Source organism: Geomicrobium sp. JCM 19038 (assembly GCF_000698125.1).
Taxonomy (GTDB): Bacteria; Bacillota; Bacilli; order Bacillales; family Marinococcaceae; genus Geomicrobium_A.
Genome location: NZ_BAXA01000003.1, coordinates 230,687 through 288,357, shown reverse-complemented (window position 1 = coordinate 288,357; position 57,671 = coordinate 230,687). Strand labels below are relative to the sequence as shown.

The following is a 57,671-nucleotide window of genomic DNA, read 5'->3' as shown; positions in this document are numbered from 1 at the left end:
CAAACAAATCATCATTATTCATTTCGTAGCGAGTGAATTGCGTCGCAATAAATTCCGAGCTGTTTAATTGTTTAAGGAAAGAACCAATTTTACGCTTTTTCGTAATCGCCATTTCCTCTTCACTTAATGCTTTTTGTTTGTAAGAGCGGATCGTCTCACGCACTTTCTTTACGAGAGCGTCTGGATCTTTCGTGTCGCCACCGATCGCTGAGAACCCAAACGAGCGTTCCATCGTAAAGTCTGTCGAAAATGAACTATCGATAATCCCTTCACGATACATTTCTTCGTACGCCTCTGAGCTCGGTCCGAACATGATGTCTAAAAGCATTTGCATTGCGAGCTCATAGCTTAACCCTTCAAGTGGATACTCATCATTGGCTTCTTTAAATCCGAGCAACACTTTTGGCGTTTGCACGTTCATGTGAAGTGTATCTTCTTTTTTGTAGCTCGTTTCGGGCTCATCACCATAAATGCGTGTAATTTCCCCTTGCTCTTTGAACGTTTTTCCGGCTTGGTTTTCTTTTACGAGCGTTAGCATTTCGTCTGGATCAACAGGGCCGACGATAAAGAGCACCATGTTCGATGGGTGGTAAAACGTCTCATAACATTGATACAACATATCTTTTGTAATGTCTTGAATGGATGAGACCGTACCGGCAATATCTACGCGTACGGTGCTTTTCTCATAAAGAGCCGCAATCAATCCGAAAAACAAGCGCCAGTCTGCGTCGTCTTCATACATACGGATTTCTTGTTCGATAATGCCCTGCTCTTTCGCGACAGATTCCTTAGTGAAATACGGCTTTTGCACGAAATCAATGAGTGTTTTTACGTTGTCTTTGACGCCACTCGTGCTTGAGAACAAATACGCCGTTCTCGTAAAACTCGTAAACGCATTCGTCTGCGCCCCGCGACGGGAAAACGTGTCGAACACATCTCCTTCTTCGTCTTCAAACAACTTGTGCTCAAGAAAATGTGCGATGCCATCAGGAACATTTACGACTTCATCTTCATTCATTGGCGTAAATTGATCATCAATCGAGCCGTAATTCGTCGTGAAGATGGAAAATGTTTTGTTGTTTTCTTGACGTGGCAAGATGTAGACCTTTAGGCCATTGTCGAGCGTTTCTTTATATAACGTTTCGCCGAGCTGATCGTAATGTAGTTTTTCCATTATGCACGCTCCTCCTTACCCGTTAACAAGTACACAGTATCTAATTCAATCGCTTTCGAGACGCGTTCAACGTCTTCACGCGTAACTGCATCAATTTCACTCACTCGCTCTTCAACAGAGCGTTCACGACCTGTGAGGACATTTTGATACATTAAATCAATATTGCCCCGTGCAGTATCGACTTGTTCTAGAATCTGATTTTTAATCATTAGCTTGGTTGTCGTTAGTTCATCTTCGGTGAAATCACCAGCTTTTAAAGCGTCAAGTTGTTCCGTCATAATTTTTGTGGCTTTTTCAAACTGCTCAAAACCGATTCCAGCCATTGCAAAAATTAAGCCTTTATACGGTTCATAACGGGACGCCGCATAATACGCCAAGCTTTCCTTTTCTCGCACGTTTACGAATAGCTTTGAGTGTGGAAACGCACCGAAGATCCCGTTCGCAACAAGAACAGTTGCATACTCCGCATCACTTGCCGTATACGGTACACGAAAACCTAAGTGAAGTTTTGCTTGTTGCAAGTCTTGGTGTTCGATGACTTCACGACCGTTGTTCGTTGGACCGTTCACCGTTGTGCTCGTTTTAACCGCTCGACTTTTAAACGATGCTTTTCTCTCATTTAAAACGGGCGTTAATTCATCCACTTTCCCTGGTCCAGTAATAAATAAATCAAATTGATCGTTTTCAAGCAGTGATTCATACGCTTGTTCTAAGTCTTGTGTAGTAAGTGCTTCGACTTCATCGTACGAACCATAAGGGTGAATGCCATACGTTTCGTCTTTGCACATTTCTTCAATAAGGCGACCGTTCGCATAGCGCACTTTATCGTCTGCGATATTTTTGATTTTACTTTTGAGTGCTTGCTTTTCTTCATGAACAATGCTTTCTTTAAACGTTCCGTTTTCACGCACTGGCTCTAAGAGCGCCGACGTTAAAAACGAGAGCGCCTTCTTCACGAGTGGTTCGTCTTCTTGTTGTAAAAACTTCTCGTGAGGCACTTCCATGAAAAACGTGAGAAAGTGCTGCTCACCTTTTTTACTGACATCACCGCCAAATGATGCCCCGTATAAAGAGTCTAGGTGCTTACGAATCGCACGTCTTGACGGGAATTTATTCGTTCCAGCTTGTAACACTTGCATAAGAAGTGCACGAGAAGCAGCTGAACCTTTTGCTAATGGCGCTTTAATTTGCAAGACAAACGTCGTCGTTTTGTATTTCTTACTCGGTTGAAAATGAACATTCATGCTACCGATTTGAAATGTTTCTACTTCTGCCATGTACATCACCTTTTTCTATTTACTTCGCATCTGTCATATCTTCTGAATCCATTCGTTTTAATACTTCTCGTGGTTTCTTACCTTCATAAGGTCCGACAATTCCTTGTGCTTCCATTTCATCAACGAGTCGTGCTGCTCTCGTATACCCAATTCTAAATCTACGTTGTAGCATTGAGACCGATGCGGTGTTCATTTGCATCACGAGGTCGACTGCATCGTAAAACAGTTCATCGGTTGGTTCTTCGTGCGTCTCAACGACATCGTCTGGCGTCATTTCTTCTTCGTATTGTGCTTTTTGTTGATCAATGACAAAGTTAACGATCTCTTCTACTTCATCATCTGAAATAAACGCGCCTTGTATTCTCGTTGACTTGTTAGCACCGACTGGTAAAAACAACATATCTCCTCGGCCGAGTAACTTCTCCGCACCTGACGAATCAAGAATCGTTCTTGAATCGGTCGAACTCGAGACGCCAAACGCTATACGTGATGGGATGTTCGCTTTAATGACACCCGTGATGACATCGACAGAAGGGCGCTGCGTTGCAATAATCATATGAATGCCTGCAGCACGAGCCATTTGCGCTAGGCGCGTAATCGCGTCTTCCACATCGCTTGAAGCGACCATCATTAAGTCAGCAAGCTCATCGACAATCACGACGATATAAGGTAAAAGAGGCTTTTCCTCTTCTTCGTCTTTCTCATTGTGCTTCCGGACCATCGCATTATACCCTTCAATGTTCCGACTCCCGCTATGAGAGAACAAATCGTAACGACGCTCCATTTCAGAGACGACCTTTTTTAACGCTTGGGCGGCTTTTTTCGGTTCCGTCACGACCGGTGTTAATAGATGTGGAATGCCGTTGTACACATTCAGTTCAACCATTTTCGGGTCAATCATCATCAATTTCACTTCATGAGGCTTTGCTCGCATTAATATACTCGTAACAATGCCGTTAATGCAGACACTTTTTCCGCTACCTGTTGCACCTGCAACGAGAAGGTGCGGCATTTTGTTCAATTCTGCCATCATCGGCTCGCCTGAAATGTCGCGACCAAGTCCGACAGATAAGACACTGTCGCTTTTTGAGCCTTCGATTACTTCACGCAAGGTTACCATTGCTACATCTTGGTTTGGTACTTCAATTCCGACGGCAGATTTCCCTGGTATTGGCGCTTCAATTCGAATGTCTTTGGCCGCAAGAGCAAGGCAATGTCATCGGTTAAACTGACAATCTTACTGACTTTTACGCCAACCGCAGGTTGTACTTCGTATTTGGTTACAGCAGGTCCTAAATGAACTTCGTTTACTTGAGCTTGTACACCAAAGCTCTTTAACGTATCTTCAAGTTTCTTCGCGTTCGTAGACACTTGATTACGATCACTCGTTTGATGATTTTGTACCGGTGATTGTAACAAATCGATCGCTGGAAGCTGATAATCTTCATTTGAGCGTTCGGTCGTAACGAGCGGTGCCATTTCATCGTCTTGGTCGTCTTTTTTCTCTGACGCTCTTCTAGGTTTCGCTTCTTCCTTCGCATACGTATTCTCTTGGAAGTTATGGATCACAGGACGCTCATGATCTGTGGTTGCTTGCTTTTGCTCTTTCACTGATGGTTCGCCTTTGTTCTCTGCAACTGGCTTTGTCTTCGTTGCTGGCTGTTGTTGATTCGACGTTGCGGTTTGGTTCGTTTTCACTTTCGTCTGAATACCTTTTGCAGCGTTCCAAACGACTCCTGCTCCGTAACGAACTTTAGACGAAGCATAGTCGTACACATCGCGAATCGACTTGCCACTGAGTAAAATAAATGAAACGACAAATAAAATAATCCCGACTGCAAAGGTTCCTTCAACATCAAACAAAAACGTCCCCGTCGCATACCCGAGTGCACCGAGCATTCCTCCACCGAGGTCATCCGCTTGTCCGAGCAAATCCATGCGATAAAGTTCTAACGTGTTGATTAACACGGAACCGTTCGAAAAAGGACCAACACTTTGTAAGTTCTCAAACAAACTTAAGTGTGTATATAAAAGGACCGTAAACATCGCTAAATAGAGACCTGTAAGTCGTTTTGTCCAAACTTTAGGTAACACTCGTTTAAAAATTAACGTGAGCGCAAACAAATACAACAAGAAGGTGATAAAGTGATACCATTCCCCTGCAAAAAACCGAAACAACTGAATGAGAATCGTACCTACTGAACCAAAATTAAACGTCGCAATGAGTGCGAGCATGACAATCGCAATTCCGCTCAACTCAAACTTCAATTGCGTCGTCCAATCTTGTTGCTTTTTCTTTTTCTTCTTTTTCTTCCCCACTGCACTCCTCCCCCTAACAAAAATCAAACATGGTCAGAGATGGCATTGCTGGTTTATTATAACATAAACCGCTTCTTTCAAAGCTTACAAACGTCTTACATCGCTTGCGATCATAAAAAAGATGAGCAACATATCGTTGTTCATCTTAGCTGTTCCAACGTGTACCCGGTTCGTATTTCGGGTCTAAATAATCACTCGGGTTCGGACTGATCAATTTTCCGACCACCCATTCACCTTCAATGTTTTTCTCAAGCATAACGACACCTGTTTCAGTTTCTACGTAACATGATTCAGTTCCTTCTTCATTCGGAAAAATTTCTTCATAAGCGAGTGGGGTATATAAAATCATTGCAAAGGCGCCTCGCCTTCATCGATCAATTGTCGTAATTTCTGAATTGCAGGTCCTAGCCCGCCTACCTCATCAATCAATCCGTATTTAACCGCATCTTGGCCGACAACATTCGTACCAATATCTCTCGTTAAATTTCCTTTGTCGAACATTAATTCTTTGAACAAATCATTTTTAATGTTGGAGTGACCCGTCACAAATTGAATGACACGCTCTTGCATTTTCTCAAGGTATTCAAACGTTTGTGGCACACCGATGACTAGTCCATTTAAACGCACAGGGTGAATCGTCATTGTTGCCGTTTCTGCAATAAATGCGTAGTCTGCTGCAACCGCGACGGGTACACCAATTGAATGACCACCACCAAGAACAATCGTTACGGTCGGCTTGCTCATGCTTGCAACCATTTCTGCAATCGCAAGTCCTGCCTCCACGTCACCACCGACGGTATTTAAAACGAGCAATAATCCTTTAATTTTAGGGTTTTGTTCCGTAGCCACGAGTTGAGGCAAGATGTGCTCGTACTTTGTCGTTTTATTTTGTGGGGGGAGTTGCATATGACCTTCAATTTGTCCGATGATCGTGATGCAATGAATGTCTGATTGCTCTGCGGTCGGCACACTTGTTTGACCGAACGCTTGGATTTTGTCGACCACACTATCAGATTTCTTCCCTTTATCGATCGCAGGTTGTTCTTCAGGCATAAAAAAACCTCCTTTTCCCACTTAGTATTGATCTCATCGAACGGTTTATACACCAAAAAAACACCCACTGACGGATCAGTGGGTGTTCATCATTACACTTCCATAATAATAGGTAAAATCATCGGACGGCGTTTCGTTTTGTCATAAAGGAAACGACTTAATACGTCACGCACGTTGCTTTTAAGTGAAGACCATTCGTTTACGTTGTCACTCATACACGTTTTTAACGTGTCGGAGACTTTTTGTTTTGCTTCTTCAAGCAGTTCTTCAGACTCTCTCACGTAGACGAACCCACGAGAAATAATGTCTGGTCCTGAAACGAATTCGCTCGTCTTCTTGTTTAGTGTCACAACGACGACGAGAATTCCGTCTTTAGAAAGCAAACGACGATCACGTAATACGATGTTTCCAACATCACCGATTCCTAGTCCATCAATTAAGACGTTCCCGGCAGGTACTTTTGACGCTTTGATTGCTTTTTTGTCTTCAAACATAAGCACGTCACCGTTATCCACGATATGAATACGATCGCGATGAACACCTGTCGTCTGTGCAAGTTGCGCGTGGGCAAATTGCATGCGAAACTCACCTTGAATTGGCATAAAATGTCTCGGTTTCATGAGGTTAAGCATGAACATGAGTTCTTCTTGGCTCGCGTGACCAGAAACGTTTACTTGCGGGTACTTCGTAACAACTTCTGCACCTAGTTTGTACAACTGATCAACGACACGTCCAACCGACTTCTCATTGCTCGGTGATGGGCTTGCAGAAATAATTACCGTATCTTTCGGCAAAATCGATAGTTGACGATCGCTACCCTTAGCCATTCGGTGAAGTGCAGATACGGGCTCGCCTAAACTTCCGGTACAAAGTACCGCAACTTCATCGGTATTGTATTTACTAAGTTCATCTACAGAAATGACGAGGTTTTTAGGCACACGTAAATAGTTTAAGCGTTTTGAAATATCAATGACCTTCATCATTGAATCTCCAACGATCGCAAGCTTACGCTTCGTTTCATTTGCCGCATCGATGACTTGTTGAATACGATACACATTTGAAGAATACGTACTAACAATGACGCGTCCTTCTGCTTCACGGAACACGCTCTTAATTCCTGCTTCTGTGTCTTTTTCAGACGGTGTTGTACCCGGCACTTCAGCATTCGTACTATCTGAAAGCAATACGAGTACGCCTTTTTTACCGTAATCGGTCATGCGACCAATATCTGAGAATTTGCGGTCTGGTGGGGTTTGGTCAATCTTAAAGTCACCCGTGTACACGACATACCCTTGCGGTGTCTGAATGGCAATCCCTAAACAATCAGGAATGCTGTGGTTCACTCGGAAAAACTCAACGCGAATTTTCCCTGCTTTCATGTTGCCGCCCGGTGAAACGACCTTTAACTTCGTTTTATCGGATGGGTTTTTCGCTTTAAGATCATCTTCAATAAGTCCGATTGTTAACTTTGAACCGTATACAGGGACTTGCAGTTTATCAATAATGTAGGCAAGCGCACCTGTGTGATCTTCGTGTCCGTGTGATAACACGATGGCTTTTACTCGGTCTTTATGTTGTACCAAATAAGAAATATCAGGAATTACGACATCGATTCCGAGCATATCATCTTGTGGAATCATTTGACCTGCATCTAGTACAATCATTTCTTCATCAACTTCTACAACGTACATGTTCTTGCCCGTTTCCCCGAGTCCGCCCAGGGCAAACACACGTACTCGACTTTGTGTCTCTTCTTGCTTAGACATGTGTTCCTCCTACTTCATCTATTCTAGTTGTTGTCGCTTTTCCGTCTAAGCGACCTGTCCGTCTATAATCGCAAAAACACGCTACATGCTTATGCACCTTAACCGAACGAATGAACTGCTAGTAGTATAACTCAATACGTCGGGATAAAACAAGTCAGAACAAGGCAAATATAGGCATAGAAAAGCCTAATGACCTTAAATCATTAGGACTTTGTAGATGTTTATTACGAGTTCTGTTCTTCTGCAAGTCTGAACATATGATGCAATGCGTTTACTGCTAAGTCCATTTCATCTTCACGTACGAGTACCCAAATCGTCGTATGTGAATCGGTCGCTTGAAGAATTTCAATCTCTTCTTGATGTAGTGCTGTCGTAATCTTTGAGACGACCCCAGGAACGCCAGTCATCCCAGCACCGACAGCACTTACTTTCGCACATCGTGGCAAAAGATTAGCTTTATAACCGAGCGTTTTTACCGCTTCTTGCACATGCTGTTCTTTATGCATAGGCACGGTAAAGACGACCTCATAACGACTAATGTTAATAAAGTCTACGCTAATCCCCTCAGCAGCAAGCTTCGTAAAGATTAAAGATGCTGCTGCGTGGTCATCTTCAGCTTTTTGAACAGTTACTTGCGATATATCTTTGACATACGTAATGCCTGTGACGAGCCGCTCTTCCACGTCGCTACCAGGAAGTTGATCTCTAGACATCGTAATGAGCGTTCCCGTTGAATCAGACTGCAAAGAGCGAATGCGGAGTGGGATCTTTGCGTACATCGCAATCTCAACCGCTCTTGGATGAATCACTTTAGCCCCTTGGTATGCCATGTTGCTCACTTCTGAGTATGTGAGCGTCTTTAAAGGCTTCGCATCATTTACGATGCGAGGGTCAGCCGTCATAATGCCATCCACATCGGTGAAAATATCGACATACTTCGCATTTAATGCCGCCCCAAGTGCTGTCGCTGACGTATCACTTCCGCCTCGTCCAAGCGTCGTTAATTCGCCTTTCGTTGATTCGCCTTGGAAACCAGCGACAACTAAAACGTCACTTTCTTTGAACCGTTCAAGAATCGCATCGGTTTTCATTTCAGTAATACGCGCATTTCCAAACGTGTCGTTCGTTACAAACCCGGCCTGCTTGCCTGTAAGCGCACTCGCTTTCAAACCTTGACCGATAAGAAGGTTCGTAAACACGACACTTGAAATAATCTCTCCACACGATTGCAACAAATCTTGCTCACGCTTAGGAACGTGCGCATCGTTTCCATCGATTAACCCGAGCAACGTGTCTGTACTGTACGGGTCGTTACTGCGCCCCATCGCAGAGACAACAGCGACAACTTTGTGTCCACTTTCAACAGCAGAACGCACGTGCTGAGCTGCGATTTCTCGCAACTCAGCCGATTGTACGCTCGTTCCGCCAAACTTTTGAACGACGATTGTATGATGATTGTCCTTCTTTAACAATACCTAGCTTGATCAGGCTTTCTGCAATTTGCACTGAGTTATACGCAGCTCCTTTTAACAAATTGTCAGAAACGATCCACATGTGGTACGCATTGTTTTTGTCTAGGTCTTTACGAATACGTCCGACAAATACGTCTGGCAATCCTACAGATGTTGTCGCTAACGGATACGTTTGCGTTGATGGATCGTCTTGAAGCGTAATACCAGCACCTTCTGAAAGGATCGCTTGAATTTCTTTTACGCTTTTTCCTTCTCCATCTGTCTCGATGTAAACGGACTCCGAGTGACCTGTCTCAACTGGAAGTCTTACACAAGTAGCAGCTACTTCTAGTGCATCATCATGCATAATTTTCTTCGTTTCATTGATCATTTTCATTTCTTCAAACGTATATCCGTTCTCTTCAAAAAGATCAATTTGTGGGACCGCGTTAAAGGCGATTTGATAGTGTTTCTTATCACCAGACACTGGCAACACTTTAGGATCAATTTCTTTTCCTTCAAGAACATCCTTCGATTGTTCTCTCATTTCTTCAATCGCATCAAGACCCGCACCTGAAACGGCTTGGTATGTTGACACGATCACTTTCTTTAACCCGAGCGCTTTCTTGATTGGCTCGAGCGCTACGACCATTTGAATCGTCGAACAGTTCGGGTTCGCAATGATTCCGTTGTGACCCTTTAAGTCTTCTTCATTTACTTCTGGTACAACGAGTGGGACATTTTCGTCCATACGAAACGCACTCGTATTATCGATAACAATGGCGCCACGCTTGACAGCTTCTGGAGCCAGTTTCTTTGAAATTGAACCGCCTGCTGAAAACAGGGCAATTTGCATACCTTCAAACTGCTCGGGAGCAGCTTCTTCAACCGTATACGTCTTGCCTTTAAATACAATCTCTTTTCCAGCGGAGCGAGGTGATGATAATAATTTAAGAGAGCGAACCGGGAAGTCTTTTTCTTCGAGTGTTTTTAGCATTTGTTGTCCGACTGCACCTGTGGCGCCGACAACGGCTACGTTATAACCTGTGTGTTCTGTCATTTGTTTAGTTCCTCCTCAAGTCATTCAACAATGTGCATTGATTCGCAATGTCACATGCTACTATTTACGATATAAGAGTCTAGTAAATTAATCAACAGCCATTACACGTCAATCGTTATATTTATCGATTAAGAGCGGTTGGTATTGACGACCTTCTAATGCTTCTTCAATTGTTGACGGGATTGCTTCCATTCTCGCAACAAGTGAAGTAGGCTTCTTGACCGGATCGTCTTGACCAAATGGCACGAGAAAGACTTGCTTCATCGTTAGAAGTGTCGCTAAATTCTTCGCATTAAGTCCGAGTGCATCGTTCGTGGAAATCGCCGCAACAACGGGTGAACCGTTTCGAAGCGTTGCTTTTGCAGCCATTAAAACCGGAGAATCTGTTAACGCATTTGCAAATTTGCTTAAGCTGTTACCCGTCATCGGTGAAATGAGCATACAATCAAGTGGTGTTCTTGGGCCGTATGGCTCTGCTTTCACAATTGAATTAATCACTTCATGGTCTGCTGCCTTCTCAATCTCTGAAATCCAATGCGCGGACTTACCGAACTTCGTATCTGTCGACTGCACCGTCCAGCTTACAAATGGTACAACTTCTGCACCTTTAGATCTCAGTGTATTAATTAGCGGAATAACCTCTTCTAACGTACAGTGAGAACCTGTTAAACCGAACCCTATTCTTTTCCCATTAAGATCCATGCCGAAACTCCTTTTCTAAGATCTTCCTCGTCGCTTCACCGAGAATTTCTCCTGCTGTTCGTGGGGCAACTCTCCCTGGTAAACCCGGTACGTTCATGACGATATTGGACAAGGAGGTTACATCTTCTTTTAAAAACGCTCCTGGCTTGCTGCTAATATCTAGTAAAAACGCTGACGCTTTAATTGTTGCAACACGTTAGGTGTAAACACATGCGCCGGAATCGTATTAATCACAATGTCAAACGAAGCTAGTGACTGTTCAAATTCAGCAAACAATAACGTTTGGAACCCTCTTTGAGCCGCTCGAGCCTCTTCTTTCTCAACCAAAGTCGTAACGGTCACGTTCGCGCCAACACCTTTAAAAACGTCTGCAATCGTTTGCCCACATCTTCCGTAGCCAAATACACAGACTTGTGATCCGTGAATGGTGTGATCTGTCTTTTCAATCGCTAATTGAAGACAACCTTCAGCGGTAGGAATGGAATTTAAAATCGCGACGTCTTCACGATCGAGAAAGCTCATGACTTTCCGATCTTTAATCTTTTGTAAAAAACCCGTTCGAACACCAGTAATCCAGATACATTCTTTATTTGTACGTTCAACATGAGTAGTTGATAATTGTTCGCTTCGACCATTTAAAACATCAATTGAACCGTCGTCTCCTATTCCTTGAACCGGAACAATGACCGCAGACAATTGTTCAAAAGGGATGTTTTCCAAGCTGCTTCGTACGACGTTTACATTGTCAGCTAGTTCATCAAACCCAACTGTATACAACGTATCAACATAGGCAGAAAGTGTCTCAATTAACGCGAGAAAACGACGATCTCCACCGAGTATGGCAACATGCAGCATGAACACCTTCCCCCCTTTACTAATTCCACACATGTTTAGATTATGAGCGTCCAGACAATTCGGTGACCATAGTTACGAAATGACTGGGGACTGTCCCCTAATGCGTTAATACTGCACTCTTGTGGGGGACTGTCCCCCATCTCGGTAATACGTTACTTTACCGGGGACTGTCCCCACAAAAAAAGCTGTTTGGGCGTTTTTGCCCAAACAGCTTATGGTTTATTTAGTTCGATCGACGATGATCATGTCTTCTCCGATCGTATGGATGTGTCGCCAGTGGATTTCTAGCATGTCTTCGGACCGTCGAAATGGTGTCCAGCGATTTGTCGGAAACAAAAATGCATGAATTTCACCTGTCGTCTCATCGATCCTCGCATCTAGGCGTCCTGGAACACCGAGACGTTCACCCTGTTCATAATCAACGATTTCCTTTGCACTCATTTCACTAAGTCTCACAAGAACGCCTCCTTTTCATTGTAGTTTATGAAAGAGTAGGGGCGTTCAGAACGTTAACTCGGTGCTTTTCCTTCTTGGCTAATAAGAGAAAGGGCAACCGGACTGTTGTACACCGATTCAGCAAACAATCTCACCTGATCGTGTGTCACACTTTCAATTCGTTCCGTCAATTCATCAAGCGTTTGGTGTTCACCAATAGCTAGCTCATTACGACCATTACGATTCATTCGACTACTCGGACTCTCAAGACTTAAAACAGTACTCCCTAATACGTGTGCTTTTGCATCTTCTACATCGGTTGCAGTAATTTCATCGGTCACAGCGAATTTTTTAACGGTATCAATAATAGCATGATAAGATTCATCTAACGATGAGTTGCTGTTCCCGCATACACAGTTAGAAGACCGGTGTCTTGGTATGACGTATGATACGAATAAACGGAATAGGCGAGTGCTTTTTGTTCACGAATTTCTTGGAACAATCGGCTGCTCATGCCACCCCCGAGTAAATGGTTGTAGAGTACACTTGCATAAATGTTGTCTTCAACTAATGGAACCCCTTGGAACCCTAAACATAAATGCGCTTGCTCAACTGCTTTTTTGCGGATGAGGTGTTTCGGCTGAATCAACGCCGGAGCAGAGTCGCATGTCTTACGTTCGCCCCTCTTGTGGTGAGAAAAAGCTTCTTCAATAACAGCTAATAGCTTCTCATTTATTCTACCGGCAATTGAAATGACGATGTTCTCTGGTCGATATTCCCGCTCCATAAAATTGAGTAAATCTTCCCTCGTAAATGATTGATAGAAGCTTCTGTCCCGAGGATCGGGCGACCAATTGAATGCTCGCCAAATGCTGCAACGTCTAAAAGGTCATGGACAACATCATCAGCGGTATCTTCAACCATGCGAATCTCTTCAATGATGACTTGGCGTTCTCGCTCAATCTCTTCTTCTAGAAACTCCGAACGAAAAAACATGTCTGTTAAAAGGCTCACCGCTTCTTCAGCATGACGCTCTAATACTTTCGTATAAAAGCACGTATACTCTTTCGATGTAAACGCATTCACATGCCCACCGAACCGATCAAAGCGAACGGCGATGTCTTGTGCATTCATCGTGTCTGTCCCTTTAAAGAGCATATGCTCAATGAAATGGGCGATTCCGTTTTCCTTTGCTGTCTCATTTCTAGAACCGGCATTTATCCATATACCGATTGAAGTCGAATGGACGTGTGCCATTTCCTCTGTTACGATTCGAACGCCGTTCGGTAATGTTTTGCATTGAACCAATGCTCTCCCTCCTCAACACTTTCAATCTGTGGTCCTGTTGCTCTTTGCTCGCTCATGACGGAGGAAACCGGTGCAATCTCTAATCCTTGTTCGCGAATTTGAACGATCATCTCGTCAATTCCCTCAGCTGTCGGTTTTGTCGGATGCATGAGCACCGTTGCACCCGGATGGATGTTTGTGACGACTCGCTCCACCATCGTATCGGTTGATGGATTTTGCCAATCAATGGTGTCTACTGTCCATAATACGGTATACATTCCCATATCACTAGCAATTTCGACAACTTTATCATTAAAACTTCCTGATGGAGGGGTAAACCACGTTGGTGTCACATCCAATGTCGCTTCAATCATGTTGTTCGTTCGCTCTAATTGATCTTTGATTTCTTCTTCAGATAACGTGGCCATGTCTGGATGATTGTACGCGTGATTGCCGATTTCGTGACCTTCTTCTTGAATCATTCGAGCTAATCTCGGTTGACTTTTTGTCCACGAACCATCAAGGAAAAACGTTGCTTTTACGTCGTGTTCGTTTAACTTGTTTATGATTTCTGGAAGATGCTCATTTCCCCACGCCACATTAATTAAAAAAGCAACTTGAGGCTTGTTCGGATGTGCTTTGTAAAATGGTGTCACATCAAGATCAGCCATACCAATTTCCGGGGCTACCTCATCAAATACAAGTAACTCTTCAATGTAGCGTTCTTCATCTTCCATGTTTTTGAGCGATGCTTCAACGTCCACCACTCGACCGTTATAACCTGGTATGCCTTTCCAGACCGGATCAATTACCGCATCAATTGGCAATTCATCAAATTCTGCTTTTGCCTGTTTAATCTTTTCTATGATCTCTTCATTCGTTTCTGTCGTTGTCATCGTTTCTACTTCTTCATTCCACGTATCTACCGTTTCGTCGGTAAAATGAGGAATTTGAAATGCAGTAAAGCCTATGAACACGACTGTTATTCCAACGATAAATTGAATAAATCGTATACGTTTCATCCGTGCATTCCTCCCTTGTCCTTATTTTATGCACAAGGGCTTCGAGAATGACTGGAATTAATCGCTCTTATGTAAGTGCTCATCACGAAGATAAAATAAAAAAACTTGGTAGTGGACCAAGTTTTTCAGTTATTCGCTTTTATTTTCAACCGGCTTCTCTTTTGTTTCTTCTTTTTCTTCATCTTTCAGAAGAACTTTATGAGAAAGGTTCACACGGCCTTGGTTATCAATCTCCGTAACTTTCACTTCAAGTCGATCCCCAATTTTGACGATGTCTTCGACTTTATTCACACGCTCTTTTGCAAGCTGTGAAATGTGAACGAGACCATCTTTGCCTTTGAATAGCTCAACAAACGCGCCAAATTTCTCGATGCGTTTAACTTTACCGTTGTAAATTTCTCCAACTTCAACTTCACGAACGATGTCTTCAATAAGACGTTTCGCAGCTTCGTTTTCAGTAGCATCTGTAGAAGAAATGTACACTGTACCGTCTTGTTCAATGTCAATCTTAACACCAGTGTCTTCGATGATTTGATTGATCACTTTACCACTCGGTCCAATCACATCACGAATTTTGTCTGGTTTAATTGACATCGTCATAATCTTCGGCGCATAAGCAGATAGCTCAGGACGAGATGTCTGGATGACATCAAGCATGCTGTTTAAGATGTGTAACCTTGCTTTTCTTGCTTGCTCTAATGCTTCAACAAGAATGTCGCGGTTAATACCTGAAATCTTCATGTCCATCTGAAGAGCGGTAATTCCTTCACCTGTACCGGCAACTTTAAAGTCCATGTCCCCAAGTGCATCTTCCATTCCTTGAATGTCAGTGAGCACGGTTACATAGTCATCTTCTTTGACAAGACCCATTGCAATCCCTGCAACTGGAGCTTTAATCGGTACACCGGCATCCATCATCGCAAGTGTACTTGCACAAATACTTGCTTGAGACGTTGAACCGTTTGACTCTAACACTTCAGATACGAGGCGAATCGTGTATGGGAACGACTGCTCATCTGGAATCACGCGTTCTAATGCACGTTCTCCAAGTGCTCCGTGTCCAATTTCACGACGACCTGGCGCACGAATCGGTCCAGTTTCTCCGACACTAAATTGCGGGAAGTTGTAATGATGCATGAAACGTTTCGATTCTTCTTGTCCCAATCCATCAATAATTTGAACTTCACCTAATGCACCAAGCGTACAAACGCTCATCGCTTGTGTTTGTCCACGCGTGAAAAGACCTGAACCGTGCGTTCTCGGAAGAAGTTGAACTTCTGAAGCTAGCGGACGAATTTCTTCTGGGCCACGACCGTCTGGACGAATCTTTTCTTTCGTGATCAGCCTTCTGAATTCTTCTTTCGTTAGCTTATGTAAAATTTCTTTTACATCTCCGTGCATCTCTTCATCTTCATATTGCTCAAGAATGTCTGCTTCAACGACTTTTAGAGCTGCTTCTCGTTCATGCTTCTCTTTAACAAGTACAGCATCTTTAAGTTTACCTTCAGATAGTGCACGAACTTGTGCTTCTATATCTTGGTTAACCGTTGCTAAAACGACGTCCATTTTCTCTTTGCCAACTTGGGCAATGATGTCTTCTTGGACAGCGATAATCGCTTTGATTTCCTCGTGACCGAAAAGAATTGCTTCGAGCATTTTCTCTTCTGACACTTCGTCTGCTCCGGCTTCAACCATGTTGATGCCTTCCTTCGTACCTGCAACCGTTAAGTCCATAATGCTTGCTTTCGACTGTTCATGTGTTGGATTGACGACAAATTCACCATCAATTAATCCAATCTGTACACCTGCAATTGGACCTGCAAACGGAATGTCTGAAATTCCTAGTGCAAGTGAAGAACCAATCATAGCTGCCATCTCAGATGAAGCATCTGGGTCAGCACTCATTACGGTGTTAATAACTTGTACATCATTACGGAATCCATCTGGGAATAAGGGACGAATCGGACGGTCAATCAAACGACTTGTAAGCACCGCATGTTCAGATGGGCGGCCTTCACGCTTAATGAAACCTCCTGGAATCTTACCTGCTGCGTACAGACGCTCTTCATAATTAACCGTTAGTGGGAAAAATGGAAGGTCTTTTGGTTCTTTTGAGCCTGTTGCTGCTGTTAATACGGCGCTATCACCGTAGCGTACGAGCACTGCTCCACTAGCTTGCTTTGCAAATTTACCAATCTCAAATGACATTTCACGCCCACCGACGGTGAGTGAAAATGTTTGGGGTTCACCTGTCATAAAAAACGGTTCCCTCCTTTAAAACGAATTTAGTTACATATCTTATAGATTTTAAAAAAAGCGGGAAATATCCCCGCTTTTCTCGTTAACGACGTAATCCTAGCTTTTGAATGATCTCACGGTAACGCGTGACATCTTTGTTACGCAAATACGTGAGTAAGTTACGACGCTTACCAACCATCTTCAAGAGACCACGACGTGAGTGGTGATCTTTCTTGTGTGTACGTAAGTGATCGTTTAACTCGTTAATTTGCTCAGTTAGGATAGCGATTTGAACTTCTGGTGAACCAGTGTCCGTATCGTGAGTTTTGAACTCCTCAACGATTTGTTGTTTACGCTCTAGACTTAGTGCCATCCTTTCCACCTCCTTTTCTTCTATATCCTTAGTCCTCGCAAATCGCCGGTGGAGCGTACCTGCCAAGAATAAGGTGTGTCGTCTCATCTAAGTGACAGACTACATGTGATAGAATACCTGTTTTCAAACAAAAATGCAAGAGATTCAGCTGATTTTAAAGTATTCTAACGCTTTTTTTTCATCATCTTTCATTTGAGCAACGAGTGCATCGGCTGATGAGAATTTCACGTCATCTCGAAGTTTCTTATAGAACTGGACGATCATCGTCTCCTCATACAAATCTCCGTCAAAGTCGAGTAAGTACACTTCAATACTCACTTCTTTACGATCATCAAAGAACGTTGGTAGGTAGCCGACATTGCATAGCGCAGGGTACACACGACCCTGTACGATCGCATCTACGACGTAAACACCAGTACTTGGCGTAATGAACGGTACGTCTAATGAGAGATTCGCAGTTGGAAAGCCGAGTTCGCGTCCACGTTGGTCTCCGCGTATAACTTTACCATCGATTTGATATGGTCTCGTGAGTAACGATTGTGCAAGCCTCATCTGACCGTCTTTAATCGCTTGGCGAATGCGAGTCGAACTTACTTTCTCGCCTTCTTGTTCCCATTTCTCTACAACAGACGTCGTAAAGCGTCCTTTGCTATGCTCTGGCATCGTCTCCATAGAACCTTTGCCGAACTTGCCATAGGAATAATCAAAACCCGCGACAACGTGCACAGCATGAATTGGAATAAGATAAGTATCGACAAATTGTTGAGGAGATAAACTCGAAAGTTCTCGGTCAAACGTGACGACAAACACATGATCAACACCGACTGACTCAATCGCTTTGATTTTCTGTTCAAGCGGCGTAATCTCATCGTATACATCGACAGGGTCGTTTCCGAGTACCGTTTTTGGGTGAGGGTGGAACGTAAGCACCGCACTTTCGACGCCTCGTTCTTTTGCTTTTGCTTTCGCTTCTTGAATGACTCGCTGATGCCCTTGATGAACACCATCAAAATATCCAAGCGCAACGCTAACCGCAGGGTTGTCGTTACGTTCTTCTTCACTTCGCCCTTTTGTTAGGTAATGGATTTGCATACGCGTCACTCTTTCTTTTTAAGAAGGTCTTCGTAACATTACATTTGGTTTAATCTTCGAAGGCTTGTTCGGATGATGCTCGTAGATCGCAACGAGTGTGTCTTGGTACGTAAACACAAGCTTTTGCTCAAACGGAACCGATACATCCGATTCATCAAGCACCGCACCGTTTTTCACCAAGTTAAACAGCGTGTCACTTAATTCCATATGTGGAAGATGTTGAAGCGTTTCACTGATGGGTAGAAGATAAGACATCCGCTCTTCAAGAGAAGCTGCCTCCATTTGCTCCACCGTTACACATTGAGAGTCTTTAACTCCAGCGCTCATCGTCCGTGTTAAAGAATGTAAGTGTGCCGGAAACCCAAGCGCCTGCCCGACATCAACTGCAAACGTTCGTATGTACGTACCTTTTGAACACATTACAGAAATTGGAAAATGTGCAGAGGTACCGTTTAGGCTAATCTCTCCCGTACGCTTTGCATCGTAAATCGTCACTTGACGTTTCGGCCTTTCAACTTCAATGCCTTCTCTTGCGTATTCGTATAAGCGCTTTCCTTTTACTTTTACAGCCGAATACATCGGAGGGGTTTGTGTAATCTCGCCGTTGAATTGCTTCAAAACGTGATCAACGGCTTCTTCTGTTGGCGTGTCGTGAAGCTCGACCTTGTCAAGAATCTCACCTTCAGCATCTTCAGTCGTCGTTGTTGATCCGAGTGACACAATACCTTCATAAGCTTTCGGGCGCTCCATTAACATTGGAACGAGCTTTGTCGCTCTTCCAATGCATAGAAGCAAAACGCCAGTCACAGCAGGATCAAGCGTTCCTGTGTGACCGACTTCTTTTGTTTGTAGCCATTTCCGAGCTTTAACGACCATATCGTGTGACGTATGGCCTGCTGGCTTGTACAAAGGTAATATTCCGCTTTGCATAGGCGTACTAATCCCCTTTATCTATATCTTTCAATAGCTCTTCAATGCGATTACCGTAGGCAATCGACTCATCAAATTCGAAGTCAAGCTCAGGCGTTTTACGTAGCTGGATCCGCTTGCCAATTTCAGAACGAACAAACCCTTTCGCCTTTTTCAATGCAGCTAGCGCCTGGCTTTTCTCTTCATCTGAACCTAATACGGTGACATAAACGGTTGCTTGTTGTAAATCACCCGTTACATCTACACCTGTTACGGTTACAAATTGTACACGTGGGTCTTTGACGCCTCGCATTAAGATGTCGCTTAACTCTTTTTTCATTTGTTCACCAACACGTTGTGCACGCATTTGACTCATATTTCCACCTCAATCGTTATTCGATTAGGTGTTATAACCATTCAAACGATATTGAGATGCACTCAATATCTTCGTGCATCTCAATCATGTTCTCTAGCACACGCAATTCTTTCTCAATGACGGTTTTATCATTGCTCACACAAGCTGCAGATAACACCGTACGTTGCCATGCATCTTGTTTATCCATTTCGGATATAGACAAATTGCGCTTTTTAGCTCGCGTAAGAATGCTTTGTAACACCGATCGTTTCTCTTTTAGAGAATGTGAGTCTGGCAACGAGCATTCAAGATGAATGACGCCTATCACGTTCTTGGAACTTCAACCATCTTGTAAGGCTCAATGATGTCGCCTTCTTTGACATCGTTAAAGTTCTCAAGTGTAACCCCACATTCGTAGTTTGTTGCAACTTCTTTAACATCATCTTTGAAACGTTTTAATACATCCACTTTACCGTCGTAAACGATCACACCGTCACGAATTACACGAACGCTACTATCACGAGTGATTTTTCCTTCGAGAACGTAACTTCCGGCAATTGTACCGATTTTCGATACTTTAAACGTTTGACGAACTTCCACTTGCCCGAGTACTTTTTCTTCGAACTCTGGATCAAGCATTCCCTTCATCGCTGACTCAATCTCTTCGATTGCATCATAAATCACACGGTGAAGGCGAACGTCTACTTTCTCAGAATCAGCTGTACGTTTCGCGTTCACATCTGGGCGAACGTTAAATCCGACGATAATTGCGTTTGAAGCCGATGCTAAAATAACGTCAGACTCTGAAATCGCACCAACTGCTGTATGAATGATGTTTACTTTCACACCTTCAACGTCAATCTTTTCTAGTGAGCCTTTAACTGCTTCAGCAGAACCTTGAACGTCGGCTTTAATGATGACGTTGATTTCTTTAAGTTCCCCTTCTTGGATCTGATTAAACAGATCATCAAGGCTAACTTTAGAAGACTGTTTACGTTCAGCCTCTTTTGCTCTTGCTTGACGGCCTTCACCGACTTGGCGAGCTTTTTTCTCATCTTCAAAGACGAGGAATTGATCTCCTGCTTGAGGCACATCACTTAGTCCTGTAATTTCTACTGGCGTAGATGGACCAGCAGTTTTCACGCGGCGTCCTAAGTCGTTGACCATTGCACGAATTCGACCGAATGTGTTACCGACAACAATCGGGTCACCGACGTTCATCGTACCGTTTTGAACGAGCAACGTAGCAACCGGTCCACGTCCTTTGTCAAGTTCAGCCTCAACGACTGTACCTTGCGCACGCTTATCAGGGTTTGCTTTGAATTCCTCTACTTCAGAAACGAGTAGAATCATCTCTAGCAATTCATCAATGCCTTCGCCTTTGACAGCAGAAACGTTAACGAAGATCGTTTCTCCACCCCAGGCTTCAGGAACGAGCTGATGCTCTGTTAACTCTTGCATAACGCGATCAGGATTGGCGTTTTCTTTATCCATTTTGTTAACCGCTACAATAATTGGTACTTCCGCTGCTTTAGCGTGGTTAAGTGCTTCAACCGTTTGTGGCATAACACCATCATCTGCTGCAACAACGAGAATCGTAATGTCAGTAACTTGTGCACCACGCGCACGCATCGTCGTAAATGCGGCGTGACCAGGTGTATCGAGGAACGTTACTTTCTTGCCGTTCTCTTCAACTTGGTATGCACCGATGTGCTGTGTGATTCCGCCTGCTTCAGTGTCCGTTACTTTCGTTTTACGAATCGCATCAAGAAGCGTCGTTTTCCCGTGGTCAACGTGTCCCATAATCGTTACGACTGGAGGACGAACGCCTAAGTCAGCTGGTGCGTCTTCTTCTTCGTATAGATCCATATCAAGGACATCAACGATTTCTTCTTCTTCAACTTCAACACCGAAGTCTTCACAAAGGAGTTGGATTGTCGTGACGTCAAGCTCTTCGTTCTTTGTCGCCATTACGCCCATACCCATAAGCTTCTTAATGATTTCTGCTGATTCTTTTCTTAACTTTTCAGCGAGTTCAGCAACAGATAAACTTCCTGAAATCTTGATTTTGTCTGGCGTCTTAGCCATTTCTTTCGGACGATTCTTCTTGCTCTTTCCACGTCTACCTGGTCCACGGTTACCTCTTAAATGTGGTGGACGTTGGTTTTGTTGTGGTGATTGCTTACGATTTCTCGTAGAGTTATCCACTTTCTTCGCTGGTTTCTTTGCATTGGCAGATTGCCCTTGCTGATTATCTTTTTTCTGCATACTCCCATCCTTACTCTCCGCTGATTCACTCTCTAGCTGTTTGATGGCATGATCATCAATCACGGACATATGGTTGTTAACTTCTATATTTTTGGCCTTTAAGGCGTTGACAATATCTTTACTGGACTTATTAACGGTTTTAGCGTATTCATATACTCGCATTTTAGGCATAGACATAACCTCCAGCTTCTAATCATCGATCATCGATGTCAGTTTTTTGGCGAACCCTTTGTCTGTTATGCCAAGTACAACCCTCTCCTGCTTTCCGATTGCTCTACCTAGATGTTCTCTTGTTCCTGCTGTTTTAATCGGTGTGTTGTATGATTGACACTTCGCATGAAACAATTTCTCTGTATTGTTAGACGCATCGTTTGAGATGAGTACTAAATCGACTTTGCGATCACGAACGAGTCGAAGAACCGTATCTTCCCCACTGACAAGTTTACCAGCGCGCATACACAACCCTAAAAAGCGATAAAAAGCTTCATCGGTCATGAATCGTTCCCTCTACTTTCTTCAATTAATCGTTCGTAATCTTCTGTTGTGACTTTTACTTTTAAATGACGAGATAATAAATCCTTATCCTTCAACTTCAGAAAGCTTTCACGATCGTTTGTAATGTAAGCACCTCGACCGTTTTTTTTGCCCGTGAGGTCGACTGCAACATGACCTTCACTGTCACGCACAAGGCGTGTTAAATCTTTCTTCGGCTTCATCTCATTGGAGACGATGCATTTGCGCATCGGGACTTTGCGTTGCTTCATTCTTCTTCTTGCTCCTCAACCTGACCGTCAAAGTCAGACTCTTCGTTCGAAGGTTCCCCAGGTACGCGAGCCGTACTCGGATCATAGATTCCAAGTTCTTCTGCTTCTGATTGAGACTTAATGTCAATCTTCCAGCCTGTTAACTTCGCTGCTAGACGTGCGTTTTGTCCACGCTTACCGATCGCAAGTGAAAGTTGGTAATCTGGCACGATGACGAGTGTGCTTTTTTCCTCTTCATTCACTTGAACATCGAGTACTTTTGATGGACTTAATGCGTTACCTACGTAATTAACCGGGCTCTCTGAGTACTCAACGATATCGATCTTCTCGCCTTTAAGCTCGTTTACGATCGTCTGAACACGTCCACCTCTTGGGCCGACACATGAACCGACAGGATCAACTTCTGGGTCTTGTGCAAACACAGAAATCTTAGAACGATCTCCTGCTTCACGAGCAACGGAACGAATCTCTACAGTTCCATCATAAATCTCTGGAACTTCTAATTCAAACAAACGCTTTAGAAGACCTGGGTGAGTTCTTGAAATCATAATTTGTGGACCTTTAGTCGTTTTTTCTACTTTCGTAATATACGACTTAATACGGTCGTTGTGTTTGTATTCCTCATTTGGCATTTGCTCATTTTGAGGCAAGATCGCTTCAACTTTCCCAAGATCAACGTAAATAAAACGGTGGTCTTGGCGTTGAACAATCCCTGTCATAATATCTTCTTCACGGTCAATGAAATCAGAATAAATGATGCTTCTCTCTGCTTCACGTACACGTTGTGTAACGACTTGTTTTGCGGTTTGGGCCGCAATACGACCGAAGTCTTTCGGCGTTACTTCGATTTCAACGATGTCATCTAACTCGTAGGAAACACGAATTTCCTTTGCTGACTCAATTGAAATTTCAAGTCTTGGATCAAACACTTCTTCAACGACTTGCTTTCTTGCAAAAACTTTAATCTCACCATTATCTCGGTTAATGTCAACACGGACATTTGGAGCTTGGCTAAAATTACGTTTGTATGCAGAAATAAGTGCTGCTTCTATCGCTTCTAACACGATTTCCTTTTCGATGCCTTTATCTTCTTCTAGCGTCGTTAAAGCATCTAGAAAGTCGCTGTTCATAACGGAACATATCCCCCTTCAAGTAGTACTACGGCTTAGAGTACAGATAGCCTTGCTGTAGCAATTTTTTCTCGTGGAATCGTGATCGTTTTCGCTTGTGCCTTCACACGAATCGCAATCGTTAATGTTTCATTTTCATAGCTTGTCAAATTGCCTTCGAATTCCTTTTGACCGTCCAGTTGCTCATACGTTTTCACGTAAACGTTTTTGCCAACCGCCTCGACAAAGTCTTTCTCTTTCTTGAGCGGTCGTTCAGCACCTGGCGAGCTTACTTCTAAATAATAAAATCCTTCAATTGGATCTTCACGGTCTAACGCTTCGCTCACTCGCTCACTTACGAGGCTACATTCATCGAGTCCAATTCCGTCTGGATGGTCGATGAACAAACGTAAAAACCAGTTTTTACCTTCTTTTTTGTACTCGATATCAACGAGTTCCATTCCAAGTTCTTGAAGGATCGGTTCGGTAATTTCTGAAACGGCGGTTTGAATGTTTTGTGACATCGTTTCCCTCCTTGCTGCGACAATCATTACTTTATCGGAATCGACTTATTACATACAAGAAAGAGTGGGGAAGCCCCACTCTTTCATAAAAACTTATCCGTTTGTCACCGATAATAACGATAGCACATATTCCCAGACATTGCAAATGCCTTAAGATTACGGATTAGAACAGTGACAGCTGGTTGGAATCTGGCAAGCCTTCAAGCGCTCCGCTTTGGTCGAGGTGTTCGATGACCGTTTTGGTCGCTTTGCTTCGTTGTTGAAGATCTTCTTTAGAAAGGAACTCGCCGTCTACTCGTGCTTCAACAATGGACTTGGCCGCGTTTGCACCGACTCCTTCAAGTGCGCCAAACGGTGGAATCAACCCGTCGTCTTCTACGAGGAATGCCGTCGCTTCAGAACGATACAAGTCAACATCTTTAAATTCAAAGCCACGTTCACACATTTCAAGGGCAAGTTCTAGCACGGTAACTAAGTTTTTCTCTTTAGGCGATGCGTCAAAACCTTTGGCGTTAATTTCTTCAATTCGTGCACGAATTGCGGCTCCGCCTTTTTGCATCGTGTCAATTTCAAAATCACTCGCCCGTACGCTGAAATACGCTGCGTAAAAAAGAATCGGATGATGAACTTTGAAATAGGCAATACGTACTGCCATGAGTACGTAGGCCGCAGCATGGGCTTTCGGGAACATGTACTTAATCTTTAAACAAGAGTTAATGTACCACTCTGGCACGTCATGCTTTCGCATCTCTTCAATCCACTCTTCTTGCAACCCTTTTCCTTTACGTACGAACTCGGTAATCTTAAAGGCAAGACCGGCTCAAGCCCTTTGTAGATCAGGTTTACCATAATGTTATCACGAAGACCAATCACGTCTTTTAACTCACAAATGCCATCACGAATTAACTCTTCAGCATTTCCTAGCCACACGTCTGCGCCGTGTGAAAGACCTGAGATTTGCAGTAGCTCTGAGAATGTCTTCGGCTTTGTTTCTTCAAGCATTTGACGAACGAAGCGTGTTCCAAACTCAGGAATACCATATGTTCCAGTCTTACACATAATTTGGTCTTTCGTAACACCTAACACTTCTGGTCCTTCAAAGATTTTCATAACTTCTTTGTCATCAAGTGGAATGTCCTTTGGATCCATCCCACTTAAGTCTTGCAACATACGAATAACGGTCGGATCATCGTGTCCGAGTATATCGAGTTTTAACAAGTTGTCATGAATGGAATGAAAATCAAAGTGCGTCGTCTTCCACGTCGCATTTTTGTCATCTGCCGGGAATTGCACTGGGCTAAAATCATGCACATCGTATTCTTCGGGAACGACGATAATTCCACCTGGGTGTTGCCCCGTCGTTCGCTTAACTCCTGTACAGCCCGAAACGAGTCGGTCAACTTCTGCACCACGGTAATAAAGGCCGTGATCGTTTTGGTATCCGCGAACGTAGCCGTAAGCGGTCTTTTCCGCTACGGTACCGATTGTACCGGCACGATAGACATTTTCTTCACCGAACAAATCCCGTGTATACGCGTGTGCCCGTGGTTGATACTCTCCTGAGAAGTTCAAGTCAATATCGGGAACTTTATCTCCTTTAAATCCGAGGAACGTCTCAAACGGAATGTCTTGCCCATCACGGTCGTAATTCGCTCCGCATTTCTCACACTCTTTTTTCGGTAAGTCGTACCCAGATGCGACTGAACCGTCATCAAAGAAGATCGAATGCGTACATTTCGGACAGACGTAATGCGGCGGTAACGGGTTCACTTCTGTAATCTCTGACATCGTTGCAACGAACGATGATCCGACTGAACCCCTCGAACCTACAAGGTAGCCATCTTCAAGCGAACGCTTTACGAGCTTTTGGGAAATTAAATAGATGACCGCAAAACCGTGACCGATAATGCTGTCGAGTTCTTTCTTAAGTCGCGCTTCAACAATTTCAGGCAACTCTTCACCGTAGATTTCTTTCGCCTTGCCGTACGTAATGTCACGCATTTCATCTTCGGCACCTTCAATTGTCGGTGTATACAACTCGCTCGGAATTGGCTGCACGTCATCTGCAAGATCAACGAGGTTGTTCGGCTCGACGATGACGGCTCGCTTCGCAGCTTCTTCACCTAAAAACGAGAGCTCTTCTACATTTCATTCGTCGTTCTAAAATGCGCTTTCGGTAACGTTTGGTTGTTAAGGGGGTTTGCACCGCCTTGAGAACCGATTAAAATTTTGCGGTACACCGAATCTCTTTGTTCCAAGTAATGAACATTGCCCGTTGCAATGACCGGTTTATCCAACTTTTCTCCGAGACTGTGCACTTTACGCAACACATCATACAACTGCGCTTCTGTGCGAATGATTTCTTTTTCAACGAGGTGCATGTACAACGCAGGTGGTTGAATTTCGATGTAATCATAAAACTGTGCGACCTTCTCCGCCTCTTCAAGAGACTTTTGCATCGCGGTCTCAAACACTTCGCCTTTCTCACATCCAGAACCGATAAATAATCCCTCTCGGTGTTGCTTTAATTTAGAACGAGGGATTCTCGGAGTGCGGTGGAAGTAATGCATGTGCGAAAGTGAAACGAGCTTGTACAAATTCTTTAAACCGGTTTGATTTAATACGTGGATCGTCACGTGTGACGGTCGGTTTTTATAGAAATCACCTTGACCCATGTTGTCATTCAACTGATTGTGATAATCAATCTCTTTTTCTTGAGCGTCCTTCGCAAGCTTTGAATACAAGTATGCCGTTGCTTCTGTATCATAAATTGCACGGTGATGACTCACAAGTTCAATATCAAACGTCTTACAAAGTGTATTCAGACGATGATTTCTAAGGTTAGGGTGTAAAAACCTTGCTAATTCTAACGTATCAACGACTGGGTTTGTAACTTCAGGCCAACCGAGCTTTTTGTATCCAGCATTAATAAATCCAATATCGAAGCTCGCGTTGTGGGCGACAAGACCACAATCACCGACAAAATCACGAAACTCTTCTAAGAGTTGACTTACTTCTTTGGCGTCTTCTAGCATTTTGTCCGTAATGCCTGTAAGCTCTGTAATTTTTGCGGTTAATGGAACGTGAGGATTTGCAAACGATTCATAACGCTCCACAATCTCGCCGTTTACGACCTTTACAGCAGCAAGCTCAATAATCGTATCATAGACCGCTGAAAGCCCTGTCGTCTCAACGTCAAATACGACAAACGTGTCTTCAAGCAAATGACGTTTCGCTTCATTGTACGCGATTGGAACTCCGTCATCGACTAAATTGGCTTCCATGCCATAAATCGCTTTAATGCCATGCTTTTTCGCAGCAGAGTACGTTTCAGGAAACGCTTGAACGACGCCATGGTCCGTAATTCCTACCGCACGGTGACCCCACTTGGCGGCTTGTTCAATGAGCTGTGAGCTTGTAATGGTTGCATCCATCTGACTCATCACTGTATGCGCGTGAAGTTCGACTCGACGTTCGTCTTCTGGTGCATCATCGATCCGTTCAGACATGGAGATTTCTGTAATGTCATTAGCAATCATGACGAGGTCGCGAACGAACGTGTCGTTTTGAATGCTTCCTCGAGCCTTAATCCACATCCCCTTTTTTAATTGTTGCATCATCGGGATGTCTTCTTTGTCTCTTGAGAACATTTTCACGAGCAACGAGTCGCTATAATCGGTCACTTTGCACGTAAGTAGCAGTCGACCGCTTCTAAGTTCACGTGTTTCGACGTCAAATACGTACCCTTGAACAGTTACCCGTCGTTCTTCATCTTGAATCGATGTTAATTGCATCGGATCTTCTTTGATTGGATAACCGAGTTGTAGAGGTGCATTCTTTACGCTGTTCTCTGCATTTTTCTCTTGTTTTTGTCGCTCCATCATCGCTTCAATGACTTTAGACTGTTCTTCTTCTTTTTTCTTTTCTTGAAATCGTTGTGTTTCTTCTTCATCCGCACCGACATACGTATACACATTGATTCGCTCAAAACCACATTCAAGAAGTGCTGTTTCAATAACGGGCTTTGCTTGTCGCTCTAAAGACGTTGCTTCTGCATCACTCAAGCTACGAATCCCAAGTCCTTTGCTTGATACGTGAGGCTTCAAACGCTCTAGTTTAAGTTGAATATGGTCAGGGAGGTCTTTTGTTTTCCTTACGATCGCAGGCCAAAACGACTCAACATTGTCCAAGTTCAGTGCACCTGTTTTGTAAGACACTGTAAATCCAACGGATGCAATCTCGCGAAATGCAAAGACGAGTTTTTCTTCAAGCATTTCAAAGACGAGTGGCGTTACGGGCGATGGGAGTTGAATGTAAAATTGCCAATGACGTCGCTCTCGATTGACTTCTAATCGTTCGATCGAGCCTTCGCGAAGCTCTTTCTCTTTAATTTCTTCTGGAATACCGATCTGTTCTAGTAATAGCTGAAATCTTTCTTGCCTTACGTGATCGCTCACTGACGTGCACACCTTCTTTCAAATCCTATCATGAAAAAGAGAGAGACGATTCCTCGCACCCTCTCTCACCTTGCATTTATCTTTTCAAAAACGCTGCAAGCTCGTCCACATGTACTTCATGAACAACACCCGTTTTGCGCTCTTTCACTTCAACAATTCCTTCACTCGCTCGTTTACCAACGGCAATGCGTAATGGCAAACCGAACAAATCACTATCTTTGAACTTCACACCTGCTCGTTCTTTACGATCATCATACAATACGTCATAACCGTCTTGTTGAAGGGTTTCGTAAAGCTTCTCACTTAGCTCAACTTGCTCGTCGGCTTTTGCATTTAAAACGAGTAAGTGCAAGTCGAACGGTGTGACTTCCTGTGGCCATACGATGCCGTTTTCATCATGGTGCTGCTCAATAATCGCTGCAAGCGTACGTGAAACCCCAATGCCATAACAACCCATCTTCAATGGTTGACTACGACCATTCTCATCAAGAACTTCAGCCTTTAACACTTCGGAATACTTCGTACCAAGCTTAAATACTTGCCCGACTTCAATACCTTGTGCGAATTGAATGGTACCAACTCCGTCTGGAGAAGCATCGCCTTCCTTAATCATGCGAAGGTCAACAAGATCAGCGTCCGTTAAATCACGCGAGATCGATACGTTCGTAACGTATTGCCCTTGAGCATTTGCACCTGTTGTTGCGTTTTTCACGTGTGTTAATCCGTGATCTACAACGATTGTTAGACCTTCATCTGCATGAAGTGGGCCTACATATGCTTGTTCAACACCAAAGAGTGCTTCAACTTCTTTTGACGATGCTTCTTGAACCGCAAGCGTCTTGAAGTGTCCACTAAGCTTCACATCACTAATCATGTCTTCAGCTTTCGAAACGACAAGCACAGGCTTTTCATCTACGAAAAACAGTGTGTTTCGTAGTTCAATTGAATTGCCAGAAACCGCAGCAGCTAGATTGTCTGCTGAGATTTCTTTCAGGTCTTGTTCAACACCAACCGCTTCTTCAGTCGGTGCTGCTGTTGCTGCAATTTCAATGTTCGCTGCAAAGGTTGATGTATCCGAGTACGCAATCGTGTCTTCACCAATCGCTGCGAGCGCTTGGAATTCATGCGTTTCACCAGCAGAACCACTAATCGCACCACCGTCTGCTTTAACCGCACGAAAATCGAGTCCACAGCGCTTGAAGATTCGTTCATACGTTTTGTACATTGACTCGTACGTTTCATTTAGCTCATCATCTGACACGCTAAATGAATACGCATCTTTCATAATAAATTCACGTCCGCGAAGCAACCCAAAGCGCGGACGGCGCTCATCGCGGTACTTCGTTTGAATTTGATACAAGTTCACTGGTAAGCGTTTGTACGACGCAATGCCGTCACGCACGAGTGTGGTAATTACTTCTTCATGCGTCGGCCCGAGTACGAATTCACGATCATGACGATCATTCAGTCGCATTAGTTCAGGTCCGTAATCCCCGAGGCGTCCTGATTCTTCCCAAAGCTCTGAAGGTTGAATGGCAGGCATCAATAGTTCTTGTGCACCTGAGGCATTCATCTCTTCGCGAATGATGCTTGGATTTTTTGAATCATGCGAAGTCCGAGTGGTAAATACGAGTAGATTCCCGATGCCGTTTGACGCATAAGTCCAGCTCGTAACATGAGTTGATGACTTATCGCCTCAGCATCAGAAGGCACATCACGCATCGTTGGACTAAAAAATAATTGTTGTCTCATCGCGTTCATCTCGCTTTATTAGTAGTTGATTTATAAGAACAATCGAGTAATGTCATTCCATGTTACCATGAGAACGAGCAACATGAGTAAGGCAAATCCTACAAAATGTGCCATTCCTTCTTTATTCGGGTCAAGAGGCTTTCCACGAATCGCCTCAATTCCAATAAAGACGAGGCGCCCACCATCTAGTGCTGGAATTGGAAGTAAGTTCACGATCCCGATGTTTACACTTAACATTCCTGCCCATAAAAATAGCATTTCATAGCCGAGTGCAACAACGTCTCCGGTCACATCATAAATCCCTACAGGTCCAGCTAACATGTCAATAGAGAATTCGCCTGTGAAGATTAATGACAACACATCAAAAATTAATTCTACGACTTCATATGTTTGAATGAAACTGTTTTGGATGACGAGTAAAACACCGTTATCTCGCTCAGGTATAATTCCGATTTGTCCGATGTCTCGGTCCCAAGGTTCGTGGTACACAGCAGTCGGTGTAATCGAGATCGTTTCAACGGAGCTGTCTCGCTCTATGCTAAATGCAATCGCCTCATCTGGGCTATTCTGGATATATTCTTGGACTTCTCGCCAGTCACTCATCTCTTGTCCATCAAGCGCTAAAATGGTATCGCCATTTTGAAGACCAACTTCTTCAGCAGGTGATGTTTCAGCCACTTCACCTACTTCTGGAACCGGCACGCCGTCGATAAATCCGTATCCTATGAATAGAACAATCGCTAAGACGAAGTTCATAAACGGCCCTGCAAAAATCGCGACCGCTTTTTGCCACGGTTTTTTAGAACCGAACTGGCGGTCCCACGGTGCAATTTGATTCCGTTCTTCGTCGACGATTAAGTCTGCTTTCGGGTCAATCTCATACGTTTGTAATCCTTCTTCTTCGTCGCCGTATGCATCAATCTTTAGTTGATGTTCAAGGTCAATACGTTCAACGCTAACGACTTTCGCTTCGGGGTGTTTCGCTTTGTTGTTGACAATAATTTCTTTAACTTTGTCTTGATCATTAAACGTTAGTCCAATTTCATAGCCTGGTTTAATTTGAACCGTTTCTGGATCTTCACCGGCCATGCGTACAAACCCACCGATCGGAAAAAGACGGATCGTATAGAGGGTTTCATTTTTCTTTTTGGAATACAATTTCGGTCCGAAGCCAATGGCAAACTCTCGGCAGAGAATGCCCATTTTCTTCGCAAAGTAAAGATGTCCCCATTCGTGTATGGCTACGATTAAGCCAAAAATAATGATGACGGCTATTAACGTTTGCACGTGCGTCCCACCTTCTCTGTCATTGCGCTGCTACACGTTGACGAGTCTCTTCATCGACCTGAAGAACTTCTTCAATCGAAGGGTGAGAGATGTGCGTATGCGTTGCGAGCGCTTTTTCTACAGTTTCTGCTATTTCTAAGAACGACAATTCTTCTTTCAAAAACTTCTCAACCGCAATTTCATTCGCCGCATTCATTACCGTCGGCATTGAACCGCCTTTTCTCCCTGCTTCAATGGCAAGATCTAAACAACGGTGTCGGTCTTTGTCGGTTGGCTCAAAATGAAGCTTGCCTACTTCCAACAAGTTTAACCTTTCTGTACCGTGGAGTTCAAGTCGATTCGGATACGTCATGGCGTATTGAATCGCAACTTTCATGTCTGGTGATCCGAGTTGCGCCATGACGCTCTTGTCTTTGTACTCTACGAGCGAATGAATAATGCTCTCGCGGTGGATTAAAACGTCAATATGATCGTAATCAATATCAAACAACCAACGTGCTTCAATAACTTCAAGACCTTTGTTCATCATCGTCGCTGAATCAATCGTCACTTTTTGTCCCATCGACCAGTTCGGATGTTTAAGGGCATCTTGAAGCGTTGCATTTTTCAGCTCATCATACGACCAATCTCTAAAACTTCCTCCAGACGCAGTCACGATGATTCGTTCCACTTCGCTCATTTGGTTGCCTCGTAAGCTTTGCAAAATGGCTGAGTGCTCACTATCAACGGCAATTAATTCAGCACCGTATTTCTTGCACGCATCCGTTACGATGTGTCCAGCGGTAACGAGCGTTTCTTTATTTGCGATTCCGATCGTCTTTCCAGCTTTAATCGCACTCATCGTCGGCTTTAAGCCTCGCGCCCCGACCATTGCATTCATTACAAAATCAATACTCGGTGACATTAATGCTTCTAACATTGCTGCTTCACCAGCGTATGCTTTTGCCTGTCCTAAATGGCCTTCTAAACGTGAAAGGTCTTCTTTACGTTCAATTAAGACGATTTTCGGTTGAAATTCTGCAATTTGTTCTTTTAAAAGTGAAATATTTCGTCCACATGCGAGTAGTTCTACTGTGAACTGATCACGATGCTCACGGATCACGTCTAACGTTTGCGTACCAATAGACCCAGTTGATCCTATGATGGCAACTCTTTTCATATGCTTATCCCCCTAAAATGACCGATACAACATAAAGCAACGGAAAGACGAATAGAAGACTGTCGAAGCGGTCGAGCACCCCTCCATGTCCTGGTAGAATTCGCCCAGAATCTTTCACATCGTAATAGCGCTTAAACGCTGATTCAACTAAATCCCCACACTGTCCAGCAACAGAGATGACAATCAATGCTACAATCGTGACGAAAAGTGATTCATAAGGTGGTAAAAAGAGACTGTAAACAACCCCTACGATGAGCGCTAATAATAAGCCTCCTGTCGCACCTTCAATCGTTTTATTCGGTGAAATATGTGGTGATAGTTTCGTTTTTCCGAATTTCTTTCCGAATAAATAAGCGCCTGTGTCTGTTGCCCAAATGGCAAGCAACACAAAAAATATGTATGGTAAACCAAATTCAATGCGAGCAGCATAGAAGAAATGAAAACCGATCCCTACGTACAACGCTGAAAACGCAACAAACGCAACAGCACCAAAATGGTAGCGGTTGTTTGAAAGAAACGTTGTGAGTAGCAGCAACATAAAGATGACAATCAACCATGCCAATGTCGTCTCATTGCTAAAGCGTTCTAAGTTCGGTCCTGTAAGTAATAAAACGAGGGCAGCACTAACTCCAAGTGCTGCAGGAATTGATAGAATTGGTATTTTGTTCATACGAAGCAACTCAAAAAACCCAACGACGGTCATTGCTGCGACGAGGGCAAGAAAAAGCGGTCCACCAACAATCAGTGGAATTAATAAAACGACGAGTCCTACAACTGCTGTTAACACTCTAAGCTTCATAAGAAATCTCCTTATAGACTGCCGTATCGACGCTTGCGCGCTTGATAGACGTCAATCGCTTCTAAGAAGTCTTTTTTTGAGAAATCGGGCCATAATACATCCGTAAATACGAATTCACTATAAGCCATCTGCCAAAGCATGAAATTACTCAAACGGATTTCTCCACTCGTGCGAATGAAGAGGTCAGGATCTGGGTAATGGTGACTAAATAAGCTCTCTGTAATGTCTTGTTCGGTAATACTGTTGGCGTCACGTTTCCCCTCATCCACTTCAAGACAAAGCTTCTGTACAGCTCGAGTAATGTCGGCTCGACCTCCATAGTTCAAGGCCAAATTCAATACGATTCCATCGTTAGTTGCCGTTTCATTCACTGCTTTTTGTACCGCATTTATCGTGTGCTGCGGAAGACCCTCATTTGATCCCATCATTTTGACTTGTACGTTGTTTTTCATTAACTTTGGTAACTCGCTTTCAATAAAGCGTTCTGGCAAACGTAAAATGAAATCAACTTCAGTTTGTGGCCGACCCCAATTTTCAGTAGAAAACGCAAACATCGTAAGGATTTTCACCCCGATATCATCTGCACTTTCTGTGATTTCATGAATTCTTTTCATTCCTTCACGATGACCGATGTTCCGAGGAAGGCCACGTTTCGTTGCCCATCTCCCGTTCCCATCCATGACGATCGCTACGTGCTCTGGGACGTGGAGAAATGTCCCCGCCTCTTGAGATTCATTTTGCTTTTTTAAAAACCTCTCCAACATTGTACGCACCAGCCTCGTGTTCGTAAAATACTACAAAAGTAAACAACCTACCGTTTACTTTTATTGGTTGCGGAAGGTTTAATTTTAATATATTTTTCGTGCAAGTACAAGATAAAACCCTCTGCAAATAGAGGGTTTTATCTGCATGGAGTGACTTACACTTCCATAATTTCTTTCTCTTTCGCTTCCGCGATACTGTCAATCTCTTTAACGTGATCGTTCGTTACTTTTTGGATATCATCTTGACCACGACGTGACTCGTCTTCAGTGATGTCGCCATCTTTCTCTTGCTTTTTTAGAGAATCGTTTGCATCACGACGAATGTTACGTACAGATACACGAGCATCTTCTGCGTATTTACGAACAAGCTTTGCAAGCTCTTTACGACGCTCTTCAGTAAGCGCTGGAATCGCAATACGAATAACTGAACCATCATTGTTCGGTGTAAGACCGAGATCTGCTTTTAAAATTGCTTTTTCAATTTCAGCAATGGATGACTTATCAAATGGTGAAACAACGAGTAAACGTCCTTCTGGGACGCTCACAGTAGCCACTTGATTGAGTGGTGTATCCATACCGTAATAACTTACTAATACTTTATCAAGAAGGGCTGGGTTCGCACGTCCTGCACGTAGTGTTGCAAGCTCACGGTTTAGAGATTCGATTGACTTTGTCATTTTTGCTTTCGCATCTTGCATAATTTCTGCTGACATTAAGATTTCCCCCTCACAATCGTTCCGATTTTTTCACCTTCAACCGCCCGTTTAATGTTGCCTTCTTCTGTAATTGAGAAGACGAGTAACGGGATGTCGTTATCCATACAGAGTGAAGAAGCGGTAGAATCCATCACTCCAAGACCATCTTTCAATACGTCTAAATAGGATAGTTCTTCGTATTTCACTGCCGTATCATCTTTGAAAGGATCAGCACTATACACACCGTCGACTTTGTTTTTCGCCATGAGAATGACGTCAGCTTCAATTTCTGCAGCGCGAAGCGCAGCCGTCGTGTCAGTTGTGAAGTAAGGGTTACCTGTACCGGCTGCAAAAATAACGACGCGCTTTTTCTCCAAGTGGCGAATCGCTTTACGACGTATGTAAGGCTCAGCAACTTGTCTCATTTCAATACTTGTTTGTACGCGACTTTCTACTTCAATATCTTCCAAACTGTCTTGTAGTGCGAGCGCGTTCATAACTGTTGCAAGCATTCCCATATAGTCAGCCGTCGCACGATCCATCCCTTGCGAACTTCCTGCCATACCACGCCAAATGTTTCCTGCGCCTACGACAATCGCTACTTCCGTTCCTAAGCCTACGACGTCTTTGATTTGTTTTGCAATTGATTGAATGACATTAGGATCAATGCCATACCCTTGATCTCCTGCAAGTGCTTCCCCACTTAATTTCAATATGACACGATTGTATGTGTGCATGTGTTGCTCCTCCAATTAACAATTTGTTGCGTGTTTAAAACATTTAGGTTGTAAAATAGGGAACACAATGTGTTCCCTACATCTGTACTTACTTCTTCACTTGAGACATTACTTCGTCTGCAAAGTTATCTTCACGCTTTTCAATACCTTCGCCTACTTCGTAACGTACGAAAGTTTTTACAGTAGCATTGTTCGCTTTAAGGAATTTCTCAACCGTTTGGTCACCGTCTTTAACGAATGGTTGGTCAATAAGAACAACTTGTTCGAAGAATTTCTTCAAACGACCTTCAACCATTTTCTCAACGATGTTTTCAGGCTTTCCTTCGTTAAGCGCTTGTTGCTTAAGAATTTCACGCTCTTTGTTTGTTTCTTCTTCAGGTACACCGTCACGGTTTACATATTTCGGGTTAATTGCAGCAACATGCATTGAGATGTCTTTTGCAATTTGCTCATCTGTTGTTCCTTCAACAACTGAAAGAACACCGATCTTACCACCCATGTGCAAGTAAGCACCGAATGCACTGTTGTCGTCTTTTTCAGCGATTGTGAAACGACGAAGTGAAATCTTCTCACCGATTTTAGCAATTTGGTCAGTAATGTAGTTCTCAAGCGTACCGCCATTTGCCATTTCTGTTTGAAGTGCTGCTTCAACATCTTTAGGCTCAGTTGCAAGCAGGTGATCCGCGATTGTATCAACGAGGTTCAAGAACCCTTCGTTTTTCGCAACAAAGTCAGTTTCAGCGTTGATTTCAACGATGACTGCTTTGTTTCCTTTAATTTCAACTTTTGTTAACCCTTCAGCAGCAACACGGTCTGCTTTCTTAGCTGCTTTTGCAATGCCTTTTTCACGAAGGTATGCAACGGCTTCTTCCATGTCACCGTTTGTTTCTGTAAGAGCTTTCTTACAATCCATCATACCTGCGCCAGTTTTTTCACGTAGTTCTTTTACGAGTTTAGCTGAGATTGCCATACACATTCATCCTCCTTATTGATCCTAAGACTAACAACTGTTTAAAAAAGGGGTGCAAGGGTATTCCCCTTGTCACCCCAGTAAATGAACCGTATATTATTCTTCGTTTGCAGTAACTGCTTCTTCTTTAACTTCTTCTTCAACAACTTCTTCAGTTTGAGTCGCCTCAACAACTGCATCAGCCATCTTAGAAGTTAACAGACGTACAGCACGGATTGCATCGTCGTTACCAGGAATCACATAGTCGATTTCATCTGGGTCACAGTTCGTGTCAACGATTGAGATAATTGGAATGTTTAGTTTGTGCGCTTCTGCAACTGCAATGCGCTCTTTACGTGGGTCTACGATGAAGATCGCATCCGGTAAAGATTTCATTTCTTTAATTCCACCAAGGAATTTCTCTAAACGGTCCATTTCCTTTTGAAGAAGGATAACTTCTTTCTTAGGAAGAACTTCAAATGTACCGTCTTCTTGCATTTTTTCAAGATCTTTAAGGCGCTTAATACGCTTTCTGATCGTTTCAAAGTTCGTTAATGTACCACCTAACCAACGTTGGTTAATGTAGTATTGTCCAGCACGAAGAGCTTCCTCTTTAACTGAATCTTGAGCTTGCTTTTTCGTACCTACAAATAGAATCTTTCCTCCGTCAGCAGCAAGGTCGCGAACGTACTTGTAGCACTCGTCCACTTTCTTAACTGTCTTTTGAAGATCAATAATGTAGATCCCATTTCTTTCTGTGAAGATGTAGCGATCCATTTTCGGGTTCCAACGACGTGTTTGGTGACCGAAATGAACACCTGCTTCGAGCAATTGCTTCATTGAAATAACTGCCATGATGTATTTCCTCCTTCGGTTTTTTCCTCCGCATTGCATCATCTTCAAACCTGACCGCCTTAGGGCACCGAAGTTTGAATCCGCAAGCGTGTGTATTAACACCGTCAGTAAATATACCACATCTTTAAGAAGAAGAGCAAGGGTGTTATGAAGAATCATTGAGAAATTTTGTCGTTTTGCTGAAGTTTAAGAAGAAGTTGCACTTCTCCTGTCCCCATTTCTAATTGTTTGGCAATGTATTCAGCTTTATAACCTTCATTCGCCAACTGTACTATTTTAGCTTCTTTTGAGTCACTAATAACGCCTTCCTCAGGCTGTTTGTCATAGTTTGGCGTGACTTCTTGTAGCACTTCTTCAAATGAAGGTTTGTTCTGAATCACTCTTAAAACGTGTTTGTTGTCTTCTTTCATCTTATTCGTATAACGGATGAGCAATTGTTCAATTTCATCCACATCTTCACGGGTGTGTCCTTTAGGTTTCGTGTACACAAGATAGATGATAACCGCAATTGTAATAAGATGAAGAAAAAGGCTGACAACGACAAAAGTAGACATTGTCTCGCTCCCCTCGTGCATCGATCCTATCATGTTTGGATAACAATTTCACCGTCATGTAGTCGAAACGTTACTGATTTACGGTCTTTCGTAACTGAGCGTCGATACTTCCCGAAATGAGCGACTGTGTTCATATGTGTTAGTTTGTCGACGACAATTCTGACAGAATCGCTATAAACGTGATCTTGTTCTTCAATCTCATTAACTTTATCGTGAGCAAGATAGATCTTCGTTAACCAGTCTTCAATGGAGCTTCGAATTCTTAAAAGCAACACACGATCCTTCACATCTAAGCTTCCTTGCTTCAATTCCTTCGCAGAAAGGGCGGTTTTTAACTTTTGCAATTTCGCTAATTCCGATTTGCCCGTTTTAATCATTTCTTTTGATTGAATTTCTTTAGTAAGCCGTTGTTCTGATAATCCTATATACAGACTCGTCGGTGTGTTGAGTTGGTTTCCAGACTCACGGACGTGAATATGCCTTCCTGCTGAACATTTACCGCCAATCACATTTCCCCGCCCTTTGTAGCAAAAAAGCGAGTGACCTGCATCCACTCGACTATGAATGATGCTTTGGGTAACCATAATGTTGTTCCCAGCCGTAACAACGCCTTGATTAATGTACTCACATTGGACATCATATTCTGCGGTTACTGAGCCTTTTCCCTGCGCTGCAATGCCTTTACCAATATATACAGAACCACCCGCTTGAATCGTTGCCCCTTCAACAATCCCTGTCACTCGGACGTCTCCGTCTGCTTTAATTTCATATCCTGCAGGAACAGAACCACGAATGACAACATTGCCATTAAACGAAATGTTGCCGGTTTCAAGAGATAAGTCACCGTTTACTTCGTAGACTGGAAAAACGTGAATTCGTTTGCCTTCTATACTCATTTGCCCGCTTACACTAGCAATGATTTTATTGTCTTGTACGGTCGTATTTTTGCCATTTCTTAAGACAAAGTCATGTCCTACCATTCCTGGTAACACTCGTCCAGTTACAGTTTTTCCTTCTGCCCCTCTGGTTGCCGCGACCTTTTTACCGATCATTTCACCTTGAACAGCCATCGGGATCACTGTTACATTGCGAAGGTTTTTTGGTAAACGTTCATCGATTTGATCACCTTGTTGTTGTTCGACGGGTAGTAAATAGGCCGCTTCCCCCTTCGTCGGCTTTGTTCCTTGTGCAAGAACTAGAGGAAATGAAACAAGTCTTGGCTGTTCCGTCAGCTTTTGTAGTACATCTTCTTTTACGCCGAAATTTATGTTTGACTTTTCTAAAAATAACAGTATTTCAGATCGTGTGAACGTTGTTTGTTCATTGATTGTTGCGGTTTTGTAGCAACTCGCTGTCATCTGATCATCGCTCATTTGCAAACGTAAACAGTCTTCAGGCTTCATTTTCTCTCCCCCCAATCGAATCTCTAACACATTATTTTATGTAAAAACTGCTGTGTACGAATGATTAGTACACAGCTGTGCTTTTCTTAAATGCAGTTCTTAATCTAAAGAGCGCTTTTGAGTGAATCTGAGAAATTCTTGACGTTGACAGACGCAATGTTTTACCGATTTCAGTTAAGGTAAGTTCTTCGAAATAAAAAAGAGAGATCACGAGTTTTTCGTTTTCATTAAGTAAGGAAATACGCTCTTGCAATTGCTCGTACACGAGTTTCTTCTCAAGTTTCTCATGTGGAATTTCGTTATTTTCATCTTTTAAGATCGTCTGAAAAGCGTCTTCATAATCATTCTCTGGCTTTGTCTCTTGGTCAATGGATAAGAAGTTAGCGATATAACCATCCATCGTTGTTTTTAGAACTTCATCACTCGATAAACCAAGTTCAAGTGCCACTTCAACTTCACTTACGTGGCGACCTAGACGTTGTTCTAAATGCTCTGTTGCTTCTTCGATGCGTTTCATTTTCTCTCTCGTCGAACGAGGTAACCAATCTTCTTTACGTAAACTGTCAATAATGGCACCACGAACACGGAACGACGCATACGTATCAAATTTCAATTCTCGTTCGTGATCAAACTTTTGCAATGCATCATAAAGCCCCATTAAACCGTGTGAACGTAACTCGTCACGTTCCATATTTTTCGGCAATGCAATGAGGATTCGGTGAACGTGGTAGTCTACTAAAGGAAGGTATGCTTGAATGAGTTGGTTTGCAGCGTCTTTGTCACGACTCGTAATCCATTGTTTCCACGCTTCTTCTAACCGTTCCTTAGCCATTGTTCTCCTCCCACTCTTTTTAATAAGTTGTTAATTGATCGCCTTTCGTGCGAATGGTTAGTTGTTTTGTCGTCGCATGGAATCGAACGGTCCGCCCGGTTGTTCCACCAGTTTCTTCAGCTACGAGTTCAATTCCTAAATCAACTAACATTTTCTTAATAACAGCAACGTTACGCATTCCAATTTGCAGCCGATCTTCAACATCACGAAGGACCGCGAACATTTGCGCACCACCAACGATTTTTGCTCGACAATCGGATAAGGGTACGTTGTAGCGACTTGTAAGTATACGAACCATATATGGAATAGCGATATCAGCATATTTGACAGGCTTTGACAAGCTTGGTTCTTGTCCACGACTTTTATATTCGGGTAAAACGACATGACCGAGTAACGCGATGTTCTTCTTATTGCTATACAAACAGACTGCGACACAAGAACCTAGGCTCGAAACGTGAAGAACGTCCTCATTAAACCCCATCACTACTTCACCCATTCCAGCACTCAACATCCGCGGTTGCTCTACCCTCATGACTCGACCACCCATTCGTCGCTTAAGTTAAAATAATTAAGTCCATTGTACCACGAACATACTTTATTTAGGAAAAAACGAACAGAAAAAAGAGTAAAGTCCTATAAAATCCGAAGCGCTTTTAGCATTTCAGTAGCCATTTGCTTTGCAGGAACGACATAATCTGCAAGACCTGTATCAATGACTGCTTTTGGCATTCCATAAACGACCGCTGATTGCTTTGATTCAGCAATGACCATAACCTCTTGTTCTTTCTTTAATAACGTCAACCCGTTCATTCCATCGTTACCCATTCCTGTCAACACGACAGCCAAGACATTTGTCTTCTCAATCGTTGCTAACGAGTAAAATAGACTATTAACTGACGGTTGATGAATGTCGCGCCCAAAAGGCGAGTCGACTCGTAGTTCAATTGTTTTAGTACCTGACTTCAGTTCTTTTATGAGCATATGCCGGTCTCCTGGAGCAACATAGACGACACCGTTCTTCACACGCTCACCGTCTGTCGCTTCTTTTACTGGCATCTTACAAATCCGGTCGAGTCGCTGAGCGAACGTCTCCGTAAAAGTTTTTGGCATGTGTTGAACAATGAAAATGGGAACATCAAGTGGAGGCAGTCGCTCTAGTACGTGTTGCAACACCCTTGGTCCCCCTGTTGAAGCACCAATTGCAATGACTTTTTTTGTCGCTGAGCGGTTGATCTCATCGCTTACACTTGCGTTTGGTCGAACTCTCTCAGAATCTGTGCTTTGTACGTTCGCTTGTTTCGCTAAGCGAATCTTCGTAAACAGCTCTTCTTCAACGAGCTCCATATTTAAGGAGATGGCCCCTGATGGCTTTTGCACGAAATCAAACGCACCGAGCGTTAATGCACGAATTGTCTCAGTCGCACCTTGACGGGTTAACGTACTCACCATAATAATTGGTGTCGGGTTTTGTTTCATAATGACTTCTACTGCTTCTAAACCATCAATTACTGGCATCTCAACGTCCATCGTAATCACATCAACAGAAATCGTACCTTTAGTGATCAATTCAATCGCTTGTTTGCCATTTTTGGCAATCGCAACGACTTGCAAATCTTCTTGCTGATTGATCGCATCACTCATCCACTTGCGCATAAAAGCAGAATCATCTACGACGAGTATAGAAATCATGGGGCACCCCGTTCTTTAATCAATGTGTGACACACATCTTCAATGTCTTGGATGTCACGCAACGATCTACTAAAACGAACATTCACGTTTAAATACGTCTCAGACGTCTCAATGATGTTTTGTACAAGTTGTAACGATTCGTCTTTGGCAGTTGAGACGAGCACATACTGTGAAACGTTCACCAACTGATTACAATAACGCTTCATTCGTCGGTACAGCTGCAATAAATGCGCTTGTTCAAAGGCACATATAACTAGCACGGCAAAATGTTCGTCGCCAGTAATACGGTCATTAAAACGAACATCATATGACAAATCCACGCCTTCGTGAAAATTGTCATCACTCGTGATCATTGCAAAAGTGGCTGATTCATGGTCTACAAATGCGTTCATTTGTTTTCGCAAATTCTCCGCTTGATCTCTCACATTCATCTTCCTTTTTGCATGAACTTTATGATCGTTGATAAATCAAACATCGCTAAGTCTTCTGGCACATCTTGTCCATTCCCTATGAAGGCAATCGGTTTGTTTAGTTCATTTGTTACATTTAATAAACTTCCGTACGTATTCGTTTCATCTAACTTTGTGAAAACGAGCTGATGAATAGGGAAATCTCGAAACTGCTCCAACAATTGATCAAGATCAGTTTCTTTCGTCGTTAAGGATAAGGTAAGGAGGTATTCTGTGTGTTCATTCGTTTGCTTAACAATTGCCTCTAATGTTGCAACATGGTCTGAAACGAGATAATTTCTTCCTGCCGTATCGACAAAGATAATGTCTACATGCGAAAGCTTCTCAAGTGCTTGTTTATAATCGTCTGCACTATACGCCACTTCAATCGGAACGTTTAAGATTTTGCTATACGTCATTAACTGCTCAACAGCTGCAATTCGATACGTATCTAACGTAATAAAACCGATGGTTTTGTTTTGCTTTAATTTGTACATGGCAGCAACTTTTGCAATCGTCGTCGTTTTCCCGACACCCGTAGGTCCTAGAAAAACGGCGATTTTTGATGATTCTTTCAAGCGACCGACATTTAATGGATCATTGAAAAAGGGAGATAAGCTCGTCTTTAATAATTCATCAAGGCTTTGACGTTCACTTTGCTGATAATACTGTTTTAACGCTTCTTCAATGACGACATTCACGAGCCGTTCTTTGACCCCTTGTCGCTCTAATAATGACTTCATTTGAATAATGACTTCAGGCAAGTGATGGTCAAATGAACTCGGTAAAATTGGCTTTGTGACGTCTACGCTTTGATCGATGATCCGTTCTTTTTTTTTGTTCCGCTTGTTTCGTAGGCTCAAGACTAAGCGCTGCGATGACTTCAATTTCAGATACATTCCTCAAACCAAACCACCGTTTTTCTTCGACGGTTTTTTATGGAGAATGACCGCGTTTGCCCCAAAGGCCTGCCTCACTTTTTTCATTGCTTCAGCAGTCGTTTTGCCCCGAAATTTCTTTACGTTCACGCGACATTCACCACCCCTACACTTTGAATCTCTAAATCAGGTTCTAATTCATTGTACGACAACACTGGTACGTGAGGCATAAAGCGCTCAATAAGTTGCTTCACGTGCATTCGAACTGCCGGTGAACAGAGAACGACTGGCGACTGACCCATTTGCGTCAACTTGACGACTTCTTCTTGAATCGACATCATCATTTTTTGTGACTGGTCTGGGGTGAGTGACAAGTAAGACCCGTGTTCTGTCTGTTGCAAAGCGTCTGCAATCGCTTTTTCAGTAGAGCCGCTTAACGTGACTACATACAGTGGGCCTCCTTGCACCGGCTTAACTGCTTTTGTAATTTGTCGCGACAATGACTGACGTGCATATTCCGCCATCATTTGCGGATCTTTAAACATTGAACCATAATCCGCCAACGTCTCAAAAATAACAGGCAAGTTACGGATGCTTACTTTTTCTTTAAGCAAATGTTTTAACACCTTCTGAACATCACCTAGACTTAGTGGATTCGGTGTGACTTCTTCAACGAGTGTTGGATGCGTTTCTTTTATATGTTCAACGAGCTGTTTCGTTTCTTCTCTCGTTAGAAGCTCATGTGCATAGTTTTTGAGTACTTCTGTTAAGTGGGTCGACACGACAGAAGGAGGATCAACGACTGTGTAACCCGACAATTCCGCTTCATCTTTCATTAAATCATCGACCCAAAGCGCTTTTAATCCAAATGCCGGTTCTACGGTTTCGATTCCAGTAATTGACTCATCATCAACACCAGGACTCATCGCCATGTAATGATCAAGCAATAATTCACTTCGACTCACTTCATTACCACGAATTTTTATGACGTATTCGTTTGGCTTTAATTGAATGTTATCCCGAATACGAATAACTGGAACGATCATCCCTAACTCAAGGGCAAGTTGACGCCTGATCATCACGACGCGATCTAACAAGTCTCCACCTTGATTGGAGTCCGCAAGAGGAATAAGACCGTAACCGAACTCAAATTCAACAGGATCAATCGTGAGAAGATCGGTGACATTGTTCGGTGTTGTTGGTTCTTCCTCCGGTTCTTCAATCGGCTTCTCTTCTTCGACTTCCGGTGCTTTTCGATCAAGCACATAGCCGCCAATCCCTAAAAACAACGCAATTGGCATCGTCAAAAGAATTGGAATTGGGGTAAACACGCCGAGCAAGAAAATTGCAGCTGCTGCAATGTATAACAATTTCGGATACGCGAGCATTTGCTTACTAATATCTGAACCGAGTGTGCCATCAGAAGCTGCTCTCGTAACGACAATCCCTGTTGCGGTAGCATGAGAAGTGCTGGAATTTGAGTCACTAACCCATCACCAACAGTTAATAATGTGTATGTACTGGCTGCTTCTTGGAAGCTCATGCCCATTTGTGCCATTCCAATAATGAAGCCAAAAATAATGTTAATGAGGACGATCACGATCACGACGATCGCATCCCCTTTTACGAACTTGCTCGCACCGTCCATCGATCCATAGAAGTCCGCTTCTTTTTCGATTTTCTCTCTTCGTTTCTTTGCTTCTTGGTCGGTAATCATGCCTGCATTTAAGTCAGCGTCAATACTCATCTGCTTACCAGGCATCGCATCAAGGGTAAAACGTGCACCAACCTCTGAAACACGTTCTGCTCCTTTTACAATGACGATGAACTGAATGACGACGAGGATTAAAAAGACGACAAACCCAACGAGCGGATTCGATCCAACTACAAAGTTCCCGAACGTGTCAATGACTTCACCAGCTTCCGCACGACCGAGGATTGCTCGTGTCGTCGAAACACTAATGCCGACGCGAAATAATGTTGCTAAAAGTAGCACCGTTGGGAAGATCGAGAAATCGAGTGGCTCTTTCATATTCATTGCCACAAGAATAATCATTAAAGAAAGTGAAATATTGACGATAATAAGAACATCAATCATTGGAGACGGCAAAGGAATAATAAGCATCGCCACGATTAAGATTACGAATATGAGTATAAATAAATCACGGAATCGCATGCGCTAGTTCCCCCTTTGTTTCGTCTCGTTTTCTAAACGGTAGACGTACGCAAGTACTTCAGCAACCGCTCGAAATAAATCTTCTGGAACTTCGTCATCAACGTCGGTTCCATCGTACAACGCCCGCGCTAACGGACGATTTTCTACGATCGCTATGTCGTGATCCGTTGCGATCTTTCGTATTCTTAAAGCCATGTAATCGACACCTTTGCCGATTACTTTCGGTGCAGTCATTGAAGAATCATCATATTTTAAAGCGACGGCGTAATGGGTTGGGTTCGTGATTACGACGTCTGCTTTAGGAACTTCTTGCATCATCCGCTGCATCGCTAAATCTTGCGCTTTTTGCCGGCGTTTTGCTTTGATGAGAGGATCCCCTTCCATTTTCTTGAACTCATCTTTCACGTCGTGCTTTGACATTCGTATTTGTTTTTCATGATCAAATCGTTGATAGACAAGGTCAGGAATTGCAAGAATGAGCAATAAAATCGCAGAAGCAACACCGATCATTCCGGTCAATAGACTCACAACATAATATCCGTCTAACACATCATATAAGCCAAGCATTAAAAGATCATCGCGAAACATCCACAAAATCCCGAAAGCTAGCGTACCGACGAGGATGATTTTGAGAAGTGCTTTTACGAGTTCAACGAGCGCCCTTGCCGAGAAGATTCGCTTAAACCCTTTTAGCGGGTTAATCTTTGATAGTTTCGGTTTGATGACTTCTGGTGCGAACAACACACCGACTTGAACCATACTAGCAACCACACCAGTAAGCGCTGCGACGAGTAAAATAGGGAGAATGACAACGCCCATCTGAATCACAATTCCTTGAAACATACCCATCGTATCTTCAACGGTAAATGAAAGGGACGCATAGTTGATGTACGTTTCATAAAACAAATCTTGCATGAATTTTGCTGGAACCGCAGCATACACGAATAAAAAAATAAAAACGATCAATAAAATGAGTGCTGTATTAATGTCTGTACTTTTAGGTACTTGACCTTTTTTTCGGGTATCTTGACGTTTTTTCGGTGTTGCTTTTTCCGTTTTCTCACCTGAAAAGTATTGGAGATCCATTGATAACATGCTAGGCACCTCCAAACAATTGCATCATCGTTCGCATCGCAATCGCCATTTCTTCGGTTAGGTTTCGTAGTAAGTAAAAGAACGCTGGCATCGTAATCATCATAATTGGTAGACCGATAATAATCTTAAGCGGTAGACCGACGACAAAAACGTTCATTTGCGGCACGGCTCTTGACATCATTCCGAGCGCCACATCAACAAGAAACAATGATCCTACGATTGGGAACGACATGAGAAACGCGATTAAAAACATCGTCACAAACGCTTCAACGGCGGTCTCTAGAACAGAGGAAGTCGTAATGTTAATGCTACTTACTTCAATGGGTACGTACGAAAAGCTATAAAACATCCCATCCAAAAGCAAATGATGCCCGTTGCTCGCAAGTAAGAACAATATCGCAAACGCGTATAAGAAACCACCCGTTAATGGCGACTGTGCTCCTGTTTGTGGATCAATTACATTCGCAACGAGAAAACCGATCTTCAAATCGATAAACGCACCGGCAACTTGTATTGCATAAAATAACATCGATGCAATCAGACCGAGCAAGAGTCCAACCATTACTTCTTTGATAATTAAAAGAAAGTAAGAGCCATCCAGACTTATATCTGGAACGTCAATTGTTAGTAACACGATGAGTGCAAAAAAGAACGACAACCCAATTTTGAAGTACGACGGAACGTTTCGGTATGAGAAAACAGGAATCGTTGCCATAAAGCGATAAGCCGGACAAAAATTAATAAAAACGCGGGTAAGCTGTTGATTACATCCATGTGATCATCAACCTATGTAATGATGTAAATTCGTATAAATCTGCTCAGTAAAAAAGATCAATTCATTTAACATCCATGCACCAAAAATAACAATGCCAACGAGAACGGCGACGATTTTCGGGATAAATGCTAACGTTTGCTCTTGAATTTGTGTTGTTGCTTGGAAAATGGCCACCCCGAGCCCGATGACGAGTGCTAAGAGCAGCAATGGACCTGCAATCATTATTATGACCATGACGCTACGCTCAGCGAGACTGAGTACCGTTTCTTGAGACACGCGACACCATTCCTTTATCTAAAAACTAATCAACAGAGACTGGACGACTAAATACCAACCGTCTACTAAGACGAACAACAACACTTTAAATGGCAATGAAATCATAACTGGCGGCAACATCATCATCCCCATCGACATGAGTACACTTGCAATGATCATATCAATGACGAGAAAAGGAATAAAAATGAGAAAGCCAATTTGAAACGCCGTTTGCAATTCGCTAATCGCAAATGCTGGCACGAGCGCCGTTAACGGCACATCATCGAGCGATTCTGGCGTCTCCATTCCTGCATAACCCATAAATAACGCCAAGTCTTTCTCTCGTGTATGTTCGGCCATAAATTCTTTTATCGGTGCACTTGCTAACTCAAACGCTTCTTCTTGATCAATTTCCCCGTTTAAAAACGGCGTAACTGCTTCATCGTTCACTTCTAGAAGCACAGGACCCATTATGAAAAAGGTTAAGAAAAGCGCGAGGCCAATTAACACTTGAGTCGGTGGCATTTGTTGGGTGGCAAGCCCCATTCGTACAAAGCCGAGTACAACAATGATTCTCGTAAAACAGGTCATCATAATCAAAAATGCAGGTGCTAAACTTAATACGGTTAGTAATAACACGAGTCGAAGGGTCGTTGCGACACCTTCTGGTTCATCCGTTAACCAATCTGCATCAATTCCTGGGATCGCCACTACAAAATCAATCATCGGCGCACTCCTAACCGTTCAACATCTTTCGTTTTCTCACGATCAACGTCTTCTAAGTGATCGTTTAACGTATCGTAAATGTTGATGTCTTTTTCAGGCGTCCGCTTCATCGATTTAAGTTTTTGCAGCCAGTCCGCTGAAGAGGTTTGCTCGTCTTTTTGATTAAGAATACGCTCAATTTCATCCTCATCACGTATTTCATCTAACAGCGCGATGTTCTCTCCAACACCTACGACCAACAACCGATCGCCAATACGTACAATTTGAACGGATTTATTTTGTCCAAGAGGAATGCCCCCGATATTTTGCATCGTATTCGATGATTGCATTTGATAGTTTTTTCTGCCGAGCAGTCGCAACAATACGTACATCAATGCGATGACGACGAAAAGGGCAAGAAAGAGTTTGACCAAAACGCTCCACACACTCTCACTTGCTGCTGCATTTTCGCCGACGACTGAAAGCTCGTCCCCTGTTTCTGTAACGCCACTTTCACCCCGAAATGTATCTGCGACAGAAGAATCGGCAAACACATGGGCGCTGCCATTAAAAAACATGATAATGGCAATCGTCGTAGCAACGACCCATGGTTTGACTAGACTCATAACCGTCTTCCCCCTTACGCTAACGTCTTTTTCACTGCATCAATGACTCGGTCCGCTTGGAATGGCTTAACAACGAAGTCTTTAGCCCCTGCTTGAATAGCGTCAATGACCATCGCTTGTTGTCCCATGGCAGAGCACATAATGATTTTCGCAGATGGGTCGAACTCACGAATGACTTTGAGTGCTTCAATCCCATCCATCTCGGGCATCGTAATGTCCATCGTCACAAACGTCGGTTCCGTTTCTTTGTACTTTTCAATCGCTTCACGACCATTTTCTGCTTCACCGACAACGATGTAATTGTTTTTCTCTAAAATGTCTCGAATCATCATTCTCATAAACGAAGCATCGTCTACAATCAATACTCGATTTGTCATGGTTGGTCCCACCTATCCTTATTTTAAGTGTTCGATTCTCTTCGAACGGCTAACGATATCTGTCACACGAACGCCGAAGTTTTCATCAATAACGACAACCTCGCCTTTGGCAACGAGGCGCTGATTTACGAGGATGTCCACCGGTTCACCAGCGAGCTTATCTAACTCAATAATCGAACCTTGCGTAAAGTTTAAGATGTCACGAATCGAACGGCGCGTTTTGCCGAGCTGTACGGTTACATCTAGCGGGATGTCCATTAGAATGTCTAGATTGCGACTTTGTTCACTCTGTTCAGAGCCACCTTCAAAATTAGCAAATTCAGCAGGTTGGATCGTTTTCTGTACCGCTTTTGGTTCGGTTCTTGATTCAGGTACGGCTACTGGCTCTGGTGTTGGTGTTGACACATGTCTTTCTACAGGAGTGTCAAGCGTTTGCTGTTCCGTAGGTTCAACATCATTTGTATGGAACATGACCGGTGCCGTTTCTTCTTGAATTGGAGGTGCTGCATCCATCGTAGGTGCCATTTCAAGTGCTGGATTCATTAATTTCTCTACGAGCTCTTTTGCGAACTCTACAGTAATGAGTTGCATAATAATTGAGTCAATGAGCTCTCCAATTTTCAAACGAAACGACACTTTAATAATCGTGCCTTCTTGTGGCAAATACTCTAAGCCTGAGCCTTTTTCTAAATCAAGCATATTAATGCCTGGTGGGGAAATATCGACTCTCGTATTAAAAATCGTTGACAGTGATGTTGATGAACTTCCCATCATTTGGTTCATCGCTTCTTGGACTGCACTAATATGAATTTCTTCAAGTTGTTCTGGTGGCTTCGTACCGTCTCCACCGAGCATTAGATCCGCAATAATTTGCGCGTCGTGCTGTTTAATGACGAGAACATTGGCCCCTTTGAAGCCTTGTTTGTATTCCACATGAATGGATACGTGTGGATTTGGAAATTCTTCATGCAATAACTCTGCCTTAACCGCATCAACGACTGGTGTCGTAATTGACACTTTTTGATTTAACAGTTGTGATAGCGTTGTGGAAGCTGTACCGAACGAAATGTTACCGATCTCTCCAATTGCATCTTTCTCAATTTCTGTAAGAAATTGAGTTACATTCGTTGATGCTTTAGAAGGCGCTGGTGGGTACACATCATCACTCGAGCTCGCATCTTTCTCTTCTTCCAACCCAGCAAGTAGCTGGTTAATTTCCTCTTGGGAGAGCGGCTCATCATTCATCGTCTGCATCCTCCTTTATTTCTTCAATAATTTGTACAGCTATTCTTTGTTTTTTTCGTCCTGGCTGCACTGAATATTTAGGTTTTCCTCCGACTTTTGTCATTAAAGGAGTATGTATACTTTGGTTCAACTCTAAAACATCGCCAATTTGTAGGTCTTTAAGCTCAGAAACTGTCATTTCTGATGTTCCGAGAATTGTCTCAACATCGATCATCGCTTGCCTTACCGAGCGTCGAATATCTTTTACTTCGTTTTCATCACGCTCTTTGTTTGGCGATTGCATCCAATAATGAGCAGATAACTTCGGAAGCAATTCTTCTAATACGACGTAAGGCAAACAGACGTTAATCATGCCAGACGTTTCATTAATCGTCGTCGATAAACTAATGACAACGACGGTCTCATTAGGGCTTTGCAATTGAACGAATTGGGGATTTACTTCTAAATCTTCCATGACTGGTTGCAAATCTATGATGCTCGTCCATGCTTGTTGAAAGCTATCGAGCATATGGTTAAACAGCTGAGAAAGAATTCTCGACTCGATTTCGGTTAACGTTTCCACTTTGTTCATTCCTGTGCCTCGTCCACCTAAAATGCGGTCGACCATTGCGTAACCAATGTTCGGGTTTACTTCAATTAAGAACCGTCCTTCTAACGGATACGCATCAAAAATACTTAATAGCGTCGTCGAAGGAATCGAACGGATAAACTCTTCATATGGCAGTTGATCAACAGAGGTCACATGAATTTGCACGAACGTTCTCAGCTGCGCTGAAAAGACCGTCGTAAGCAAACGAGCGAAGTTCTCATGAATGCGCGATAGCGAGCGAACTTGATCCTTCGAAAATCGAAGGGCACGTTTAAAATCATAATTCGTAATCCGTTTCGCTTCGTCTTCTTTTATCAGGTCTTCAACGTCCATCTCACCTGTGGACAGCGCAGATAAGAGAGCATCAATTTCCCCTTGTGACAATACATCTGCCATTTTGCTTCACCTCATTCATTGAATCACTCGTTCCGTCGTATACACATTGGTGACCGAGCCGTCCTCAAGCATGTTCGTAATGTCTTCTTTTAACGTTTGTTCAAGTTCTCGCAATCCTTCTGAGTCTTGCAGTTGATCCGCTTCCATCCCAGCAAGACGGTGAATAATTGCATTTTTAATTTGAAAGTCGCGCTTTTCAATTTCTATTCGCGTCTCTTCACGATCGCCTTCAATGCGAAATGACGCACGAATAATATGATCGCTACTTAAATTCGTCGTTAATTGTTCGGTATCCCAAGAATTGCTCACAATTTCATCAATCGTCGGTCCTTCTGAACCTTCCACGGATTCGGCTTCGTCTCCAAAAAAGACATACCAAGAAAAAGCGGCAATCACGACGAGAAGTAGGCTAAACGTTGCACCGATAAAAGCTTTTTTCATACGTCTTCCTCCTGTTTTGATGCTGCAGCGACACCGTACATCATTAGCTTTGCCTCAATCGCTTCGTTAACCTCAGGAAGCGATTCTCTAACGACGAGCTTGCGATTGCCTACGAGCGTAATCGTCGTATCTGGAAGCTCCTCAACCGTCACAATGTGAACGAGTTGCAGATAAAACGGTTGTCCATCAAGGCGTGTAAGTGGAATCATAGAATTATTCGGGTCACAACAACCGTGACCCGACCTCCTTTACTATTTCAAGTTCAAGAGCTCTTGCAACACTTCATCTGATGTTGTAATAATTCGCGTGTTCGCTTGCAAACCACGCTGCGCGGTAATCATCTCAACGAACTCTTCTGAAAGGTCAACGTTTGACATTTCTAGTGTGCCGGCAGCGATTTGGCCACGGCCTCCCTCACCAGGGACACCACCGTTCACTGGATTTTCAACGCCAGAGTTGTCAGTTGTTCTATAAAGATTACCTCCGACTTTTTCTAGTCCTTCAGGGTTTGGGAAGGTTGCAAGTGAAATTTGGTGTTCTTCAGCATCAGTTCCCCCAACAATCGTAACTGTCCCGTCGGCGCCAATACTAAAACCTTCAGCATCCGTTGGGATATTAATTCTGTTACCACTTGTATTTAGAAGATAATATCCATTCGAATTCACAATGTCCCCATTGTTATCGCGATAAAAATCTCCGGCTCTCGTATAGAAAACTTCGGCAGGAGTTCCCCCATCACTCACTCTAAAATACCCATCCCCTGCAATCCCAAGGTCTAACTCACGTCCTGTCGGTTGCAACGCTCCTTGCGTATGGATGTTCGTAATTGAGCCCGTAGATGAACCGAGGCCAATTTGTCGAGGGTTTGTACCGCCTAAATCACCAGTTCCTGCGCTTGCGCCTTGTACTTGCTGACTGAGCATATCTTCAAACGTGTAGCGGCCTTTTTTGAAGCCGTACGTATTGACGTTGGCGATGTTGTTGCCAATGACGTCTAGTTTTTGTTGGTGGTTTTGTAAGCCTGTAATGCCTGAGTACATGGATCGAATCATTTGTAGCTCCTCCTTTTAATCGTCTGCATCAATCGGTCAGCAGACGGTTCGCCTCCTCTTACAGGTCCAGCGATGGTTTGACGATAATCGTTCCGTCAATGTTCGAAATAATTCGGTCGTTCATTTCACTTTGTGCCATTGCCGTGACGACCGTATGGTTTTGCCACTAACGATCAGTGCGGCATTGTCGGTAATTACGAGTGGTTGATTGATGCCTTTCGTATGGGCTTCTTTCACTTTTTCAGAGACTCGCAACCAGTCTTGGTCACTAATCGTAATGCCACGTTCTTCAATGCGTGTTTTTGCATGTTTACTAATTGTGATCGGGTTCGTCTTTTGTGCATCTTGCAAAGCTGTTTGAAACGAAGTTCCTTCAGAAGTGCGGTTTTGTTCATTTGTCGCTGTTGCTCGTGTTTTTGCAGGTAATGCGTGGGGAAGTTGATGCCACGTTACGTTCACGACGATTCTTCCTCATTCGCTGCTTCTTCAGCTGGTGTTACTTCTGTAATTTGACTGCTACTAATCCAGCGACCACTGTCTACTTGAACCTCTATTACGCCATTTTCTGAGCGACGCACGCTCGTCACAACGTTATCGTCGTACACTTTTTTCGGAAACCCGTTTGCATCTTCAATTTCACGGTAATACGTCACGTTTTTACCGATTAATTCACTATGCTGCACGAGCGCTGCTGATTCTTGCTGGTTAGAAAGCTTTTGCATCGCAGCATTCATGTTCGTCATCTGCTCGAGTGAAGAAAACTGAGCCATCTGTGCGATAAATTCTCGATCGTCCATCGGATCTAGTGGGTCTTGATTTTGCAACTGTGCAATTAACAGTTTCAAAAAATCATCTTTTCCTAACATCGTTGAGTCCGTCGTAGCGACCGGAACACCATGAATTTGATTGCGTTCTTGAATGCCGTTCATTACATTTACATTCATGTGGACGTTGTTCCTCCTTACTCTTCGTTCATACTTTCTCGTAGCCACTCTTCAAAGCTTAAAAAAGTTCCTTCTTCTGTTTCTTCACGTTCTTGGTCTCGTTCGTTTCCAGTTGCATGACCTTCATTTGATTCTTCCTCGTCATGTTGAGACTGCGCGTCTTCAATCGTCACTTTCTCGACTTGTAACTGTTGCGTCACAAATGCTTGTCGAAGTGCAGGGAGTTGAGCTTCTACAATGTCTCTAGCTGCCTTTGTTGCCGTTGTTACTGTCGCTTCGAGTTGCCCTTGATGAATCGTTAATGCGATGTTCATCTTCCCTAAATGCTCAGGTCTTAGTTGAACGGTAAGTGTCTGTGCGGCACCATTGCGTTGCAGATGAGATTTCGCTAGGATACTTTGAAACTGTTTCATAAATTGCTGTTCGATCGTTCGGTTAGAAGCGTGTTGTCCTAATTGAATGACGTGTTGTTCTGTCGCTGTAAGGCGTTGTTGTGTTTGTTGCATCATCAACTCTGGTTGACTCATGACGTGTTGTTCTCGACCAGGTAGCACACTCGGAAATGTGTACGAACGGTTCGGTTGTTGTTCTTCAACGGTGACGTTGTTGGACGGTGCTTGTACAGTTTGCAGCACTGTTTCTAGCCGTTCTACGACACGGATGATGTTCTTTTCCACGTTTGTGCTTTGTTTAGTATGTAATCGCCTGAACGTCTCAACTCGCTCTTCAAGTACACGAATACTTCTTTCAAGTACCGCTACGATCTCTATCCTATTTGTAAAAAAAGGGTCAACACTTTGGACAACACGGTCTGGATGTTGTAAAAGCTGTTCTGCATTACGTAGCAACGATTCAAGATGCTCTACGAGTTCAAGACTGTTCTCCTCTGATTGTTCAGATTCGAGAGGCTTATGTTCTTCTACTAACTGCAGCAATTGCTCGATGCTTTGTAGCAATTGTTCAGGCATAACGATTCGTTCGCTGCTATTTTCTTGAACATAGGCTAACGGCTGAAACGGTGAACGAAGCGACTCACTGCCTTGTTCTTCTGCATGGTGGTCATTTCGGCTCTCCACGATACCGTGCAACAGTTGTTCAAATGAAAATGGGGTCTGTTCATTTGTGCCATGATCTGACGACTTCTGGTCCACTCGTTCATGTTGCTTTGGGATCTCCATTTGAGGTAACAAATGAGATGCAATCACGTTTTCGTTTCACCTCCTTTCAATTAAGACGATGTCGTAGCCAGCGCTGTCATCACTTCAGCCGCACGTTCTGGTTCCATATGTTGAATAATAGCCGCACGTTCATTCTCTTTAATGACGGACATATGACTCACCAAATCCTCAAGCGACAGTTCATTCATAATATCTGCTGCTCGTCTTGGATTCATGGATTCATAGACGTTCGCTGCTTGTTTTAAGGCGTCACTTTCTTCTTCACTCGATTTAGGGGGATTTTCAGCAACAAAGGCTTGATCCATTTCAATTTGATTCAGCTCTCGCTCAAGTGAAGCGATCTGTTCGTCTTTTGCAATGAGTTGTTGTTCTAATTCATATACGCGCTCTTCTAGCAACTCGTCTGTTTCTTCTTCCGCCACTTCACTCGCAAAAAAAGTTTGCGCGGTTTTGATTGGGTTAACGTCTAGTAAATAGAGAAAGATGGCACCGATGGTGAGGAGGGTAATGAATGGTATAAGAAAAACGAACAAAAACGTTTGACCAGATCGTTTTTCCCGATGTGATCCCGTCTTTTTAATTCCCATGCCAATCCCCCTTAATTTTGTCGTATGTATAAAAGCGTTGCTGTTTCATCAAGTTGTTGTTGCTCATAGAGCTTTTCTTCTTGCCTATACGTTTCATGTTGCTTCACTTTTTAGCTTTTCTAATTTCTTTAGTTCAATCGTTGCATGATGGAGCGCATCTTTTTGCACATTCATTTTTGCTCGTGCATCGTTTGCAAGCCCTTGAACATGAACAATTTCTTTTTCCATCCGCTCACTTGCCATCTGTGCTGTTTGCAATGCAGCGATTGTCGTACCAGACGTGGCATACCCTTCAACTCCGACAATCATTTGTTCCCGGTCGCGCAGCAAATGGTACAGCCGATATCCAGCTTCTTCGAACTGCTTACGAGACACTTCGAAGTGCTTTTGTTGTTCATCTCGCTCTTTTTCTTTCACTTGCAATAACTTCTGAAGTGAAAAGGAAAACGTCATAGTAGTCTCCTTTCATCTACACTTGGTGTAACGATTCAATCGCTTCTTCGTATGTAGGTGCTTCATCATTTTGTTGTCTTAAAAATTGCTTAATCGCTGCATTCGTGTCAACCGCGTGATCGACGGCGTGATCATTGCCTTTTTTATAGGCCCCCACTTGGATTAAATCCACGGTTTCTTCATAAATCGCTAATCGACTTCGTACGTCTTGCGCTTGATCACGATGTTTTGTTGATACGATCTGATTCATTAATCGACTGACGCTTTTTAGGACGTTGATTGCTGGAAAATGCCCTTGATTCGCGAGTTCTCGATCGAGAACAATATGACCGTCTAAAATCCCCCGCACCGCATCTGCGATCGGTTCATTTAAATCATCGCCATCTACGAGTACCGTATAAAACGCAGTAATCGCTCCTGATTCATTCGTACCTGAGCGTTCCAATACTCTCGGTAACATTGAAAATACCGACGGTGTGTATCCTTTTGTTGTTGGTGGTTCTCCGGTCGCAAGACCGATTTCTCGTTGCGCCATCGCATAGCGCGTGACCGAGTCCATCATTAAGTTTACGATTTTCCCTCGATCGCGGAAGTATTCCGCAATTGCCGTTGCCGTCTCAGCGCCTTTAATTCGAACGAGTGCTGGCTGGTCTGATGTCGCAACAATGACGATGGTGTTTTTCATTCCCTGTTCACCGAGATCCTTTTCTAAGAAGTCTTTCACTTCTCGGCCACGCTCACCGATGAGCGCAATCACATTCACGTCCGCTTGAGAAGAACGAGCAATCATGGAAAGAAGCGTACTTTTACCGACACCACTTCCGGCAAAAATCCCGACCCGTTGACCGACACCCATCGTTAGCAGTCCATCAATTGCCCGCACGCCTAAAGGAAGGACGTCTGTAATCGCTGGCCTCGTAAGCGGGTTTGGTGCTTCTTTGTCAACAGGAATACGCTGCAGGCCTTTTGGTAGCTCTTGACCGTCTAACGGTTCACCAAGACCGTCTAACACTTTGCCAATTAATGCGTCACCAACTTGAATTTGTAGCGAATGTCGCGTGTTTTTTACGATGCTTCCCGGTTGAATGCGAGCCGTTTTTGAAAAAGGCATAAGCAGTAATATGTTTTCTTTAAAACCGACAACTTCCGCACGAACATGCTTTCCGTCTGATTGGATAATCTCGCACACTTCACCAACTGCCGCTTTTGGTCCGTTCGCTTCAATCGTCAGTCCAACGACACGTTTCACCGTTCCGTACCATTGAAAGCGGTCAATTGATGAGAGCTTCGGCAACAGATCAATCGCTTTCATTCGTAGACCCCTGTCCCTCTTCTAGAAGTGCTGTTAGCTCAGTTTTCAAGCGATGGAGTTGCGTCGTAATGCTTGCATCCATCCGCCTTTCGGAGTTAGAATCACACATCCATCTTCCTCTACATTCGGATCTGGGAAGAAACGAATTCGTTCAGCTACTGTAAACAACGCTT

60 protein-coding genes and 4 pseudogenes (2 of these 64 running past the window's edge) are annotated in these 57,671 nt (G+C 43.3%); all 64 read right to left on the bottom strand.

Annotated elements, in window-relative coordinates; genetic code table 11:
• Nucleotides 1-1,174 carry the 5' portion of an EF-P 5-aminopentanol modification-associated protein YfmH gene (gene yfmH / locus JCM19038_RS06240; RefSeq protein ID WP_042415731.1) on the bottom strand. The gene continues 107 nt to the left of window position 1, outside the view, so the window shows 1,174 of its 1,281 coding nt (coding positions 1-1,174); it begins with the start codon at nt 1,172-1,174; its stop codon lies off the left edge, out of view.
• A complete protein-coding gene (gene yfmF, locus JCM19038_RS06235) occupies nt 1,174-2,451 on the bottom strand; it encodes an EF-P 5-aminopentanol modification-associated protein YfmF (RefSeq protein ID WP_042415729.1) in 1,278 nt (425 codons plus the stop codon). The genes yfmH and yfmF overlap by 1 nt, the downstream gene beginning before the upstream one ends.
• Before the next feature lie 19 nt (nt 2,452-2,470).
• Nucleotides 2,471-4,770 (bottom strand): annotated as a pseudogene (locus JCM19038_RS06230) (DNA translocase FtsK).
• A gap of 145 nt (nt 4,771-4,915) precedes the next feature.
• Nucleotides 4,916-5,119, bottom strand: a complete 204-nt coding sequence (locus tag JCM19038_RS06225; protein ID WP_042415725.1) for a YlzJ-like family protein — start codon at nt 5,117-5,119, stop codon at nt 4,916-4,918.
• Entirely contained in the window at nt 5,116-5,823 is a 708-nt protein-coding gene (locus JCM19038_RS06220) for a ClpP family protease (protein ID WP_042415721.1), read from the bottom strand. The genes JCM19038_RS06225 and JCM19038_RS06220 overlap by 4 nt, the downstream gene beginning before the upstream one ends.
• Nucleotides 5,824-5,915: 92 nt before the next feature.
• Nucleotides 5,916-7,589, bottom strand: a complete 1,674-nt coding sequence (locus JCM19038_RS06215; RefSeq protein WP_042415718.1) for a ribonuclease J — start codon at nt 7,587-7,589, stop codon at nt 5,916-5,918.
• 224 nt (nt 7,590-7,813) lie between these two features.
• A complete protein-coding gene (dapG, locus tag JCM19038_RS06210) occupies nt 7,814-9,061 on the bottom strand; it encodes an aspartate kinase (protein ID WP_238554295.1) in 1,248 nt (415 codons plus the stop codon).
• Nucleotides 8,991-10,100 (bottom strand): aspartate-semialdehyde dehydrogenase, encoded by a 1,110-nt coding sequence (asd, locus tag JCM19038_RS06205; RefSeq protein ID WP_042415715.1) that lies wholly within the window; start codon nt 10,098-10,100, stop codon nt 8,991-8,993. The genes dapG and asd overlap by 71 nt, the downstream gene beginning before the upstream one ends.
• 108 nt (nt 10,101-10,208) lie before the next feature.
• Entirely contained in the window at nt 10,209-10,802 is a 594-nt protein-coding gene (locus tag JCM19038_RS06200; RefSeq protein ID WP_042361131.1) for a dipicolinate synthase subunit B, read from the bottom strand.
• A gap of 159 nt (nt 10,803-10,961) precedes the next feature.
• On the bottom strand, nt 10,962-11,657 hold the full coding sequence (locus tag JCM19038_RS06195) for a dipicolinate synthase subunit DpsA (protein ID WP_042415712.1): 696 nt from the start codon (nt 11,655-11,657) through the stop codon (nt 10,962-10,964).
• Between the two features lie 219 nt (nt 11,658-11,876).
• A complete protein-coding gene (locus JCM19038_RS06190) occupies nt 11,877-12,113 on the bottom strand; it encodes a YlmC/YmxH family sporulation protein (protein ID WP_042415708.1) in 237 nt (78 codons plus the stop codon).
• Nucleotides 12,114-12,166: 53 nt separating this feature from the next.
• Nucleotides 12,167-12,433 (bottom strand): hypothetical protein, encoded by a 267-nt coding sequence (locus JCM19038_RS24895; protein WP_307189971.1) that lies wholly within the window; start codon nt 12,431-12,433, stop codon nt 12,167-12,169.
• Between the two features lie 44 nt (nt 12,434-12,477).
• Nucleotides 12,478-12,879, bottom strand: coding sequence for a pitrilysin family protein (locus tag JCM19038_RS24890; RefSeq protein ID WP_307189970.1), 402 nt, complete (start codon nt 12,877-12,879; stop codon nt 12,478-12,480).
• Entirely contained in the window at nt 12,825-13,400 is a 576-nt protein-coding gene (locus JCM19038_RS24885; protein WP_307189969.1) for a pitrilysin family protein, read from the bottom strand. The genes JCM19038_RS24890 and JCM19038_RS24885 overlap by 55 nt, the downstream gene beginning before the upstream one ends.
• The gene (locus tag JCM19038_RS06180) at nt 13,358-14,401 is read right to left on the bottom strand and encodes a polysaccharide deacetylase family protein (protein ID WP_052361139.1); all 1,044 of its coding nucleotides are present in this window, start codon (nt 14,399-14,401) and stop codon (nt 13,358-13,360) included. The genes JCM19038_RS24885 and JCM19038_RS06180 overlap by 43 nt, the downstream gene beginning before the upstream one ends.
• Before the next feature lie 129 nt (nt 14,402-14,530).
• Entirely contained in the window at nt 14,531-16,609 is a 2,079-nt protein-coding gene (locus tag JCM19038_RS06175) for a polyribonucleotide nucleotidyltransferase (protein ID WP_373902534.1), read from the bottom strand.
• Between the two features lie 133 nt (nt 16,610-16,742).
• Nucleotides 16,743-17,012, bottom strand: coding sequence for a 30S ribosomal protein S15 (rpsO, locus tag JCM19038_RS06170; RefSeq protein ID WP_042361128.1), 270 nt, complete (start codon nt 17,010-17,012; stop codon nt 16,743-16,745).
• 144 nt (nt 17,013-17,156) lie between these two features.
• Nucleotides 17,157-18,104 carry a riboflavin biosynthesis protein RibF gene (ribF, locus tag JCM19038_RS06165; protein WP_042415702.1) on the bottom strand — a complete coding sequence of 316 codons (948 nt, stop codon included), beginning with the start codon at nt 18,102-18,104 and terminating at the stop codon, nt 17,157-17,159.
• A gap of 18 nt (nt 18,105-18,122) precedes the next feature.
• Nucleotides 18,123-19,034 carry a tRNA pseudouridine(55) synthase TruB gene (gene truB, locus JCM19038_RS06160; RefSeq protein ID WP_042415699.1) on the bottom strand — a complete coding sequence of 304 codons (912 nt, stop codon included), beginning with the start codon at nt 19,032-19,034 and terminating at the stop codon, nt 18,123-18,125.
• Nucleotides 19,035-19,041: 7 nt separating this feature from the next.
• Nucleotides 19,042-19,389 carry a 30S ribosome-binding factor RbfA gene (rbfA, locus tag JCM19038_RS06155; RefSeq protein WP_042361126.1) on the bottom strand — a complete coding sequence of 116 codons (348 nt, stop codon included), beginning with the start codon at nt 19,387-19,389 and terminating at the stop codon, nt 19,042-19,044.
• A gap of 31 nt (nt 19,390-19,420) precedes the next feature.
• Nucleotides 19,421-19,696 (bottom strand): DUF503 domain-containing protein, encoded by a 276-nt coding sequence (locus tag JCM19038_RS06150; RefSeq protein WP_042415696.1) that lies wholly within the window; start codon nt 19,694-19,696, stop codon nt 19,421-19,423.
• Nucleotides 19,693-21,807 carry a translation initiation factor IF-2 gene (infB, locus tag JCM19038_RS06145; RefSeq protein WP_042415692.1) on the bottom strand — a complete coding sequence of 705 codons (2,115 nt, stop codon included), beginning with the start codon at nt 21,805-21,807 and terminating at the stop codon, nt 19,693-19,695. The genes JCM19038_RS06150 and infB overlap by 4 nt, the downstream gene beginning before the upstream one ends.
• A gap of 18 nt (nt 21,808-21,825) precedes the next feature.
• Entirely contained in the window at nt 21,826-22,131 is a 306-nt protein-coding gene (locus JCM19038_RS06140; RefSeq protein WP_042415691.1) for a YlxQ family RNA-binding protein, read from the bottom strand.
• Entirely contained in the window at nt 22,128-22,400 is a 273-nt protein-coding gene (gene rnpM, locus JCM19038_RS06135) for an RNase P modulator RnpM (protein ID WP_042415686.1), read from the bottom strand. Before rnpM ends, JCM19038_RS06140 begins: the two co-directional genes overlap by 4 nt.
• Entirely contained in the window at nt 22,397-23,530 is a 1,134-nt protein-coding gene (nusA, locus tag JCM19038_RS06130) for a transcription termination factor NusA (RefSeq protein ID WP_042415684.1), read from the bottom strand. Before nusA ends, rnpM begins: the two co-directional genes overlap by 4 nt.
• Before the next feature lie 35 nt (nt 23,531-23,565).
• The gene (gene rimP, locus JCM19038_RS06125; protein WP_042415682.1) at nt 23,566-24,033 is read right to left on the bottom strand and encodes a ribosome maturation factor RimP; all 468 of its coding nucleotides are present in this window, start codon (nt 24,031-24,033) and stop codon (nt 23,566-23,568) included.
• Nucleotides 24,034-24,196: 163 nt separating this feature from the next.
• Nucleotides 24,197-28,490, bottom strand: a pseudogene (locus tag JCM19038_RS06120) (PolC-type DNA polymerase III).
• A 76-nt stretch (nt 28,491-28,566) separates the two neighbouring features.
• Nucleotides 28,567-30,242, bottom strand: a pseudogene (locus JCM19038_RS06115) (proline--tRNA ligase).
• A 30-nt stretch (nt 30,243-30,272) separates the two neighbouring features.
• On the bottom strand, nt 30,273-31,529 hold the full coding sequence (gene rseP, locus JCM19038_RS06110; protein WP_042415680.1) for an RIP metalloprotease RseP: 1,257 nt from the start codon (nt 31,527-31,529) through the stop codon (nt 30,273-30,275).
• 19 nt (nt 31,530-31,548) lie between these two features.
• Nucleotides 31,549-32,688 carry a 1-deoxy-D-xylulose-5-phosphate reductoisomerase gene (gene dxr, locus JCM19038_RS06105; RefSeq protein ID WP_042415677.1) on the bottom strand — a complete coding sequence of 380 codons (1,140 nt, stop codon included), beginning with the start codon at nt 32,686-32,688 and terminating at the stop codon, nt 31,549-31,551.
• Nucleotides 32,689-32,692: 4 nt separating this feature from the next.
• Nucleotides 32,693-33,487 carry a phosphatidate cytidylyltransferase gene (locus JCM19038_RS06100; protein WP_042415675.1) on the bottom strand — a complete coding sequence of 265 codons (795 nt, stop codon included), beginning with the start codon at nt 33,485-33,487 and terminating at the stop codon, nt 32,693-32,695.
• An 11-nt stretch (nt 33,488-33,498) separates the two neighbouring features.
• Complete coding sequence (locus tag JCM19038_RS06095) at nt 33,499-34,251, bottom strand: isoprenyl transferase (RefSeq protein WP_042415672.1); 753 nt, start codon at nt 34,249-34,251, stop codon at nt 33,499-33,501.
• Nucleotides 34,252-34,406: 155 nt separating this feature from the next.
• The gene (gene frr, locus JCM19038_RS06090) at nt 34,407-34,964 is read right to left on the bottom strand and encodes a ribosome recycling factor (RefSeq protein ID WP_042415670.1); all 558 of its coding nucleotides are present in this window, start codon (nt 34,962-34,964) and stop codon (nt 34,407-34,409) included.
• Entirely contained in the window at nt 34,964-35,683 is a 720-nt protein-coding gene (gene pyrH / locus JCM19038_RS06085) for a UMP kinase (protein ID WP_042415667.1), read from the bottom strand. Before pyrH ends, frr begins: the two co-directional genes overlap by 1 nt.
• Before the next feature lie 88 nt (nt 35,684-35,771).
• Entirely contained in the window at nt 35,772-36,653 is an 882-nt protein-coding gene (gene tsf / locus JCM19038_RS06080; protein ID WP_042415663.1) for a translation elongation factor Ts, read from the bottom strand.
• A gap of 96 nt (nt 36,654-36,749) precedes the next feature.
• Nucleotides 36,750-37,487, bottom strand: a complete 738-nt coding sequence (gene rpsB / locus JCM19038_RS06075; protein WP_042360271.1) for a 30S ribosomal protein S2 — start codon at nt 37,485-37,487, stop codon at nt 36,750-36,752.
• A 155-nt stretch (nt 37,488-37,642) separates the two neighbouring features.
• Complete coding sequence (locus JCM19038_RS06070; RefSeq protein ID WP_042415661.1) at nt 37,643-38,041, bottom strand: DUF6115 domain-containing protein; 399 nt, start codon at nt 38,039-38,041, stop codon at nt 37,643-37,645.
• 29 nt (nt 38,042-38,070) lie between these two features.
• Complete coding sequence (locus tag JCM19038_RS06065) at nt 38,071-39,444, bottom strand: DUF342 domain-containing protein (protein ID WP_052361136.1); 1,374 nt, start codon at nt 39,442-39,444, stop codon at nt 38,071-38,073.
• A gap of 64 nt (nt 39,445-39,508) precedes the next feature.
• Entirely contained in the window at nt 39,509-40,276 is a 768-nt protein-coding gene (locus tag JCM19038_RS06060) for a FliA/WhiG family RNA polymerase sigma factor (protein ID WP_042415659.1), read from the bottom strand.
• Nucleotides 40,277-40,295: 19 nt separating this feature from the next.
• Nucleotides 40,296-40,808 carry a chemotaxis protein CheD gene (locus JCM19038_RS06055; protein WP_052361135.1) on the bottom strand — a complete coding sequence of 171 codons (513 nt, stop codon included), beginning with the start codon at nt 40,806-40,808 and terminating at the stop codon, nt 40,296-40,298.
• A 101-nt stretch (nt 40,809-40,909) separates the two neighbouring features.
• Nucleotides 40,910-41,965 (bottom strand): chemotaxis response regulator protein-glutamate methylesterase, encoded by a 1,056-nt coding sequence (locus JCM19038_RS06050; protein WP_042415655.1) that lies wholly within the window; start codon nt 41,963-41,965, stop codon nt 40,910-40,912.
• On the bottom strand, nt 41,962-42,390 hold the full coding sequence (locus JCM19038_RS06045) for a hypothetical protein (RefSeq protein WP_042415652.1): 429 nt from the start codon (nt 42,388-42,390) through the stop codon (nt 41,962-41,964). Before JCM19038_RS06045 ends, JCM19038_RS06050 begins: the two co-directional genes overlap by 4 nt.
• A gap of 2 nt (nt 42,391-42,392) precedes the next feature.
• Entirely contained in the window at nt 42,393-43,277 is an 885-nt protein-coding gene (locus JCM19038_RS06040; RefSeq protein WP_193745055.1) for a hypothetical protein, read from the bottom strand.
• A 39-nt stretch (nt 43,278-43,316) separates the two neighbouring features.
• Nucleotides 43,317-43,442, bottom strand: a complete 126-nt coding sequence (locus tag JCM19038_RS23080) for a flagellar biosynthesis regulator FlhF (RefSeq protein ID WP_202963041.1) — start codon at nt 43,440-43,442, stop codon at nt 43,317-43,319.
• Nucleotides 43,439-45,468, bottom strand: a pseudogene (gene flhA / locus JCM19038_RS06035) (flagellar biosynthesis protein FlhA). The gene JCM19038_RS23080 and the pseudogene flhA overlap by 4 nt, the downstream one beginning before the upstream one ends.
• Before the next feature lie 3 nt (nt 45,469-45,471).
• Nucleotides 45,472-46,563 carry a flagellar biosynthesis protein FlhB gene (flhB, locus tag JCM19038_RS06030; RefSeq protein WP_042415647.1) on the bottom strand — a complete coding sequence of 364 codons (1,092 nt, stop codon included), beginning with the start codon at nt 46,561-46,563 and terminating at the stop codon, nt 45,472-45,474.
• 1 nt (nt 46,564) lies between these two features.
• Complete coding sequence (gene fliR, locus JCM19038_RS06025; RefSeq protein ID WP_307189968.1) at nt 46,565-47,278, bottom strand: flagellar biosynthetic protein FliR; 714 nt, start codon at nt 47,276-47,278, stop codon at nt 46,565-46,567.
• Nucleotides 47,279-47,344: 66 nt separating this feature from the next.
• Complete coding sequence (gene fliQ, locus JCM19038_RS06020) at nt 47,345-47,614, bottom strand: flagellar biosynthesis protein FliQ (RefSeq protein WP_042415643.1); 270 nt, start codon at nt 47,612-47,614, stop codon at nt 47,345-47,347.
• 18 nt (nt 47,615-47,632) lie between these two features.
• Nucleotides 47,633-48,319, bottom strand: coding sequence for a flagellar type III secretion system pore protein FliP (gene fliP / locus JCM19038_RS06015; RefSeq protein WP_042415641.1), 687 nt, complete (start codon nt 48,317-48,319; stop codon nt 47,633-47,635).
• Nucleotides 48,316-48,924: a flagellar biosynthetic protein FliO gene (gene fliO, locus JCM19038_RS20440; RefSeq protein ID WP_052361133.1), complete on the bottom strand. Its 609-nt coding sequence runs from the start codon at nt 48,922-48,924 to the stop codon at nt 48,316-48,318. Before fliO ends, fliP begins: the two co-directional genes overlap by 4 nt.
• Before the next feature lie 14 nt (nt 48,925-48,938).
• Entirely contained in the window at nt 48,939-49,301 is a 363-nt protein-coding gene (locus tag JCM19038_RS06005; RefSeq protein ID WP_042360261.1) for a response regulator, read from the bottom strand.
• A gap of 18 nt (nt 49,302-49,319) precedes the next feature.
• Complete coding sequence (gene fliY / locus JCM19038_RS06000) at nt 49,320-50,546, bottom strand: flagellar motor switch phosphatase FliY (RefSeq protein WP_042415639.1); 1,227 nt, start codon at nt 50,544-50,546, stop codon at nt 49,320-49,322.
• Nucleotides 50,539-51,531 (bottom strand): flagellar motor switch protein FliM, encoded by a 993-nt coding sequence (fliM, locus tag JCM19038_RS05995; protein WP_042415637.1) that lies wholly within the window; start codon nt 51,529-51,531, stop codon nt 50,539-50,541. The genes fliY and fliM overlap by 8 nt, the downstream gene beginning before the upstream one ends.
• Nucleotides 51,532-51,546: 15 nt before the next feature.
• A complete protein-coding gene (gene fliL / locus JCM19038_RS05990; protein WP_052361127.1) occupies nt 51,547-51,972 on the bottom strand; it encodes a flagellar basal body-associated protein FliL in 426 nt (141 codons plus the stop codon).
• Complete coding sequence (locus JCM19038_RS05985; RefSeq protein WP_042415635.1) at nt 51,969-52,181, bottom strand: flagellar FlbD family protein; 213 nt, start codon at nt 52,179-52,181, stop codon at nt 51,969-51,971. The genes fliL and JCM19038_RS05985 overlap by 4 nt, the downstream gene beginning before the upstream one ends.
• 42 nt (nt 52,182-52,223) lie before the next feature.
• Nucleotides 52,224-53,024, bottom strand: a complete 801-nt coding sequence (flgG, locus tag JCM19038_RS05980) for a flagellar basal body rod protein FlgG (RefSeq protein ID WP_042415633.1) — start codon at nt 53,022-53,024, stop codon at nt 52,224-52,226.
• A gap of 58 nt (nt 53,025-53,082) precedes the next feature.
• Nucleotides 53,083-53,148, bottom strand: a complete 66-nt coding sequence (locus tag JCM19038_RS25370) for a hypothetical protein (protein WP_373902532.1) — start codon at nt 53,146-53,148, stop codon at nt 53,083-53,085.
• Nucleotides 53,145-53,483, bottom strand: coding sequence for a hypothetical protein (locus JCM19038_RS05975; RefSeq protein WP_052361125.1), 339 nt, complete (start codon nt 53,481-53,483; stop codon nt 53,145-53,147). Before JCM19038_RS05975 ends, JCM19038_RS25370 begins: the two co-directional genes overlap by 4 nt.
• Nucleotides 53,480-53,968 (bottom strand): flagellar hook assembly protein FlgD, encoded by a 489-nt coding sequence (gene flgD / locus JCM19038_RS05970; protein WP_238554294.1) that lies wholly within the window; start codon nt 53,966-53,968, stop codon nt 53,480-53,482. The genes JCM19038_RS05975 and flgD overlap by 4 nt, the downstream gene beginning before the upstream one ends.
• Nucleotides 53,969-53,985: 17 nt before the next feature.
• Nucleotides 53,986-55,173 carry a flagellar hook-length control protein FliK gene (locus JCM19038_RS05965; RefSeq protein ID WP_042415632.1) on the bottom strand — a complete coding sequence of 396 codons (1,188 nt, stop codon included), beginning with the start codon at nt 55,171-55,173 and terminating at the stop codon, nt 53,986-53,988.
• Nucleotides 55,174-55,196: 23 nt separating this feature from the next.
• Nucleotides 55,197-55,733, bottom strand: coding sequence for a MotE family protein (locus tag JCM19038_RS05960; RefSeq protein ID WP_042415630.1), 537 nt, complete (start codon nt 55,731-55,733; stop codon nt 55,197-55,199).
• A 93-nt stretch (nt 55,734-55,826) separates the two neighbouring features.
• Nucleotides 55,827-56,186, bottom strand: a complete 360-nt coding sequence (gene fliJ / locus JCM19038_RS05955; protein ID WP_042415627.1) for a flagellar export protein FliJ — start codon at nt 56,184-56,186, stop codon at nt 55,827-55,829.
• A gap of 16 nt (nt 56,187-56,202) precedes the next feature.
• Nucleotides 56,203-57,498, bottom strand: a complete 1,296-nt coding sequence (gene fliI / locus JCM19038_RS05950) for a flagellar protein export ATPase FliI (protein WP_042415625.1) — start codon at nt 57,496-57,498, stop codon at nt 56,203-56,205.
• A 45-nt stretch (nt 57,499-57,543) separates the two neighbouring features.
• Nucleotides 57,544-57,671: the 3' portion of a flagellar assembly protein FliH gene (fliH, locus tag JCM19038_RS05945; RefSeq protein ID WP_042415623.1), read on the bottom strand. 595 nt of this gene lie beyond the right edge of the window; 128 of the gene's 723 nt are visible here — the last part of the coding sequence; the start codon falls outside the window, past its right edge — the gene reads right to left on this strand; the stop codon is at nt 57,544-57,546.

What these genes read in the sequence shown, in the direction of transcription:
- truB (WP_042415699.1), bottom strand. Translation starts at nt 19,034, where the DNA reads ATGCAAAGCGGAATATTACCTTTGTACAAGCCAGCAGGCCATACGTCA.
- nusA (WP_042415684.1), bottom strand. Translation starts at nt 23,530, where the DNA reads ATGAACAGCGACTTTCTAGATGCTTTAACGACGCTAGAAGAAGATAAA.
- JCM19038_RS06065 (WP_052361136.1), bottom strand. Translation starts at nt 39,444, where the DNA reads ATGAAGCCTGAAGACTGTTTACGTTTGCAAATGAGCGATGATCAGATG.
- JCM19038_RS06070 (WP_042415661.1), bottom strand. Translation starts at nt 38,041, where the DNA reads ATGTCTACTTTTGTCGTTGTCAGCCTTTTTCTTCATCTTATTACAATT.
- JCM19038_RS06215 (WP_042415718.1), bottom strand. Translation starts at nt 7,589, where the DNA reads ATGTCTAAGCAAGAAGAGACACAAAGTCGAGTACGTGTGTTTGCCCTG.
- frr (WP_042415670.1), bottom strand. Translation starts at nt 34,964, where the DNA reads ATGTCAGCAGAAATTATGCAAGATGCGAAAGCAAAAATGACAAAGTCA.
- rpsB (WP_042360271.1), bottom strand. Translation starts at nt 37,487, where the DNA reads ATGGCAGTTATTTCAATGAAGCAATTGCTCGAAGCAGGTGTTCATTTC.
- fliM (WP_042415637.1), bottom strand. Translation starts at nt 51,531, where the DNA reads ATGGCAGATGTATTGTCACAAGGGGAAATTGATGCTCTCTTATCTGCG.
- fliR (WP_307189968.1), bottom strand. Translation starts at nt 47,278, where the DNA reads ATGGCAACGATTCCTGTTTTCTCATACCGAAACGTTCCGTCGTACTTC.
- JCM19038_RS06200 (WP_042361131.1), bottom strand. Translation starts at nt 10,802, where the DNA reads ATGGATCTTAATGGGAAAAGAATAGGGTTCGGTTTAACAGGTTCTCAC.
- JCM19038_RS06100 (WP_042415675.1), bottom strand. Translation starts at nt 33,487, where the DNA reads ATGAAGCTTAGAGTGTTAACAGCAGTTGTAGGACTCGTCGTTTTATTA.
- pyrH (WP_042415667.1), bottom strand. Translation starts at nt 35,683, where the DNA reads ATGCACACATACAATCGTGTCATATTGAAATTAAGTGGGGAAGCACTT.
- JCM19038_RS24890 (WP_307189970.1), bottom strand. Translation starts at nt 12,879, where the DNA reads ATGGAGCGGGAATATCGACCAGAGAACATCGTCATTTCAATTGCCGGT.
- fliP (WP_042415641.1), bottom strand. Translation starts at nt 48,319, where the DNA reads ATGATTGATTTTGTAGTGGCGATCCCAGGAATTGATGCAGATTGGTTA.
- infB (WP_042415692.1), bottom strand. Translation starts at nt 21,807, where the DNA reads ATGCCTAAAATGCGAGTATATGAATACGCTAAAACCGTTAATAAGTCC.
- fliJ (WP_042415627.1), bottom strand. Translation starts at nt 56,186, where the DNA reads ATGACGTTTTCCTTTTCACTTCAGAAGTTATTGCAAGTGAAAGAAAAA.
- JCM19038_RS05960 (WP_042415630.1), bottom strand. Translation starts at nt 55,733, where the DNA reads ATGGGAATTAAAAAGACGGGATCACATCGGGAAAAACGATCTGGTCAA.
- rimP (WP_042415682.1), bottom strand. Translation starts at nt 24,033, where the DNA reads ATGTCACAAAACATTCAAACCGCCGTTTCAGAAATTACCGAACCGATC.
- JCM19038_RS06140 (WP_042415691.1), bottom strand. Translation starts at nt 22,131, where the DNA reads ATGACCGATGAAGCTTTTTATCGCTTTTTAGGGTTGTGTATGCGCGCT.
- flgG (WP_042415633.1), bottom strand. Translation starts at nt 53,024, where the DNA reads ATGATTCGATCCATGTACTCAGGCATTACAGGCTTACAAAACCACCAA.
- rpsO (WP_042361128.1), bottom strand. Translation starts at nt 17,012, where the DNA reads ATGGCACTAAGTCTAGAGCGTAAACAACAAATCGTTGAGGAGTTCAAA.
- tsf (WP_042415663.1), bottom strand. Translation starts at nt 36,653, where the DNA reads ATGGCAATCTCAGCTAAACTCGTAAAAGAACTACGTGAAAAAACTGGC.
- fliI (WP_042415625.1), bottom strand. Translation starts at nt 57,498, where the DNA reads ATGAAAGCGATTGATCTGTTGCCGAAGCTCTCATCAATTGACCGCTTT.
- JCM19038_RS06055 (WP_052361135.1), bottom strand. Translation starts at nt 40,808, where the DNA reads ATGAGGGTAGAGCAACCGCGGATGTTGAGTGCTGGAATGGGTGAAGTA.
- JCM19038_RS06175 (WP_373902534.1), bottom strand. Translation starts at nt 16,609, where the DNA reads ATGTCATTTGAGATTGGTAAATTTGCAAAGCAAGCTAGTGGAGCAGTG.
- JCM19038_RS06195 (WP_042415712.1), bottom strand. Translation starts at nt 11,657, where the DNA reads ATGCTGCATGTTGCCATACTCGGTGGAGATCGTCGTTTTCTCGCGTTA.
- asd (WP_042415715.1), bottom strand. Translation starts at nt 10,100, where the DNA reads ATGACAGAACACACAGGTTATAACGTAGCCGTTGTCGGCGCCACAGGT.
- JCM19038_RS06180 (WP_052361139.1), bottom strand. Translation starts at nt 14,401, where the DNA reads ATGAAACGTATACGATTTATTCAATTTATCGTTGGAATAACAGTCGTG.
- JCM19038_RS06225 (WP_042415725.1), bottom strand. Translation starts at nt 5,119, where the DNA reads ATGATTTTATATACCCCACTCGCTTATGAAGAAATTTTTCCGAATGAA.
- fliL (WP_052361127.1), bottom strand. Translation starts at nt 51,972, where the DNA reads ATGAAAAAAGCTTTTATCGGTGCAACGTTTAGCCTACTTCTCGTCGTG.
- flgD (WP_238554294.1), bottom strand. Translation starts at nt 53,968, where the DNA reads ATGAATGTAAATGTAATGAACGGCATTCAAGAACGCAATCAAATTCAT.
- dxr (WP_042415677.1), bottom strand. Translation starts at nt 32,688, where the DNA reads ATGAAAAGAGTTGCCATCATAGGATCAACTGGGTCTATTGGTACGCAA.
- fliY (WP_042415639.1), bottom strand. Translation starts at nt 50,546, where the DNA reads ATGAATGATGAGCCGCTCTCCCAAGAGGAAATTAACCAGCTACTTGCT.
- rnpM (WP_042415686.1), bottom strand. Translation starts at nt 22,400, where the DNA reads ATGAAGCAACGCAAAGTCCCGATGCGCAAATGCATCGTCTCCAATGAG.
- ribF (WP_042415702.1), bottom strand. Translation starts at nt 18,104, where the DNA reads ATGCAAATCCATTACCTAACAAAAGGGCGAAGTGAAGAAGAACGTAAC.
- JCM19038_RS06095 (WP_042415672.1), bottom strand. Translation starts at nt 34,251, where the DNA reads ATGTTGGAGAGGTTTTTAAAAAAGCAAAATGAATCTCAAGAGGCGGGG.
- fliO (WP_052361133.1), bottom strand. Translation starts at nt 48,924, where the DNA reads ATGAGTCTAGTCAAACCATGGGTCGTTGCTACGACGATTGCCATTATC.
- JCM19038_RS06050 (WP_042415655.1), bottom strand. Translation starts at nt 41,965, where the DNA reads ATGATTTCTATACTCGTCGTAGATGATTCTGCTTTTATGCGCAAGTGG.
- JCM19038_RS06060 (WP_042415659.1), bottom strand. Translation starts at nt 40,276, where the DNA reads ATGGCTAAGGAACGGTTAGAAGAAGCGTGGAAACAATGGATTACGAGT.
- flhB (WP_042415647.1), bottom strand. Translation starts at nt 46,563, where the DNA reads ATGTTATCAATGGATCTCCAATACTTTTCAGGTGAGAAAACGGAAAAA.
- JCM19038_RS06005 (WP_042360261.1), bottom strand. Translation starts at nt 49,301, where the DNA reads ATGACAAATCGAGTATTGATTGTAGACGATGCTTCGTTTATGAGAATG.
- JCM19038_RS05985 (WP_042415635.1), bottom strand. Translation starts at nt 52,181, where the DNA reads ATGATTCCACTTACACGCCTTGATGGACAACCGTTTTATCTGCAACTC.
- rbfA (WP_042361126.1), bottom strand. Translation starts at nt 19,389, where the DNA reads ATGAGTCAAATGCGTGCACAACGTGTTGGTGAACAAATGAAAAAAGAG.
- yfmF (WP_042415729.1), bottom strand. Translation starts at nt 2,451, where the DNA reads ATGGCAGAAGTAGAAACATTTCAAATCGGTAGCATGAATGTTCATTTT.
- JCM19038_RS06220 (WP_042415721.1), bottom strand. Translation starts at nt 5,823, where the DNA reads ATGCCTGAAGAACAACCTGCGATCGATAAAGGGAAGAAATCTGATAGT.